We start from the raw sequence: 57,671 nt of genomic DNA on the forward strand, positions 1-57,671 counted from the left end.
TCTGTTATACTCCTGCAGCCGCTTTCGCGCAGCTCGGGGGGGACGGTCGCTCAAAAGGCGCCCGAATTCCAGACCAAACTGGAAAAACTCGCGGCCGTGGTGGACACGCTGCATGCGACGGAACCCGGCTACACGCTCGGCAATACCCCGATCCAGACGTTAAGCGGGCAATTCGATTTTGTTTTGACAAAAAACCATTCCTTCAACGGCGATACCGACGCATTTTGGGACACTGCGCATGTCAAGAAGGAAGCCGGGCACTTTTGGTACACGGTCATCAACAGGACCAATGGCTTGTATCCGGACAGCATGATTTACCTTGCTATTGGCGACGGCGGTGTTCCGTTCCGTTTGAGTGATCAAAATACGGTTGATTTCACCACGAGCGCATCAGGCAGGCTTTATATAATGGTCGGATACAAGCCTGCGGCAGGAAATTATAGGCCTCAGAACCAGGTTTGGGATTTCGAAGAGCACACCAACGGCATGCTTAACGGCAGTCTCTGGTTTCATGGCAATACCACGCGTGTAGATGCTTTTGGAACTCCCATAGCATACCGGCTGCATTGCACAACCGGTTTTGATACCTGCCGCGGCGAAGTGCCCCATGTGTTTTACCAGACGCGCCAGTCGATTTTCGACGAATTCAAGAATGAGGTGCCCTCCGAATGGACACATCTTGCAACGGTCAAGGCACCGTACCGTATTCCCAATCCCGGCGGCGACGATAACTCCGGTGGATTCGGCGCCGGTGGGACATACGTCAATTACTGGGGAAGTTATGGGCCAAATCCGTATAATGCCAATCTTGGCCCGCAGCCGTCCGCCGCTTCCAATAGGCATGTGATAGGGCTGACCGATGCACAACAGGCGGATGACGCATATCATTACAAAGCCACCCCATGCAATATGTATTCATATTTCCTGCATAGGCGTGCCTATGACAGAAAATGTTACGGATTTCCATACGATGACTATGCGAACTGGTCTTCGTATATCGAGCACGGCGATGTGTCGTGGCTTATTCTTGCGGTAGGGTACTAGCGCGAGCAGTTTAAAATGTTAGAAATCAGCCCCGCGAATTTTGCGGGGCTTTTTGTTTGGGATCCCACCGCAAAAAACATTTTCGGAAATTCCATACTATCGAATTGCCAGGAGAGGAGAAATCAGCAACCTTTAAAGGATTATGCCAATCAACCGTCGCTCGCGGGTGCGCCGCGCCAGCAAAGTGTGGAGCTTGAAGATGTCGGTACCTGGCCGCACCCAGGAGAGGGGGTGCCGGGAACCCCGCGGCTCTCGCAAGGGGCAGGAGGTCGAGGCCGGGGCGAGAAGTATCTCCCCCGAAAATTCATTAGAATTTAATTATTGTCCGCATGGCAGTTTCACCACCGCCGCCGGGTTCTGCCCTTCTTCAAACGTCATTTCCTGCGTGCAGGTTTTGTCGCCCTTGATGAACTGCATGGTGTGCTTGCCCGACGTTACCTTGACATACCCCACATTCGTTTTTCCCACGAGCTGGCCGTCCATGTAGACCGAGGCCACCGGCGGCACCGAGGAAATGAACACGGTGGCCGGTTTTCTTTCCACGTCGGGCTCGGCAGGCGGCGGGGGAGCAGGTACCACAGGCGCAGGTGATGCAGGCTGCGGGACAGGAACAGCAGGCTCGGCGGGTTTTGCGGCGACAGGGGCCGATGGCAGAGGCGGCGGAAGGCTCTCTATGGTCGTCTTGATCGCCTCGAAGGCATCGGGGAACAGGTTTTTTTCAAGCAGTTTGCGGTTGGCATTGAAGATGCGGACGGCGGTCTCAGTTTTGCCTTGGTCAATCAGTTCATAGAGAAGCGTCAGCTGCCGCTCGGCGGATTCCTGCGCAGCGGACGGCTTTGGTTCTTGCGGGGCGGCAACCGGCGCGGGCGGTGGGGCAGGAGGGGGCGCGGCGGCAATAGCGCGTTCCGCCTCAAGATCGGCGACCGCCTTTTCTCCCCGCTTGATCAGGCCGTGCTGCTCCGCCAGCAATTTGCCGAAAACATTCATCTGTTCCTGTTTGTCAGATTCCGCCGCGGCGCTGTCGCTTCGGGCCTTTGTCATTTTTGACGCAATCGCGTCAATCGCGTTGTTTTTAAGTTTTATTTCCTCGTTTTTGGCCTCCATGACCTGCTGCGCCTGCGACACAAACACGCTTTTTTCCCTGTCGACCCGCGCGCTGTCGTCGCGCACCTTCTGCTGACGCGCCGTCACGTTGTCAAGCGCGGTCTCGCAGCGCCGCACCGCCTGCGCCGCCTGCAGGATCGCCTCGGCGGCGGCCGCAACCTGCTTCTGGCGGCCGGGCTCCTTTCCGGCGATGAGCGCCGCAAGGCCGGCGCGCTGGCGCGCGATGCTGTCGGCCGCCGCGCCCGCGGCGGAAGATTGGTCGGAAAGGGCGGCATGTTTTGCCGAAAAAGTCTGCGACGTTGTTTCGCAGTATTTCACCGCGGATGCCGAGTCCTGTTCCAATTTTGAAAGGCGCGGCTTTGCGTTGATCAGCTCCTTCCATGCCCGCGCGATGCCGTCATTGAGCGTCTTGTTCTGCGCCGCGAAGTTTTTTACGATCTGCGCAAACTCCTTGCCGGCGAGTATGCCGTCGCGGGTGATTTTTTCCCGCGCGGCCGAGGCTGAATCCATCACCGGCTGCAGCGCCGCAAGCTGGCCGCTTGCCCAGTTGTTTTGTTCCTTCCAGGTTGCGCCCGGCGCTCTTGCCACCGCGGCGCTGAATTCCTCGTCGCGCATGATGTTGTCGAGCTTGCCTTTGTAAACCTCGAGCAGCTGCGCCTGTTCCGCCTCGGGCCCGGTCGCGGCGGCGCGCAGTTCGCTCGGCTTGTTGAGAAAATCTCTCAGCTTTTCTGAAAGCACGGCCACGGAACTGTCGAGCTGGAATTTCTCCCGCATGCGCAGGAGCATGGTTTTGCGTGCCTGCGAAGCGGAAAGCAGCGAGTCGATGGAGGCGATGTCCTTTTCGCGTTTCCTGGAATCTTTCTGGTTCTCGAGCTGCGCCGCGATGCTGTCTTTTTTCGAGGAATTCATCTCCTCGGTCGCTGCCTTGACCGCGGAGTCCCTGCCCGCGATGAAGCGGCGAAGGTCCTGGATGCGCTTCTGGGCCGCGGCGAGCGAATCATCGGCCGCTTTGCGGCCCGATGCGCTGTCGGCGACCAGCTTTTTCGCCGCCTCAGAAAGTCTGTCCGCTTTTTTCCGCAACAGGGCGGTTGATTTTTCCATTGCGGCAAGGCTGTCGTTCTGCCGCGCCGCGTCTTTTGCGATGCGCTTTACCAGGTCGATGCTGTCGTTGCGGGCGAGCTCAAGCCCGCTTTTTGCCGCGGCGAGTGAATCCTTGGCGGACGAAATGAGCGCGTCGAACATGGTGATCGCCGAGCGGGATTCCTTTGCCGCCGTGCTTCGGTCCGCATCGCGTCTGGCCTTTGCGCTGTCGATGCCCGAACGGTCTTCGTTCAACTCGGCAAGGGATTTTTTTTCGCGCTCTGCCTGGCTGTGCAAATCCTGGATGACGCGGTTGAGGGAATCTATGCGCTTGTCGGCCTTTGCCGCGGCCGCTGCGCTGTCCCTGAGGGTTTTTTCCGCCTGGGCGGTGAGCGCCTTTAATTTTGTCCGTTGTTCATCAATAGTGCGGTTGATTTCCGCGATCTTGAGCGAGCTCTCCGAAAGTTTGTTTCCTTGGGCGGCCGCCGGAAGGGCAAAGGCAAGGAGTGTTGAGATAAAAGTTAAGCCGATTACCCGCTTATGCATGAACATTCCTGATGCTTTGGAGATTAAAAAGACATTCAATTTAATACTATCATAACTGCAAATGCAAATAAATAAAATTTGGTAAAAACATGCATTGATGCCATAGTTCGCAAAAACATTTCATTCGATCACCCGGTCCGCGATCGCTGAAAAAAATAGGCAAAAATTGGTTGGTCAATGATATATTATGGGTAGAGCATAAACCCGCCTGATCGTCCATCTTATCCATTCCCGGAGGTGAACCATGCGTACGGTCCGTATCGCAGTCCTGGCCCTTGTCACGGCGATTTTCTGCCTCAACGCCACAACGCCGCAGCTCGCCGACCTTCCTTTGCAGAGCAGTATCACCGTGCACGGCATCACCTGGACGTTCGGCCACAACGTGCGCGTCGGCGCATTTGTCAATGGCGACTTCTACGTGGCGGGCGCCTGCACGGTCACCGCGATAACGCCGGCGCCCACCGTGACGCCCGCGATCAACGGTACAGTGCTCAACATTCCGCCGGGCGATCAGGGTACGGCGTTCGATTTTCACGGCCCCAATTACCGGCCGCAATACCGGGTATACCCGCCCATCGGTCTCAAGCCGGGCGACGCCCTGGTTTCCACCATCAGCATGGACAGCGCCGCGCGCATCACGGTGCTTGCCTGGCTTGCGCCCAACCCCGGCACCGAGAGCTGGTGCAAGACCGCCGCGGTGCTCACGTGCATGGCGGCGCCCGTCGCGACCGACGCGTTCCGGCCGTCGTATTGCGACACCACGCAGAAGCTGTATTACGCCGACAGCATCCGCTGGAACCTGCTGCCCAACCTCCCGCACGTGGGCAGCATGACAAATGCGAGCCTTCACGAATGGTCATCGCATTTCATGAACAGCCCGTGGCTCGACGTGTGCTTTTTCGGGTTCGACGCGCCGCTCGATTACATGACCCATTATTCGGCCGAGACCGGCCGCGCCGTGGGCATCGCCACGCTGTTCCTCATCTGCGACTTTACAAAAGCGCAAAAGGATTCGATCATGAAGGGGCTTTTACAATACGGAATCGATCTGTGGGGCATCGTGCGCGGGTGCGACGCGTCGCGCGGCTGGCAGGCGCACGGCGGCCACGGCTCGGGCCGCAAGTGGCCCATGATTTTCGCCGGCATCATGCTGGGCGACGCGGCGATGGCCAGGCCCACCGTTTCCTATCCAAATTTACGGATCGGAGAAGACATGCAGACCAGCTGGGACTGGTGCTGGGCCACCCGCGATTCCAATTACGTGTACACCGGCCACCAGGGCCTTTGGGACGGCGTGCCCGTGAGCTCGCAGCCGGGATGGGGCCCATACGAGAACACGCCGCCGTCGCAGTGGTACTGCTGCGAGTCCGGCTATACCACGCCGCTCGGCGAATCGTACCGCCGCTGCTGCACCAGTCACGCGTGGATCGCCGAGGCGCTATCCGCCCGGCTCATGGGCGCGATGGCGCTGTGGGACCATCCGGAGTTTTTCGGCTACTGCGACCGGTGGATGACCGCCGCCTACGCCGACAGCGCCGAGATCGATTCGATCAAGGCCGAACGGGGCTGGGACTTCTCGGCCGACTGGGAGCGCGAGGGCGCGAGCTGGGACGCGATCACCAACGACATGTGGAAGGCGTACCGGAATTCGGCGGCAGTGAGAAGTCAGGACATTTCTGCATGTAAAATAACCCAAGGCCTGACGATTGCTTCCGATTTGCGCGGCAGGGCCGTGAAAATCAATTATGCCTTATCCAATGTGGCGAGGGTGACGGTTGCGGTTTATGACCTTATGGGAAATCGGATAAGACTCTTGGTTGACGGAAAAGAGACCTCAGGGACGCATGCAGTGCAATGGGACCGCAGGGACAATCGGGGAAATCTTGTCGGGAGCGGTTGCTATGAAATTGTGGGACAGCTTGACAAAATAACGCTCGGGAAGCGAATTATATTTGTAAAGTGAAGGACGGAGAGCGCTTTTATCAACAATAATGTGTTTGTTGACAGATTAGAACATCATTTCGCCTGATTTTTCCATTCAACCGTATCCATCGGTGGAGACTGGGGTTTCTCCTTGATTCCCGCCGATGTGTCAGGCGGCGCCGGAGTTGCGGCAGGCGCGGGTTTCCCCTCCATGATGTTCTGCGGTTCCGGCGGCGGAGCCGCCGGCGGGGTGCGTTTGGGGAGCGCCTCGTTGTACTTTTCGATGCCCTTGTTCCTGATGATCGACGAGGTGATCGCGCTCGCGATGCTGACTGCGGTGAGGCTGAGGCCGATGGTAAGGTTGAGCCGTTGCGCCTTTTTGTCAATTGCGAACATCGTGTCTCCCATGGTTTCCTGCAGATAGGAGACGAGGGCGAGACAGAGAAAGTCTCCCGCCCACGAGCCCACCTGGAATCCGAGCTCCTTGAAAATCCACGACAGGACCGAGCGGCTGCGCGACGCGGGCTGTTCCATGAGCGCGCCCTCGAGCACCGGCTCGGTGAGATACAGTCCCGCCTGCTTGTAGCCGCCGAAGTCAAGTTTGTCAATATGCATGTCCAGCTCCTGCGAGCGCCTTTTCGCCAGGGAGGCGTTGTAGGCGAGAGCGCCCTTGTACAGCAGGAAGTCGGCGCGGTCGTACAGCCGCGCCTGCACAAACGACGCGACCTCGGCGCCGATGGTGATGGGGATGGCGTATTTGTAAAGATTGTTGGAAAACGGCATCTTGATTCCAGTGGAGTCAACGGCAATGCCCTGCTTCTGGATTGCGTTGTAAATCTGGTAGACTTCGTAGCCGGTCACGCCGGCGTCGATGCACCACAGCAGTGCGCCCACCGAGTGGCCGCTCCACCGGTACCCCAGCGACCGGTCGGTGTAGTCCATGCTCGTGTCGTGCTTGAGCAGGAAACGCTCAAGCTGAAAATTGCTCACCGAACGGCCGCCCTGTGAATAGTTCCCCTCGATGGGAAGGGAATCGGAAAGGGGAGCGGCAGGTGCGGATAGGGCAAGGAAGGTCAGAAAGATAAGGGATGAGAATTTAATGGAGCTCATACAATTTTCTCTGAAATATTACTACCCAAAGTATATAATTTTAGTAGTTCATTCGTCAAACCTTTGAGGACATTGGCGCAAGTCATTTTGGAGGACATCACATATTGGAAAGATATTCGGATAACGGCGTTGCATATATTCTGGCGGCAGGAGGAAGCATATGAACATTGTTGACAACCAGGAACTAATAAACCTGAGAGACGACGCGATCGACGGTATGATAGGGTACCTGTCCTTTGAAGATGCCACGTACACGAGGGACGACGTTGAAGAGTGCAAGAACATCCTGGAAGAGCACCTTGTCATGCTGTCCCGGGCGCGCAACAATGCCACCGCCACGGAATGCGTCAAGGAAACGGTGCAGCGGTTGAACGACCTCAACAGCAAGGTGGGAGGGGAACTCATACAGTCCGACCAGCGCGGGGAGATCAGCGAATACATGTGCAAGGCCGGCGCGATGCTGGGATTTAATAAGGAATATGAGGATGTGACGGAGAAATGGCGGGAATGGTGAATCTGGCATTGTCTGATAACAGCATTCGCTTGATTTGTCATTCCCGCGAAAGCGGGAATCCATCCTTACTGGACTCTCGCTTTCACGGGAGTGACAAGAATCACCGAATTTCCATCTATATTTTAAAAACTTTATTTTTTTACCTCAACCACCCCGATCTTCTCCGCCGCCCCTTGTCCCGCAATCTTTACTTCCGGTAAACTCCTCCCCAACACATCAAACTTCGGATCAGTCCCGATCCTGTAAAATTTCCCGTTCCTCTGCGCCGAATACACCGGGACCCTGTTCAGCGTGCCCGAGCTCCCGTACTCAAACGCGCCCACGTCGATCGCGCTGCCAATTACGGTTCGCGGCTCGCCTGAGCAGTTGTAAACATATTGAGACACCGGCGTAAGGGAGAATCCGGCCACCGATCCCGGGTCGGCGCCCTTGTCGATCCCCGGCGACAAGGCGGTGAGGTGGTAATTGTAATGCGCGCTGTCGACGAAGGCCGGCGCGTTGGTGACGATGTTCGCGGCTGAATCCATCTGCCGGTTGCACACCGTGCCGCCGCCGACAAAAAGATTGTTGCAGACTTTCGGCTTGTTCTGCGTATTGGAAATAGAGATGAATGTGCCTGAATGCTTGTCGTTGACGAAGGTGTTGTCGACAACGTAAAGGGCCGTGTCGTGTCCGGAAAGGCCTTCCGAGCCGTAGTCCAGTATCGCCGAGTTGTTTGATTTCGGCCCCTGCTCGATCACGTTGCCTATGATAAACGATGTTCCGGCGTTTGGGAGATTTATTTCGTAGCTCGTCGAGTCGTCTTCGGAGGCTATCCGGTTGTAAAGGATGTAATTGCGGAACGCCCTGCTCTTTATGGTGTGTCCTTCGTTCGATGCGTGCGTGAAACTGAAGCGCAGCGTAAAGGTGTCGCAGGCCGAGATGTACATGTTGTGGCTGTACCCGTCGCCAAAGCCGTTGTGATAGAATTCGGAGTATTCGATGACCACGTTGCCGCTGCCGCCGAGGATGCCGTCTTCGTTGTCGTGGAAATAGCAATGGCGGATGGTCACATTACTGCCCTCCTGGCGTATGCCGGCGCCGTTCTGGTCAGGGACGGTCGCGTTCGAGAACTCGATGTTCTCAACCGTCGTATTGTTTCCGCTTATGACAAGGACGGCCTTTCCGTTCGGGATCACCGCCGGGGGCTTGAGGTGCGCGAATTCAGAAACGCCGCGGATCACCGTGTTGCTCGCGGCCCAGATGCACGCCTGGTCAAGGTAGGTTCCGGTGTCGATCATGACCGTGTCGCCGTCCTGTAAAGCGCCTGACGCGTCGCACGGCGTTTTGTAGGAGCGGGCGGGGCCGACGAGGAGGGTGCGGGCGTCAACTGATGAGAATACACAAACAAGCGTCAGGAGCGAGACGAGCAAATACCGGTTCATAATGCCTCCCTTGATAAAAAATAGAAATCTGTCTGGTGGGGGAAGTTTCCCCCTCGCTACGGCCCGACCGCGCTCCAGATTGTTTAAAACAAAATCGTATCCGGTAACTTGCGAGGCCGGTCCTCCGCTACCCCCTCCTGGGTGCGGCCGGGTACCGGCATCTGCAAGCTTCATTCTTCCGTTGGGCGCACCCGCGGAGGTCAGTTGAAAGGTAAAATAAATTTGGTTAAAAAACAATTTTACCTTTTATCCCCGAAAGCATCCCGTTTCCCAGAAGTAAAAAAATGCCCCTGCTTTTGGGGGCATAAGTTACGCTTTTATTTCCAGGAATAAAAATATCGTCGATGACTTTTCCATTCGCCGAAATTATTCTTATGTTCCCCGGTCCACTATGATTATGTAATACACATGTCCGTCCGGCAAGTGTAATCGCGAGTTTATTTTTCGTCTGTGACGGCAATGAATGTGTCACCACACTCTGCGCCCCCGACTTTTTATACACCCTCACCCAATCAATGTCAAAATATCCCGGGAACACGGTCGTCGAATCCGGCGAGCCCGGCCAGTCGCCGCCGAGCGCGAGGTTGACAAGCATGAAAAAGGGCTCGGCCGGAATGCCGTCCGTGGAGCGGAACCGCTCGACGCTGTCGACGTACCACACGATCTTCGAAGAGTCCCATTCCACGCCGAAGGTGTGGAAGCCGGCGGAAAAATCCGGGCCGGTCCACGATCCGCCGGTCGACTGGTGCACGCCGTTCACCAGGTAATGGTTGGTCATGTACACCTTGTCCGGCTCGTCGCCGAGAATTTCGAGTATGTCAATCTCGGGGGGCCATTTGTTGTAGGGAAGGAGCCAGAACGCGGGCCAGTAGCCCTTACCTTTGGGGATTTTGCACCGGCATTCGAAGTAGCCGAACTGCTGGTCGAACTTGTCCATGGTGATCATCATGCCCGACGCGTAGTCCTTGGCGATCGACGGCTGGCCGCAATACCCGTAGTTCACCGCACGCTTCTCGCACGTTTCGCGGTCCAGGCCGTTCGCCACCGAGATGTTTTCGGGCATGTACGCCTGCAGCTCATTGTTGCGCACGCCGCAAAAGTGGTCGTGCGGGGACCATTTCGATGTGTCAAGCGCGGTGCCGTTGAATTCGTCGTCGAAGGTGAGCGTCCATGATGCTGTTTTGGGCGGTGCTGCGAAAAGGGAAGGTGAAAAGGCTGCAATGACAAGCGCGTAAAAACAGGAACGGATGCGGAAGCGGTTCAAGGGATCCTCCCGTCGGTTCATGTCAGTTTGTCAAGTGGTTGTCTCCTCGCTTCAATGACTGTTCTCACGGCCACAGCCATAAGAATTTCTGGATGATGACGCCCAGCAGGAAGAAAAACGCGGCTGCGCCGGCCGCGATCGCCGCGTAGCGCAGGTTGAACGGGATCATCGGCCGTTCGATGGCGGCCACGACGTCGTTCATCGACTGGTAACGCCGGTTGCGGTTTTTCGCGAGCATCTTCTTGACCATCGCGGCGGTGCGGCGCGAAACCTGGTTGTTGATATCGCGCGGGGACGTGAACCCGCCGGTGATGTGTTTGGTGAGAATTTCCTGGGCCGTTGCCCCGGTGTATACCGTGGTGCCGGTGAGCGCGTAGTAGAGCGTGGCGCCCAGCGAATAGATGTCGGCCCTGGCGTCGATGTCGCGGTTGCCGTCCACCTGCTCGGGCGCCGTGTAATGCACCGATCCCACCATCACACCCTCTTGCGTGAGCGTGAGGTGCTGCGCGTCGTGGTGCATGGCGATGCCGAAATCGGTGAGCTTGGGCACGCGGTGCACGTCGAACATGATGTTCTCCGGTTTCACGTCGCGGTGCACCACGCTGTTGGCGTGCGCGTGGCCGAGCGCGCGCGCGATCTGGCGGATGATGGAGAGCGCCTCCTTTTCAGGGAGGAATTTCTTTTTGTCAACGTAGTCCTTGAGCGACGGCCCGGGCAGCAGCTCCATCGCGTAGTAGTAGCTGCGGTGCACCCTGCCCGCGTCGAACACCGTCACGATGTTGGGGTGGTCGAGCTTGATGAGCGCGCGTATCTCCTGGAAGAACCGCATCGCCTTGGTCTTGTCGGCCGTGAGTTCCTGGTTCACCACCTTGATGGCGACCGTTCGGCCCATGAACTCGTGGGTCGCTTCGTACACCTTGCCCATGCCGCCTTCGCCGATCAACCTGCCCAGGCGGTAAGGGCCGAAATACTTCCCGTCGCCGGTGCCGAGCTGGCTGATGTGCTCGAGCTCGTCGATCTGCTCCTCGAGCAGGATTCCCTGTTTGACAAGGATCTCCTCCAGCGTGGTCTCGAACCCGATTTTTTTTCCCTTTTTCATCATCTCCTGGCACTGTTCCAACTGGGCCTCGGTGACGAGCTTTTTCTCGAGCGCGAGCTTGATGAGGGGAGAGACGTTGTTCACGGGTTCCCCCGTTTTGCATCGAGCGGCGGCATGTCGATGTTCTCGAGGAAGGCGAAGTAGCTGTCGTAGGTGCTGGCGAGCCTGCTCACCAAAAATCTGAACCCGCCCTTGACGATGAGCGTTTCGAAGCTGAAGCGGAACACGCGGCGAAAGTCCCACACAAGCGCGTCGATCACCACGTTGAGCACGAGCTTGAGGCCCTCGAGCAAGAGCCGCCGCAGGGAATAAAACTTGTGGTATGCGTTAATCATTTCCTTCTGGAGCTGCACCGCGGTCATGGTCTTGGGCTGATACACGATGTACATGCCGTTGTAGTTCTCCCACCGCCGGTGGAACAAGCGCTTTTGCGAAACCATGGCGTTGTAAACCGGCGTTCCGGGAAACGGCGTGAGGATGGTGAACTGCACGGTGTCGATGTGGCGGTCGATGGCGAAATCGACCGTTTGACGCAGGATCTCGACCGTGTCGTTGTCGTCGCCGAAAATGAACATTCCGTGGATGTTGATCCCGCAGTCGTGGAGCACGTTGATGGCGTTTTCGATGTCGGCGCGCGTCTGGGATTTATGCATGGCCTTAAGCGCGAGGTCATTGATGGACTCGAACCCGATGAAAACGATGCGGCAGCCGGCTTTTTCCATTTTCCTGAGAAGCGCGGGGTTGCGCGCGATGTCCTGCCGCACCTGGGCGGTCCACGTGATGTCGATGTCCTGCGCAAGGATGAGGTCGCACAACTCATCGATGCGGCGCTGGTTGGCCGTGAAGTTGTCGTCGTAGAAGAATACGCTGTTGGTCTTGAAAAAGGTGAGCGCGTGCTTTACCTCATCGATGATGCGCTGCGGCGACTGAAAGCGGAAGTGTTTGCCGAAGACCTTGGTGACACAGCAGAAGTTGCAGTCGAACGGGCACCCGCGCGAGGTCATGATGGGGATGATGTCCATGGAATCGACGCCCTGGATCAGACTGTAGTTGATAAGAGGCAACTGCTCGACGTCGTCGATCGCCTCGCCCTGCACGATCTTTTCCGCGTACTTCCCCTCCACGATGTCGATGATGTTTTTTTCCGCCTCGCCCTGCACGATGCAGTCCGCCGTGTCCTGGAAATCTTCAGGCACAAGCGAGGCATGGATGCCGCCGACGATGATGCGGCTTTCGGGATAGATGCGGCGGATCTGGTTTGCCAGGGCCTTGGCGCGTGTGGCGGACGTCGTCAATGATGAAATGCAGAAGACGTCGGCATGGATCGTGAAAGGATCGATCCGCTCAGGCAGCACGCTTTCGTTGTAGATGCGCACGTCGTAGCCGGCATTGTGCAGGATGGTGCCCAGGTAGAGCGTGCCGGTGAGCGGCAGTTTCATGAAATCTTCAAACACATTGGCCACGGCGCCGGACGGCTCGATGAACACCACAGATTTTTTCCGCAGCGCGTTCATCTGTCTCTCTCTGCGACCCACACACTGGCGCCTGCAAGGATGAAAATGGTCCACCACAAATCCGCGCTAATCGAAAACACGAAAAAGAACACGACCGATACCGAGATGAGCAGCAGTCCCGAAAGGAGCCAGGTTTTTTTTCTTTTGCAGAGAAGGTAAGCGGTGGTCACAGCGATTCCCATGAACATGATGAAAACGGGCCAGAACTTTTTAAGCGTTGCCCATGAGGTGAAGTCGCAATAAAGCGCAAGGCCGCTAAAGCAGATCAGATAGATGCCAACCGTAAGGTACAGCGCCTCTTTGCGGTTGCGCGTCCTGAAAATGCCGATAAACCCTACGCCGAGAATGGTGATGACAACCGGCCACAACTTGTAAAAGAAGGAAAGGCGGAGCAGCGAATCGATGCCGAGCAGCGCGCCGATGATCCCGAGAAAGATCGCAAAACGGCTGTAGCTGGTGAGTTTGTTCATGGGCGGTTTCCGGCCGAAAAAAGCAAATTCAACCAAAGAAAAAGCGATAACGTAAATATATTTGATGCCTTATGCCGCCCGCCGGTTACTTCGCCACCACCCTGATGAGTTTTCCGGGCGCAACCGCACTATCCTCGTCCATGTTGTTTTCCCTGCAGAGATTGTTGACCGGTACGCCGAACGCGGCGGCGATGCGCAGCAGCGTGTCGCCTTCCTTGACCTTGTAGTAGATGACATCAGGCTGAGCCGCCGCTTTCGCCTGCTGTGCGGAGGGCGTTTCCGACTGTGCAGCGGGCTTTGCGGCCTGCGAGGGTGTTTCATTGCCTGCCGGGATGAGCAGGGTGTCGCCTGCGCGGACCAGCGAGTCTGCGCCGATGGCGTTTGCCGCCATGAGCGCCGCAACAGTCAGGGAATATTTCTGCGAAATCCTGAAAAGGTTTTCCCCTTTTGCAACAACATGCCGGCGCTGATCCGCTGCGGCCGGCGCCGTCGTCGGCTTTTGCATCACGGTTTTTGATGAGGAACCGCTGTCAACAGAGTCCATGTCCAGTACTTTGATATTTTTCGCCATGGCATTTTTCTGAGAGACCGTGTCCTGCGTTGCCGGGGCAGGGGAAGGCGCAACAACGGCCGCGACCTGCGCCGGAGTTTTCATGGAAATCACCAGCATCTGGCCGATTTTTATCCTCGGATGCGCCATGTTGAGGTGGTTGAGCGACGTTAGTTGAAGGAGCGTGATGTTGTATTGACGCGAAATCGAGAAGGGCGTTTCGCCGATTTTTACCACATGCACCCTGTCGGGAACGGCCTGGCTGGCCGCCGCAGGCGCCTCAGCAGATTGCACGGCCAATTGCACTTGGGCCACTGGTTGGCCTGCTTGCGCGGACGCTGCCGCCGCGACCGGCCCCGCAGCGGACGCCGCAACCGGCGCGGTTTTGCCTGCTGCAGCGGGCGCAGAGGATGACGCGAGTTCCACAGGAATCGGCCTGCTCACCACAAGAACGCGGCCCGGCCTGAGAAGTGTGCGGGCCGTGATGCGGTTCCAGCGGCAGAGCTGGGTGATCCGCACATGATAATGACGCGCGATCTTGCCGAGGTTGTCGCCGGGACGGATGCGGTGCCGCACCACCACGCCCGAAAACTCGTAGTCCGGAAGGTCAAGCGCCTTGATCTCGGATTCGGGCGGCAGGGAATAGGCCACATCCACGCCGAGCGTCGTGTCGGACGCCGGAATGAAAAGGTGGTGGCCGGGAACGAGCTTTGAGGCAAGGGTGAGCCGGTTGATTGCGGCGAGCGCGTCGGCAGTCACGTTGTGCTGTCCGGCAACATTCTGGATGGTGTCGTTGCGCTTGATCTCATAGCGCAGCCACCGCACCCGTTTCTCGGGCGGCAGTTTCGCATAAAAGGTGCTCCAGGATTTTTTCTTTCCCGAGGGCAGGTACAGAATGGCGTTGGCGACGTCCGGGGGCGTGCACCAGCGCATGATGTGCGGGTTCATTTTCTTAAGCGAATCGCAGTCCACGCCGAGTCCCGCCGCAATGTCGGCCATGCTGACGCAGCCGTCCAGGCGCACGGTGTCGAGCGGGAGCGTGCCCGTGGTGGGCATGAAGACGCCGAAGCATTTCGGGTTTTTTGCAATTGTCAACGCCGCAAGATAGCAGGGCACGTAGTTCTTGGTCTGGCGCGGGAGCCGCTTGAGCGCCCAGTAGTCGTTGGTCCCGTGGCGGGCGATGCAGCGCGTGACGCCGTTTTCGCCGCAGTTGTAGGCGGCAAGCGCGAGGTGCCAGTTTCCGAATTCGCTGTAGAGTTTCTTGAGGTAGCCGATGGCCGCCTCGGTGGAACGGATCGGGTCGCGTCGCTCGTCGATCCAGAAGTCCCTCCGCAGGCCGTACAGTTTTCCCGTTGACGCGATGAACTGCCAGATGCCCAGTGCGTTCGCATACGAGTAGGCGAGCGGGTTGAAGCCGCTCTCAATGAGCGGCAGGTAGGCCAGGTCCTGCGGCAGGCCGCTGTCCGCGAACATGGTTTTCATGACCGGCAGGTAATACGAAGCGCGAAAAAACCAGCGGTCGACCGTGATGCTCCGGTTTTTAAGGTAAAAATAAAGGGCGCGCTGCACCCGTTGGTTCCAGACCATGGGGACGTCGTAGGAAAGGTTTTTCTGGCACGCAATGGCGGCCATGGCCACGCTGTCGGACGGAAGCACGTTCATGGAATCCATCGAAAGCATCATCTGGTTCTGGAACACGGCCATGGTGATGTCTTCGGGCATGGGGTAGGAGGCGGGCATTTGCTCTTTGTAAACGGCGGCGATCTGCTCGAGATACCGGGCCGGCGGCAGGCGATGGGCGCCTTCGGTCGCCTGGTCCATGTTTTCAACCGCCCGCACCGCCTCCTTGAGGGTGGAATCTGCGGACGCGTAGTTGCTGTCGGCGATGTAGGATTTCGCCACCTCGATGAGGTCGGCCGGGTCGTCGTAGATGCTGTCGATTTCGTCTGCCGAGAGAGAATCGCCGGATTCGGCGGAGTCCGCATACGCGGCGGTGTCGGTCGCTTCCTGAGCGGCGGCAGCGGCTCTGACCGCGGCCGCCTTAACGGCTTGTTGTCTTTGTGAAGGAGGAACTTTGGCGTGGGTGGAGGCGCAGCCGGAGTCGAGTAGCAGCGATGCGACGGTGAAGAGAAGAAAAAGGAAGAAAGTATTCTTCGATTTGAGAAAAGAAAAATCCGGCAAACGATACTCCTATCCGAAGCAATTACGGATTCCCTGGTAATAAAATTAATTTATTCGGGAAAAGTTTTTTAAAGAAATGTGAGATTTTGATGAGATTTATTCGTTTGCGATTCGCCGGGTATGCTCGCAAACTCGCACTGCATTCCATCACCGTGCTTGAGTTCAACGTGCCAAGCGCGCGCTTCTCGCTGGTAAATCAAATGAAAAGGCTTTCGGGACCGGCATGGTTTCATGATCCATATCGTCAAGCACCAATAATCCGCCTTTTAAATCTCCTGTCTTTTTTCTTGCCTCCATAAACAGCGCCAACCATCTTTATTATTAAGGAAAGGGTTTACTTCTTTTAGTAAAGGGAGGACGTATGACATTTTTCACGCACAAAACCATGGTTATCATGGCAACGGGCGCAATGCTGGTCGCCGCGGTGTGGCCGGACCGGGCCGTAGCCGACACATGGACGCCCATGCCCGCGACCACGTCGCTGGGCACGCGGGGGCTTTCGCAGACCGCGTCGGCGCGTGCGCTCGGCGCGGGACGCCTCAACATCACCCTGCAGGGCTCATGGTACCAGCAGAAGGATTTTTTCCCCGGCGCTCCCAATGCCAACGCGAACATCGTCACGGGCATCGGCGCCCTGGCTTTCGGCGTCAGCAACTACTTTGACGTTTTCGGCGGCGCGAATTTCTTCGACCTGTCAAAATATACCGTCTCTTCCACCAAGTCGGGATTGGGCACCATGGTGGGCGGCATGCAGGCGTCGCTGCCGCTGCCGCAGGGCGTTCCCATCTTTCTGGGAGCGCAGGCCATGGCGCTCGGCGGCGTTTCTAAAAACCAGATCAACACGAATTACGCTGACGGATACAACTACCTTGAGACGCGCGTCCACTGGGACATGCTGGGCAAGGTCATGGAATCGCTCATCCTCGGCAATGAAAGCCGCGGATTCGAGCTGCACCTCAACGAGGGCGCGGACAAGTCAACCGATCCTTCCACCGACCCGCTGTTGCTGCTCTCCGGCGGGGTGGTGGGACATTTAATTCCGTATTTGTCGCTGGCGGTCGAGGCCAATTCGCGCACCTATCTCAAGAAACGTTCTTTTACCACGGATCCTGTATGGATCACGCCGTCTGTCCTCATCCGGACACCCGCCCTTCTCGCTTTTACCATCGGCTGCGACATTTCTGCCGCGCAGAAACGCAAGAACGATCCTGCCCCGCAGTCCCTGGAGCCGTTCCGCCTTTTCGGCAACATGATGTTATCGATCGACTGCCTTGAAGGACAACGCCGCGCCGTCGCGGAAAAAGCGAAGAACGATTCCATGGAGCACGCGCAGTGCCTTGCCGACGTCCAGCGCATCACCATGATGCGTGACAACATAAGAAAAAAACAGCGGGCCGATTCACTTGAGTGCATACGGGTCGGCGACTCGCTCAAGGGCGCCAGCGACGCTTTGGTGCGCAGAATTCAGTCCGATTCCATGGCGCTTGAGGCGGCAAAGGCCGAATACAACCGTCTGCTCGCGATCGAGAAGGACCGGCGGTCCGACATGGAGAAAAAGCTGCTTTCTACCGGCATGCTGATCCTCGACGCAGTCTATTTCGAATCCGGCAGGACCGAGATTTCCATGAATTCAAAGCCGTATCTCAAGATCATCGGCAAAATGCTGGAACGGTATCCCAAGCTGCAGCTCGAGGTTGGAGGCCATACCGACAACATGGGCAACGCGGCCAAGAACCAGCAGCTCAGCCAGCTGCGCGCCGAGGCGGTGCGCAATTACCTGCTGATGGTTGCGCCGTCGATGTCCGAACGGCTTTCGGCAATGGGCTACGGACCGTCCCAGCCCAAGGCCGACAACCGGAGCGCGGCGGGAAGGAAGATCAACCGGCGCGTGGAGATCAAGGTGTTGAATCCGGAGGTGCTGAAGGAATATAATTAACAGGGTTGAGTGATTAAGGTGAAAATGAAACCGCGGTCGTCTAAATGATGATCGCGGTTTTTTTATTAAAGGGTTTTCAAGAAAAAAAGAATCAAGAAAAAATATAAAATCAAGATATGGAAGGGCCTCGCCGGCCCTTAGGCCCGGCAAGGAAAAGGCAAATGACATAATGGAGGTGCGAAGCACCACTACCTTGCCCTTTGGGAATAAAATGACAACATGCTTATTGTTGTCCGCCCTCCAAACCTCCCACGCCGGGGAAGTTTCTTAGGTTTAAAGCCCTTTAGCCTCAAAAAACCGGGTTTTATTTTCTCTGCATCAACAATAATTTCTTATCAACCCACCATCGTCCTCCCGCATTCCTGCTTTTCATTTGAGAACCTGACGACAGAAGCATAAAATCCTGTCCACAAATTTATTCCGATTCTTTTTAAAAATAATAATAACCAAATTCCAGCAAATGCACAACCAATCTTCTATCAGCAAGTTACATTTATACATCTTTTCAAGAAAAATTTAATAGTTGACAATTTTATTAAAAGTCGTTATATTTAACCGCCGGTCGGAAAATAATACTCTACGTTAAAAAAGGATTGTTTTATGGATCCCAAAGAAGCCCGTGAACTGGCAATCAAAGACGCCAAATGCGCGCTTATTCTGGATGCCGCCCATAAAATCTTCTCCGAAAAAGGATACCTTAACGCCCGACTTGAAGACATTGCCGCTGCGGCCGGTTTTTCCAAGCCCTCGCTGTACAGCTATTACCCGGACAAGGAGGCAATTTATATATCACTCGCGATTCGCGAGATCGAGGCCATGGCCGTAAAAGTCGAGGCAGCGGCCTCGACCGATGCTCCCTTTAATGTTATCCTCGAATCCATCATGCGCATCGTTTTTGAGAATTTTGCGCAAACACATTCATATTTCAGCACCATGTCCAATTTCCAGGCCCTGCGCGCGGTCCGGGATGAAATGTCAAAACACCAGGAGCTCAGGGAACATTTTCATAAAATCATCGGACGCGAGCTTGACTTACTGGAAAAAGTAATCAAACGGGCGAGCGAAAAGGGTGAAATTGCCGGCGCTTCGGAAACAGGCGGGCTTTCATGGTTCATTCTTTCCCTTGTCCAGGGCGTGCACATGCGGTCGTGGATGACCAGAAAGCCCCTCAGCGTGGATTCGGAGGTAAAACGGCTGGTCAATTTCATCATGCATGGAATTTCAAGCAATAAAACGAAGACAGGCGGGGAGTGATTATGATCAGAAAAATGGCATGCACGTGTTTACTGACGGCCGTGGCGATGTTTTTTGCGGCAGGCGGGGCATTTGCAAACGACGTGGTGAAGCTGTCGCCGGAAAAATGCGTTGAGCTGGCCAAGACGCAAAGCATGTTCGTCAAGGCATCGCAGTACAACGTGAGGGCGCAGGAGAATGCCGTCAAGTCCGCCGCCACCGCGTTTCTGCCAACCTTAAGCGGCAGTGTGAGCGCCATGCACATTTATGACAAGCCGCAAATGGAACTGGGCGGCGGCGCCACCAGCGGTCTTGACTTTTCTTCAATTCCGAAAATTCCCGGCGTGACCGATTCCATCAACAGGGGTGATTTACAACTGATCAATCTGCTCATGCAGTCTTTCGCGAATCTGAAAATTGAGACCCCGAACAACATCTACACCGGGTCGCTTAACGTTGAACAGCCGATTTTCATGGGCGGAAGGATCCTCAACGGGTACCTCGCCGCCAAATACGGCTATGAGGCGCAGAAATATTCACACGGCCGCTTGATCACGGAAATCGGTTTGAGCGCCGACAGGCTTTTCTGGGGATATGTGGGCGCGATCAAGGGGCTCGAGGCGGTGCAGGAGACAAGGCAGTGGTTTGAGACGCTCTTCAAGGACCAGCAGAAAATGTTCGACAACGGCCTCATCATCGAGCTCGACATGCTCAACACGAAGATCCAGGTTGACAACTTCAAATTGACTGAAGAGAAAATGGACAACACCATACGGACGCTGGCCGACCAGTTGCTCCTGTTTGTCGGCCTTCCGCAGGGATCCGAGATCGATCCCGATACCACCATGCTGACCGCAGCAGACGCGGGTCCGGTTCCCGCCGTCGAGCCCGGTTCCGTTGACCAATGGGTCGCGGGACGCGAGGACCTTCTCGCAATGAACTGCCAGCTGAAGGCGTTGAAGTCACTCAAAAACCTTCAGCTGGGGGCTTATTTTCCCATGCTCACGGCCTTCGGCAGTTACGGCGCAAACAACCAGTATTCCACCGTTGAAGGGGACTTTCAAAAAAGCTCCTCGATCGGCGCGCAGCTTTCGTGGACCTTGGTTGACTGGGGCAAGGCTTGGCGCGACGCGCAGAAGGTGCAGTGCCAGCTCCAGGCGGCGCAGTTGCAGGCCGACAACATGCGGGACCAGATACGGCTTAAATATTTCGAGCTCGGCCGCAAGGTGGATGAAAGCAAAAAGGCCTGTACCATTGCGAAGGAGGACCTCGAAACGGCGCAGAAGGCGCTGAAGGTGGCCAAGCTCAAATACGACGCGCAATCCATCACGAACACGGAGCTGCTCAACGCGAGGAACCAGCTCACCGGGAAGATCGTCGCGTATGCCCAGGCCCGCATCAACCTTATTCTTGCGGAAGAAGAATTTAAGATTGCACCGCTCGGCAGCGGCTCGGCCCAGCAAACGGAATAGCGGTGCCGCTCACAACGAAACAACGGTTTGTACCATACTAAAACGAATAGGGGACCCGATGAAAAAGAGAATTGTTGCCATCGCCTGCCTGTGCGGCGCTATTTCCCTTTCCTGCCTTGCCGGCTGCGGAACCATGGAGGACCTCGGCAAGAAGAAAGGGGCGACCCAGGCCGCTGCGGGGAAAATAAAATTGGACGTTACCGTCGGCACCGCGGTCAGGCAGACCCTGAACCAGGAACGCAAGCTCCTCGGCACGCTCGCGGCCTACCGCGAAACCGATCTTGCTCCTTTGTCAATGGGCGCGGCGACGCGCGTGCGGTATCTGCCGGTCAAGATCGGCGACTACGTGAAACAGGGGCAGATCGTGGCCAAGATGGACGACGCGCAGTTCGTTTCAACCGACGCGCAGTTCCAGTCTGTCAAGTCTAACTACGAACGGACCAAGGCGCTGTACGAATCGAACGCGGTCTCCAAGTCGCAGTTCGAGCAGGCCGAGGCCGCGTACGCGAGCATGAAGCGCCAGCTGGAAAACCAGGAGGAGAACACCGTGCTCAAGGCGCCGTTCTCCGGCATCGTCACCGCCAAGGCGGTGGAGGAGGGCGAGCTGTTTTCCACACCCATGACCCCGGGCACGTCCAAGGGCCTTCTGCGCATCAGCCAGCTCGATCCCCTCAAGATCGACCTGGACGTTGACGACCAGACCATTCAGTACGTCAAAAAAGGCATGCAGGTGCTGTTGACATTCGATAAAACGACGGACAGCATTCCGGTGTACGGAAAGGTCGAGTGGGTGAACCCCGTTGCCAATTCGATGAGCCGCACCTTCGGGGTGCGCATCATCGTGCCGAACCCCGAACGCAAAATCTTGCCCGGCTATTTCGCCGAGGCGCACATCCTCATGGGGAAAAAGGAAAACTGCCTCACGGTGCCGCGCGAGGCCGTTGTTGAAGACAGGGTGTTCGTGATGAAAGACAACATCGCTGTCGCGAAAAAAGTCGAGACCGGCATGATCAACGACGACCTCGCCGAAATAACGTCGGGAATCAGCGACGGCGACGTTGTGGTGGTGACCGGCAACAAGGCGCTGCCCGACAGCGCGGCGGTGAATGTGGTGAGGAAGTAAAAATTCACCACGGAGACACAGAGAACACAGAGAAAATTATGATTGAAAAACCGATACTTTGATGCGTGTCATTCCCGCGAAGGCGGGAATCCAGTGAACGAACATGGAAAAATGTCTTCTAAACAATAGTATAGATATTTCTTAGCGAGCAAACGAAACGGAACTCTTTACGCAGGTGTTACGAATGATCTTATCAAAAGAGTTTATCAACATCGAAACGGCATAATGGATGGGTTCACGAAGAAATATTCTGTCCATGACCTTGTTTACTTTGACCCACTCAATTAGGAAGAAACTATGGCTGAAGAACAAACCCAGAAAAGAATCAACCCTTTAGTCGAATTCTCCGTCAGCAAGCGCGTAACCATCACCATGCTCATCCTCATCGTCATGGTGTTCGGGTTCCTTGCGTTCACGCGGCTGCCGCTCGACATGTTCCCCGACATCTCGTACCCGGTCATCACCGTGGCGACCTCGTACACCGGCGTGGCGCCGGAAGAGGTGGAGCGGCTCGTGACCGTGCCGCTCGAGGGCGTTATCGCGGGCGTCAACGGCGTGAAGAAGGTGTCCTCCACCTCGTCGGAGGGGTATTCTTCCATCTCCGTCGAGTTCGAGTGGGGCACCAATCTTGACGCGGCAAGCCAGGACATCAAGGACTTCATCAGCAGGATCAAGGACTTTCTCCCGGACGGCGTGAGCGAGCCCATGGTGCTCAAGTTCAACATGTCCCAGATCCCGATCATGTTCTCCGGCGTGGCAGGCATCGATAACCCGTACAAGCTCAAGAAATACCTCGAGGATAACGTGCAGCAGCGCATCCAGCGGCTCGACGGCGTGGCCCAGGTTCTTGTATACGGCGGCAACGACCGCGAGATACAGATAGCCCTCGACCCCACGCGCCTCAAGGGCAAGGGCATCGGCGTTGACGGCGTGGTGAACGCCCTTCGCATGCAGAACATGAACACGCCGGCGGGCTACATGGTTAACGGCGGCACCGATTACCTCGTGCGCGCCATGGGCGAGTTCGCCAACGTGGACGACATCAAGAACGCCATCATCGGTGCCGCGGCCGACGGCACGCCCGTGCGGCTCTATGAAGTCGCGGAAGTCAATGACACGTACAAGGAAAAGCGGAGTCTTTCGCGCATGAACGGCATGCCCACCGTGTTCCTCATCATTTCCAAGCAGAGCGGCGCCAACACGCTCAAGGTTTCGCAGCGGGTGAACAAGGAGATCGAGGCGATCAAGAAGGCGCATCCCATGCTGGTGTTCCATACCATTTTGGACCAGGGCGATCCGGTGAAGCGCGTGACGGGCAGGACCATCCGCGAGGGGATCATCGGCGCCCTGCTCGCGGTGCTGCTGCTGTTCATCTTTCTCGGCAACATCAGGCCCACGCTCATCATCGCGGTGGCAATACCGCTTTCCATCATCACCACGTTCATCGCGCTGTACGCGGGCGGCTTCACGCTCAACCTCATGACGCTCGGCGGGTTCGCGCTCGGCATCGGGCGGCTCGTCGATGACGCCGTGGTGGTCATTGAAAATATCTACCGCCACCTCATGAGGGGCGAGCCGCCGGTGACCGCCGCGCGCAGGGGCGCAAGCGAGGTCAGCATGGCAATCGCGGCCTCGACGTTCACCACGATCATCGTGTTTCTGCCGCTGCTGTTTTCCACCGGCCTCGCCGGCCAGCTCACGCGCGGCCTGTGCCTCACCATCATGTTCGCGCTGCTCGCGAGCCTGTTCGTGGCGTTCACCATCGTTCCCATGCTTTCATCCGTGTTTTTCCGAAAGCCGAAAACAGACCGCGCGGCCTGGTTCGAAAATGTCAAGACGGGCTACGGCTCCTGGCTCTCGTGGGTGCTCGACCATCCGTGGATCACCGCCGGCATCGTGGCCGCGGTCCTCGTGGTAAGCCTCGGCGCCGGGGCCAAGTTCCTGGGCAAGGAATTCATGCCCGACTCCGACAACGGCATGATGGTGCTCAACGTGGAAATGCCGCAGGGCACTCCGCTCGAAGAGACCGCCTCGCTCACGGCGCAGCTCCAGAAGCTTCTGCAGTCTTATCCCGAGGTCGGGTTCGTGGGCGAGATGGTGGGCGCCGACGACGAGAACTCGAGCCACGGCGAGGGCGTGACCGGCCCGAACGGCGCGCAGGTGTTTGTGCGGCTGCTCAATCCCGACCAGCGTGACAAGACGCAGCAGCAGATACAGGACGATTTCCGCAAGCGCCTTCCCGAGCTCAAGAACGCGAAAATCACGCTCATGGCCATGTCCGGGTTCACCATGGGAAGCACCAAGCCGCTCACGATCCACGTGTACGGCAACAACCTGGCAACCCTGCGCGACATCTCGCAGAACGTATTGAACGTGGTGAAAGCAATCCCGGGTGTCAAGGACGTGGAATCGTCGTTCTCAAAGGCAAGGCCGGAATACCATTTCGTCATCGACCGGCAGAAGGCGCTCATGTACGGCCTGATGCCCCTGCAGGTCCAGACGGCGCTCCAGGCGGCAAACCTCGGCAGCGTGGCCACACAGCTGCGCACCGGCGACGAGGAGATCGACGTGCGGGTCATTCTCGACAAGAGATTCAGGGACAAGCTCGACTATCTCCAGCAACTGCCGCTCAAGACGCCGGCGGGCGTCACCATTCCGCTTTCCCAGGTGGCCACGGTGCTTCCGGCCGAGGGGCCCGTGGTGATCAAGCGAGACAACAAGTTCCGCGTGGGCATCGTTGACGGCAACATCACGGACAGGCCGCTCGGCGCCATTGTCGCGGATGTCAAGACCCAGCTCGCGCCCATCGAGAAGTCGCTCCCCGCGGGATATTCCATTTCGTACAAGGGCGATTACGAGAACATGCAGGAAAGCTTCCAGCAGCTGGCCCTGGCGCTCGTGCTTGCGATCCTTCTCATTTACATGGTGATGGCCTCGCAGTTCGAGAGCCTGGTGCACCCGTTCACCATCATGTTCACCATCCCGCTCGCCGGCATCGGCGTGGTATGGATCCTGCTCCTGCTCGGCAAGACGCTTTCGATGGTTTCGTTCCTCGGCGTCATCATCCTCACCGGCATCGTGGTGAGCAACGGCATCGTCATGGTGGACTACATCAACCAGTGCCGTCACGCCGGCATGGCCATACGCGACGCCATTCTCGAGGGATGCAAGACCCGCCTGCGGCCCGTGATCATCACCGCTGGCGCCACCATCATCGCCATGATCCCCATGGGATTTTTCGGCGGCACCGAGGGCGCGGCCACGAGTCCCATGGCACTTTCGGTGATCGGCGGCCTCATCAGCGCGACGTTCCTCACGCTTTTCGTTGTGCCGCTGGTTTACAACGTGCTCGACCAGATCGGCGCATGGGTAAAGAGGGGTGTTAAAAGGGTGATCGGGTAAGAGTTGATGCGTTGAAAAGTTGACGAGTAAATGGGTGGGGGAACTCTTCGGTGTGGCAAGGATTTTGCAATATACCTTCCTTGGTTGGTCAGGGAGTCCCAAAGGGAGGTACTATGGACAGCACAAAAACAAACGGATTTAAATCTGAATATGTTCCCGGCGTGTGCAACATCGGACCTGCGGAAAGACGTTTGCGGAGAAAGTCTGGCTGGATAGGGATCGGCGTTGGCATCGGTTTGTGGGCAGCGCTTGCGTTCGTCAAAGCGCCGCAGGCATGGCGGCTGCTCGTTTTTTTTCCCGCAAGCCTCGCTGCGTCGGGATATCTCCAGTCCGCTTTTCATTTCTGCGCCAATTTCGGCATGCGGGGTGTTTTCAATTTTGGACCCGAAGTGGGGAAAACAGATACTGTTCTTCAGGCCGAATTCCGAAAGAAGGACCGGCGCAAGGCGTCGCTCATTCTGCTTTTGTCCGGTGTCATCGGTGCGATTGCGGCCGCTGCGGCCTTTTTGGTCAAAACTTAAACGGAAATGATTCGTTGATCCGTCTATGATCGCCGTACAAACAGAAAATCTCGCCAAACGTTTCAAAAAATTCCTTGCGGTGGACGGCATTTCCTTTACGGTGAATGAAGGGGAAGTGTTCGGGTTTCTCGGACCCAACGGCGCGGGCAAGACCACCACCATCAACATGCTTTCGACGCTGATCGCCCCGTCATCGGGCGGCGCCCGGATCATGGGTTACGATATTGTCAAGAAGCGCAACGAGGTCCGGCGGTCCATCGGTGTGGTGTTCCAGGACCCGGCCCTCGACAGCAGGCTCACCGGCCGGGAGAACCTGGAGTTCCACGCGCACATGTACGGCATGCCGGCGCGGGAGCGCAACGGCAGGATCGCTGAAGTACTCGCCCTCGTGGAGCTCGAAGACAAGGCGGCCGCCCGCGTGGAAACATATTCCGGCGGCATGAAGCGCAGGCTCGAAATCGCACGCGGCCTCATGCACCGGCCCAAGGTCCTGTTCCTCGACGAGCCTACCATAGGGCTCGATGCACAGACCCGGCGCCACATATGGACCTACGTCAAGAAACTCAATGCCGAAACCGGCATCACCATGATCCTCACCACCCATTACATGGAGGAGGCCGATGCTCTCTCTCACCGGATCCTTATCCTCGACCGCGGCAGGATCGTGGCGCTCGACACGCCGTCGGCGCTCAAGGACGTTTTGGGCGGGGACGTGATCGAGCTCGGCATTGCGGGCGACACATCATCATTTGTCAATGCCATGCGCTCGGCCGGCTGGGTAAAGAGCGTTGCGGCGAACGATGGATGCGTGCGGCTCAGCCTCGAAAAGGCCGAACTGCACGTGGCGCCCGTGGTCCAGGCCGCGGCGGATCACGGCGTGGCGCTATCGTGTGTGAACATCAGAAAGCCGAGCCTGGACGATGTGTTCATCCATTTTACGGGCAAGACGATCCGCGAAGGCGGCAATGACGCAACAGAGGGAAAACCGTCCAGGCGCGGACACCGAAGGCGCAGGTAGGGCATGCGGATTCTTCTCGTCATTTATATTCTGTGGCTCAGGGACATGAAACGCTTCATGCGGTCGCCGTCGCGCATCGTGGGCAGCGTCACGCTTCCGCTGCTCACGCTCGTGGCGCTCGGCGCGGGCTTCGGCCGAATGCCGATTCCCGGCATGAATTCGCCGAACTACCTTTCGTTCCTTGTGCCGGGCATGGTGGGGATGACCATCCTGTTCGGCGGCGTGTTTTCCGGCATGTCGGTCTTGTGGGACCGCCAGTACGGGTTTCTCAAGGAAATCATGGTGGCGCCGGTGCCGCGGGTCGCCATTGTTGTCGGCCGCATCACCAGCGGCAGCACGACCGGCGTGATCCAGGCCTCGGTCATCGCGCTCATGGCGACGTTTCTCGGTTTTGCGCTTCCGTCCCTGCCCGGTTTTCTCCTTGCGCTGGTGTTCATGATCTTCATCTCGGTTATTTTTACGGGCATCGGCCTGGTGTTCGCCTCGCGCATGAAGGACGAGCAGGGGTTCGGGCTGATCATGAATTTTCTCATCCTGCCGTTTCTGTTTCTTTCCGGCGCCTTTGCGCCCATCGGAAATCTGCCCGCGTGGGTGCGGACATTCTCCTATATCGATCCGCTCACCTACGGTGTGGAGGGCCTGCGCGCAGCCTTGCTCGGCTCTTCCGCGATCCCCCTCGTGCTGAGCTTCTCGGTGTGCGCGGCGTGCGCTTTGATGCTGGTGCTTGTCGGCGCGTGGTTCTTCGAGACGAGCGAAGCGGTGTGAGAAGTTATAGCGGAAAGCGTTGACGGGTTAAGAGCTGAGACAAGAAAATACGGTTCAAAGTGAAGATTTTACGGAGGTGAATGTTGTTCCGTTAGCCTGCAACTTGGAACGCGGAACTTTTTTTAACGCTTCTTTTTCTTTTCTTTTTTAATCCCCTTTTTGTTTTCCGGATAGCCGACAGGAATCACCTTGCGCGTTGTATCCTTTAGCGTGCTGTCGGCCGTGGAATCCCGGGGCGGGGGAAGGCCGGAAAGCTGGGTGTATCCCGAATCATCGAGCATGTGCCTGCGGTAAAGGTTGTTTGCCATCACCACGACCCGCTTCTGGATGAACGCGCTCTTGTCGTTGAGCGGGGAGACCCTGCTCGGCATCGCAAGGACCGCGGCGAGACGGGAAGCCTCGTTCAAGGTGAGGCGCGAGCACGGCTTTTTAAAATATGCCTGCGAGGCCGCCTCGCACCCGAAAATATTGTCGCCCCACTCGGCATAGTTCAGGTATAGTTCCAGTATTCTGTTTTTGTCAAGGTATTTCTCCAGAAGAAGGGTGTAGCCCATCTCCTTCGCCTTGCGCACGAAATTTTTTTCGTGGTCGCAGAAAAGGTTTTTCGCGAGCTGCTGGGTGATGGTGCTCGCGCCGCGGGCAATGCGGTTCTTGTCCTTGTTGTATTCGAACGCCTCCAGAATCGCCTCGATGTCGAACCCCGGGTGCGTGTAAAAACCGTCGTCCTCGGCCGCGACCACCGCGTTCTGCAACGACCGCGAAATGGAATCGAGCGGCACGAAACGCTGCAGCAGCGTGTCGGGTTTCTTCTGGGCCCGGAGCGCGGCGCGGTACCGCTTCATGTATTCGGTCTGCGACGGGTTGTGGTCAACGAGAAATTTCACGTCGCGGAACGGCTTCGAGACCAGGAAATACCCGTAAACGATGAGGACGGTGCCGGCAAGGGAAAACACCACGGCGTAGGTGAGAAGAAGTGCTTTGATGATGCGCCAAAAAAAATATAAAATCTTTGATAAATATTTTACCATGATGGTATAATGTTTCTTAAGACGGGAAAGAACCCGCATATCCGGCGCGTGATGGAAAAAGCACCTAAAAATAGTACTTTGCTGTGGTGCCGGAGAGAAATTAGTTGTTCCGAATCGATTGCTTTTGAAAGGGGACAAGGATAATGCAGACCAATACTCACGGCATGATAAGCCTTTTTCTCATTTTCATGGCCATTGCCGTTGCATTGGGTGCCGTGGTGCTGAAGTCGCCCCTTTTCGCGCTCATCTATCTCGGCATCTGCGCAATATGTTTTCTGAACATTGTTTTTTCGTATTGCGCAAAATGCCCGTGCAGGGAAAAAGACTGCAGCCACGGGTTTTTGGGATCGCTCACGAAAATCATGCCCAAACGGAAGGAAGGCCCGTACACTTTTATTGACATTCTTTCCACGCTCATCTCCATCGGCGCGATTCTGATGATACCACACCTGTGGCTCGTGTACAACATTCCGTCGCTCATACTGTTCTGGCTGCTCATCATCGTTGCCGCGCTCGAAATCATTTTTCTCGTGTGCCCGGACTGCGCCAACAAGAATTGCTATTTGTGCCCGGGAAAAAGCAAATCGGTAAAAAAGTTTTCCGCATAACGGTTTCCGAATTCTCTCCACGCGGTGTGTTATGAAAGAATTCCAGCGTTACTGGTATATCGCATGCTGCGCCGTATTCTGCATTTTTAATTCCGCCATGGCGCAGAACGAGTGCCAGAACTGGCAGGCCAATCACAGCGACTGGATCTTCTGCGACGATTTCGAGGACACCGGCTCCCTGGTGAAACCGGGAAGGTATTTTGAATACGACAGCAATGCCGGTGACTTTGTCCCGAAACCGGGCCTCGGCGTCAACGGCTCGCGCGGCATGCAGGTGCGGTGGCAGGCGGGCGAGGTGGGCGCGGGGAGCATCAAGCTTTCGTTCGGCAGGAACCCGAACGCCTACATGAATAAACAGAACATACGGCCTACCCAGGATTTCAGGGAAATTTATTACCGCATGTACCTCAAGATGCAGACCGGCTGGCAGGGGAGCCCGGCCAAGCTTTCGCGCGCCACGTGCTTTACTTCCGCGAACGACTGGCGCCAGGCCATGATCGCCCATCTGTGGAGCGACGACAGCGCGCACCTGCTCATCGACCCCGCGAGCTGCGTGAACGCCGCGGGCGTCGTGCAATGCACCACCTACAACGATTTCAACCACCTTACCTGGCTGGGCAACAAGAGCGGCATTACGCCGCTGTTCGCCACCAGCAACAGCGGCAAATGGTTCTGCATCGAGGCGCACGTGAAGCTCAACGACCCCGGGGTCGCAAACGGCGTCCAGGAGTTCTGGATCGACGGCAACCTCGAGGCGCGGCGGGAAGGCCTCAATTTCGTCGGCACCTATTCCGATTACGCAATCAACGCGGTGTTCTTCGAGAACTACTGGAACGCGGGATCGCCGGTGCAGCAGGAGCGGTATTTCGACAACATCGTGGTGTCGACGAAGCCGATCGGGTGTTTGCAGGCCGGCGTGATGGTTCCGGAAGGGAAATACGGGACAGCGAATGACAGGAAAATTACTATAACGGTATTCCGGAGGAATGGGAAAGACATCCTTGAGATTAGGAACGCCATTGCCGGACGTTACCACATAGTTACATTGACAGGAAGGAGAATTGCCGAAGGTGAGGTGGCCAGGAATGGTCGCACCACTGTTGATTTATCGGAAATACCGTTTGGGATATATTTTGCAGGTATAAATGCAGTGGACGGGGGATTGGTTGAAAAACGGCTTGTCGGAGGAAAATAATCAACAATAGTAAAAGGCCATTGTGAGGAGAGAATGCAGAACCTCGATTATAAATCAGGAAGTCATCCTTTTCCGCATCAGCCAATCTTCATCCATTCTGTTTTTTTACTGATAGTTTCTTCATTTACATTTACCATACGCGCCCAAACCACCGCCGTCCCCGTCACCGACTTCCTCAACTCCATCGGCGTCTGTACCCACATCGGCCAGGGCGTTGACAACGCGGCCCAGAGCGCGACCGCCATGACCTATGCCGGCATCCGCAACCTTCGCGACGACGGCAGGAGCAGCCACATTCAGGACTGGATAACGGTGTACGACCAGTCGGGCGTCCGCACCTGCTTGTTGACAGATCAGAATATCACCAGCACCGTGACCATGGCAAAGCAGCTCCGCGCCGCCGGCGCGCTCCTTGCGGTGGAGGGCCCCAACGAGCCGAACAACTGGCCGGTCACGTATCAGGGCCAGACATCGTCGGACACCACGTCGCTGCCGATTGCCAAGTTCCAGAGGGACCTGTATGCGGCTGTCAAGGCCGAGCCGGCGCTCAGCGGCATTCCGGTGTTTCATTCGAGCGAGGCGGGCGGGAGCGAGCCTGACAACTGCGGCCTGCAATTCCTTACCATCCCGGCCGGCGCGGGCACGCTCATGCCCGACGGAACGGTGTTCGCCGATTTTGCCAACACCCATAACTATGTTTGCGGAACGCAGAACGCGGACCTCGGTGACAATCAGGCATGGAACGCGGCAGACCCGACGCTCAACGGGCCATGGGACGGGCTGTATGTTGAATATGGACACACGTGGTGGGGAGCGGGTTTCAACGGTTACACCAACCAGCAATTACTCACCCTGCCGAGAGTGACCACCGAAACCGGCTGGACAACAGGCGGCACCGGAAAAAACATCACCGAGGACCAGCAGGGAAGGCTTTTTCTCAATCTCTATCTTTCGCAGTTCAAACGGAACTGGAAATATACCTTCATTTACATGTTGAGAGATGATCCGAATCAAGGTTACTGGGGCCTTTTCCATACCGACTATACCCCGAAACCGTCGGGCACGTATCTGCACAATTTTACCGCCATTCTCGCCGACACGGGGACGATTGCAACGCCGGGGCGGCTTGATTATTCCATCCCGTCCCAGCCCGCGACCGTGCATGACCTCCTGATGCAGAAGCATGACGGCACGTTGGAACTTGCGGTGTGGAGCGAAAAGGCGAGCGGGACCGAGGCGGTCACGGTGAACCTGAACGCTGTTTTCGCAACGGTAAAGGTATACGATCCCGTGGCCGGCGCTGCGCCGGCTCAAAATCTGTCCAATGCGAACAGCGTGCAGCTTTCCCTGAGCGACCATCCGGTCATCATTGAGATTCCGAATCAAGCGGCCGCCGCGCCATTGACCCGCGGGGAAAAGCATGTTGACAATGCGGACTTCACCGTAGATGCTTCCGCAACAAATGCAGTGATCAGATATTATACCGGTTCGAGTCAAGGGGTAACCTTTTTTCTCTATGACATGCGGGGACGGCTTGTAAAAACGCTGGCGGACGGAAATCAGGACGCGGGATATCATGCGGTTTTTCTTTCCGAACACGGTAAAAACGGTGTTTACTTTTGCCGGATGGAAACCGAAGGGATTTCTGCAGCGCGAAAAATTCAAATTGTCAGATAAGAAATGATGAATTAATTATTGCTATTGTTTAAAAATATCTGCTCGTTGCTCGTGTTGACCTCAACCCCCGGCCCCTTCTCCGGATCGGAGAAGGGGAGAAGGAAGTCCTCATTTGGAATATCCCTCTCCGATTCGGGGCGTGGCTGCCGAAGGCCGGGGTGAGGTCAGTTGACAAATAAATCAATAAACCGTATATTCTCATCTGAAGAATCACGGCGATTTCCCATGCAATTACTGAGAGGATAGCATGAAAAAATCAACGCAGAATTTTATCATCCAATCGTTGATCATTTTCCTTTTAACCGCATCAACAATCCTTGCCGCCTTTGGATATGACTGGCATCCCCTGCGCATCGGCGCCGGAGGATGGCTCGTGGGCATGGACATAGCGCCCGACGGCACCAAGGTGGTGCGCGCCGACACCTATGGGGCGTATCTGTGGACCGCTACGCAGTGGCAGCAGCTTGTCACGGCGACCAGCATGCCCGCGGCCGATGTTGCCGTTGACAACGCGGCAGGCGTTTACGAAATTCGCATCGCGCCGAACAATACAAATCGCTTTTACATGATGTACAACGGAAACGTGTATCGTTCCGACAACAGGGGAACGGCCTGGGCCAAAACGGCTTTCGCGCCTGTCACCGGCTGCGACGCGAACGACAACTACCGCATCAACGGACAGAAAATGGCAGTCGATCCGGCAAATCCCGATGTGGTCTATGTCGGGACCACGCTCAACGGCGTCTGGGTGACTGCAAACGGCGGGTCAAGCTGGGCGCAGGTGAGCACGGTCCCAACCGGCGGCGCGGGCGGCATCACCGGCATTGCGTTTGACGCCGGTTCTGGAACCACGGGCGGAAAAACCAACATGATTTACCTCTGCAGCTGGGGCAACGGCGTATACCGTTCAACAGACGCGGGCGGCTCGTTTACAAAAGCAACAGGCGGCCCCACGACGGTGAACAACGCGATTGTCGCAGGCGACGGCATCTACTATGCTGCGGACGGCACCGCCGCCTGGAAATACGCGTCCGGCGCGTGGACCAATATCAACGCGTCCGGCGGATGGCACAGCATCGCGGTGGATCCTGCAGACCCGGCGCGCATCGTCGTTGGAAGCGACGGCGGGAACCTCGACCAGTCGCTAGACAGGGGCGCAACTTGGGGCGGCACCATCTGGGGCTCGACCGCGCATCCGCAAACCCGGGTGGCATCCGACATCCCGTGGCTGGCATGGACGGCGGAAAGCTACATGTCGAACGGCAACATGATCTTCGATCCTTCGGCAACCAACAAGCTCTTCTTCTCGGAAGGGATCGGCGTCTGGTACACCAACCTTTCGAGAACCCAGACCTGGGACAGCGGCGTGGTGTGGAACTCGCAGAGCGCGGGCATAGAGCAGCTGGTGGCCAACGAGATCGTTTCGCCGCCGGCCGGCCGCCCGTTGGTTGCCTCGTGGGACAGGCCGGTGTTTTATGTGGCCGACCCCGATTCGTATCCGTCAAAGCACGGGCCGGACAACCAGAACGCCATCATCGCCGGATGGGCGCTCGACTGGGCGTCGAACGTGCCCTCGTTCATCGCCGGCCTGTTCAACTGGGGAACCACGGAAAAATCCAGCTACTCGACCGACCACGGACAGACCTGGCACGCCTTTCCTTCGCATCCGGCAAATTTCGGGAACGGCGGCTCCATCGCGGCGGCTTCGCCGGACAACATCGTATGGGTACCGGAAAACAACATGGTTCCGTATTACACAAAAGACGGCGGAACAACCTGGTCGCTGGTAAACGCGCCCGGCGCGGCCGCCACCGGAGAGACCGGCTGGGGATTCGCCTATTATCTCAACCGGCACATCGTTGCGGCGGACCGAAAGATCATCGGCACCTTTTACCTGTACAACTACCTCAAGGGCCTTTACAAATCGGTTGACAGCGGAAGCACGTGGACGCTCGTCCATGCCGGCGAAATAACCCCGTGGTCAAGCTACAACGCAGAGCTCAAGACGGTGCCGCTGCACGCAGGACACCTGTTCTTCACCGGCGGCCCCCAGGGCGGAGCGGGATCTTCACATCCGGAAAACGAGCCGTTCATGCGCTCCACGGACGGCGGCGCGACCTGGACGGCCGTCCCCAATGTTCTTGAAGTGCGATGCTTCGGGTTCGGCGTGGAGGCAGGCTTGAGCGCCTACACGACCATTTACATTTGCGGATGGGTGAATAATGTTTACGGTATCTGGCGCTCGGACAGTCTGTTTAGCGCCTGGACGCAGATCGGCGACTGGCCGCTGGGCAGCATCGACAACATAAAGACCATCAGCGGGGACATGAATGAGTATGGAACGGTGTACGTGGGGTTCTCCGGGTCGGGATATGCGTACGGGAAAATCGCGGCAAGTGCAGCAGGGCCGAGCAAGAAAAAAATGCCAGTGAGACTTGATGGGATGAATTTGAAAATCAACAGACTGCCGCAACGGGATATTGTGGAAATTTCCTTTTCGATTGTTACTGATGGACAAGTCGATATTTCAATTTATAACGCTGATGGAAGATTGATCAGACAATTGGTCAATAAAGATTTTCAGGCGGGATCATACTATACAAAATGGAACGGCAGAGGTGAACGTGGAGTTGTATCGGGGGGAATTTATTTTGTGAAGATGAAATCCAGTACGGCGGAACTATCGCAGAAAATTGTTTTGATGGAATGACTGGCTGATGAGAATTTGTGCGTCATTCCCGCGGAAGCGGGAATCCAATCTGGGAATGGATCCCCGATCAGGTCGGGGATGACAAGTCAACTGAAACTGCCTTGTAGTAGCCTTCAAAATGTCAGTTTTAAATTATTGAAAAATGAAGAGGGATAAAATGGATTTCGTTACTTTTTTTCCTGCACTGCTTGCGCCCCCGCCGCCTTCTTCGCCACCTTGATCCTCGCCTCGGCCTTCATCACCCTGTATTTTGCAGCCTTGATTTCCGCGAAGCTCTGCGCCTTTTTCATTTCCATTTCCGCGCTTTCCATCTCCCTGAGCGCCCGTCCCATGTCGATTTCGTTGCAGCGCTCCGCGGTTTCGGTGATCACCGAAACGTCGTTCTTTCTCACCTCGAGGAACCCGCCCGAAATCGCCATGCATTCGGTTTTCTTGTCGCGGGTGATGCGGATTTCTCCCGGATCGAGCCGCGACAGCAGGGGAGCGTGGTCGAACAGGATTCCCAGTTCGCCCTCTGAGCCGGGGAACACCGCAAAGTCCACCTTTTCGGAAAAGACCTTCCGTTCCGGGGTGACGATGTCGAGTTGAAAGGTTTTGTCAGACATTTTTTTTCTATCGTTTGCGCCTCACCCTTTTCTCCCCCGGCCCCTCTTCCCCTCTCCCACGAGTGGAGAGGGGAAGAGGGGTGCCCATGAACGACGTGAATGGGCGGGGTGATGGGGAGAGGCGAGACCTTTACAAACTCTTCGCCTTCTCTATCACGTCCTCGATCGCGCCCACCATGCTGAACGCCGCTTCCGGCAGATCGTCGTGCTTGCCGTCGATGATCTCCTTGAAGCTCTGCACGGTCTTTTCGAGCGGCACGTATTTGCCGGGCGTGCCGGAAAATTCCTGCGCCACGAAGAACGGCTGCGACAGGAACTTCTCAAGTTTCCGCGCGCGGAACACGGTGATCTTGTCCTCCTCCGAAAGCTCCTCCATGCCGAGGATCGCGATGATGTCCTGGAGCTCGCGGTATTTCTGCAGGATGCGCTGCACCTCGCGCGCAACGGCGTAATGTTCCTCGCCCACGATTTTCGGGTCAAGGATGCGCGACGTGGAATCGAGCGGGTCGACCGCGGGATAAATGCCGCGCTCCACGATGGCGCGTGAAAGCACGGTCGTCGCATCAAGGTGCGCGAACGTCGCGGCCGGCGCCGGATCGGTGAGGTCGTCCGCCGGGACGTAAATGGCCTGCACCGACGTGATGGAGCCCTCCTTGGTGGAGGTGATTCTCTCCTGTAAAGACGCCATTTCGGTGGCGAGGTTGGGCTGGTAGCCCACGGCCGACGGCATGCGGCCGAGCAGCGCCGACACCTCGGAGCCTGCCTGGACAAAGCGGAATATGTTGTCGATGAAGAGAAGCACGTCCTGCTTTCCCACGTCGCGGAAATACTCCGCCACCGTGAGGCCGGTGAGGCCGATGCGCAGGCGGGTGCCAGGCGGCTCGTTCATCTGGCCGAACACGAGCGCTGTTTTGTCAATCACGCCCGACTGCTTCATATCAAGCCACAGGTCGTTTCCCTCGCGCGTGCGCTCGCCAACGCCCGCAAACACGGAATAACCTCCATGCTCGGTTGCGATGTTCCGAATGAGCTCCATGATGAGCACGGTCTTTCCCACGCCCGCGCCTCCGAAAAGCCCGATTTTTCCGCCTTTGGGGTAGGGAGTGAGAAGGTCGATGACCTTGACGCCGGTTTCCAGTATTTCCCACGATGTTTTCTGGTCCTCTAGGGACGGCGGCTTGCGGTGAATGGCCCAGCGTTCTTCGCATTTAACAGGCCCGAGTTCATCGATGGGATCGCCGAGCACGTTCACAAGCCTTCCGAGCATGCCGTTGCCGACCGGGATTTTAATCACATCGCCGGTGTCGAATACCATGGCGCCGCGGGTCAGGCCGTCGGTGGAGGCAAGTGCCACGCACCTAATTTTGTTGTCACCCAGAAGCTGCTGGACCTCGGCGGTTATTTCAAGCGCCTTGACATTGCCCTGCGCTTCCTGCCTGATTTTAACCGCGTTAAGAATGGCGGGAAGCTTTCCCGCGGGGAATTCCGCGTCGACCACGACCCCCAGCACCTGAATGACCTTACCGACCGGAAGGCCGGCATCATCGGTTTTCTTTTCCTGATTCATACCTGCGTCCTTTTGACTGCCTGGCGTCGCATTATCATCCTCAACGCAGGGCTTCTGCGCCGGATACGATTTCCAGGAGCTCTCTGGTTATAATTGATTGACGTACTTTATTGTAATACAGCGTTAATGCGTTGATGAGTTTCCCCGCGTTTTTTGTTGCCGCGAACATGGTGGTCATGCTCGCCGCCTGCTGCGCGGCATTGGACTCCAGAAAGATTTTCCATAGCTGGCCGTTGACATACTGCGGCATGAGCACGTCGAACGTCTCTTCCGGGGAAGGCTCGAAAATGTAGCTTGCCGTTCCGCCGGTCTCCTTCTGCGGCTTGAGCGGAAGCAGCGTCTCAACCGTGATCTCCTGCGAAGCGGGCGCCTTGAACTTGTTGTACACCGCGACGATCTCGTCGATCTTCCCTTCTGTAAAGTCGGCAAGGAGCTTTGCACCGACCGCCGCCGCGTCGATGTATTTGGGACTGAACATCATCTCAACGTACCGGTCGGCGATGTCCACCTGTCTGCGCTTGAGGGCCTCAATCGGCTTTTTTCCAACAATAGTCACGGAGATGTTTTTTGAACTCTTATCTAAAACCGTGCTCATGGTTTGTTTCACCACGTTGGCGTTGAATGCGCCGCACAGCCCCTTGTCCGACCCCACCACCACGATGCGGATGTTGTGCCCCTCCTCGATGCGCACGTACGGCGAGGTGCCCGCCGGTATGCCCGAGGTGAGATGGACCGCGATGTCCCTGAGCTTGTCGAAATAGGGGCGGGCCGCCACAACGCGGTCGCGCGCCCGGCGCAGCTTGACCGATGCAACCATCTGCATGGCCCTCGTGATCTTCTGCGTGTTCTTCACGCTTACGATCCTGCGCTTTATGTCTCTCGGGGTGGGCATTGATTAATCTCAATTTTCTAATTTGATATTTTATTGACGTTTTTTGATATGAATAAACCTCGTTACATCCTCTGTTTCTTAAACGTCTCGACCGCCGCAATCAGCGCCTTTCTATTATCCTCGGTAATTTCCTTTTTCTGCCGAATGCTGTCGAGAATGCCCACATGAACGCGCTCCACGAATTTTGCCAGCTCTTTTTCGAAGCTGCGCATCTGCGCCACCGGGATGTCGTCGAGCAGGCCGTAGGATCCGGCGGCGATGATGAGGATCTGGTTCTCAAACGGCATGGGCTCGTGCTCGTCTTGCTTGAGGATCTCCACCATGCGCTCGCCGCGCGTGATCTGCGCCTTTGCCGATTTGTCAAGGTCTGAGCCGAACTGCGCGAACGCGGCGAGCTCGCGGTATTGCGCGAGGTCGAGGCGCAGCTTTCCCGCCACCTGGCGCATTGCCTTGAACTGGGCCTTGCCGCCCACGCGCGACACCGAAATTCCCACGTTGATGGCCGGCCGCACGCCGGAGTAGAACAGACTGCCTTCCAAATAAATCTGTCCGTCTGTGATGGAGATGACGTTGGTCGGGATGTACGCCGACACGTCGCCCGCCTGCGTCTCGATGATGGGCAGGGAAGTGAGCGACCCGCCGCCGAGCTTGTCGGAAAGCTTCGCCGACCGTTCCAGGAGGCGCGAGTGGAGGTTGAAGATATCGCCGGGATACGCCTCGCGACCCGGCGGCCTGCGCAGCAGCAGGGACAATTGACGGTATGCGTATGCGTGTTTGGAAAGGTCGTCGTAAATGACAAGCGCATGGCCGCCCTTGTCGCGGATCTCCTCGCCGAGCGCGGTGCCCGCATACGGCGCGATGTACTGCAGGGGGGCGGGATCGGACGCCGACGCGGACACGATCACCGAATACGACATGGCGCCCGCGTCTTCGAGCACCTTGTGCACGCGCGCGATCGACGACTGCTTCTGGCCGATGGCCACGTAGATGCAGATGACGCCCGTGCCCTTCTGGTTGAGGATCGTGTCGATGGCAACCGCGGTCTTGCCCGTGCCGCGGTCGCCGATGATGAGCTCGCGCTGGCCGCGGCCGATGGGGATCATCGCGTCGATGGCCTTCCAGCCGGTGAGCAGCGGCTCCTTCACGGGCTGGCGGTCAACCACGCCTTTTGCGCGCTCTTCGAGCAGGCGGAACTTTGTCGCCTTTACCGGCCCCTTGCCGTCGAGCGGCTGGCCGATGGGGTTGATGATGCGGCCGATGGTCTCGCTGCCCACCGGCACTTCCATGATCCTGCCCGTGCAGCGAACGGTCTCGCCCTCCTTGATGGACGTGTCGTCGCCGAAGATCACCACGCCCACGTTGTCGGGCTCGAGGTTGAGCGCCATGCCGTACACGCCGCTGTCGAACTCCACGAGCTCGGCGTACATGCATTTGTCAAGTCCGTAGATGCGCGCGATGCCGTCGCCGACTTGGATCACGGTGCCGGTCGAGACCATTTCGAGCCTCGTCTGGTACGATTCGATCTGTTTTTGGATGATCCGGGTGATTTCTTCGGGTCTGATGTTCATGGTGCTCTCTCTCTGTTTATGGCCTAACCTGACAATTCAAGAATACCCCACCGCAAAGGCGCAGAGAAAACAATACACATGATAGTTTTTTGAGGGTGATTGAGGGTACTTTTTGCATATTTATTTTGTTCTCTCTGTCTTTTCTTCTCTGCGCTCTCCGTGTCTCTGCGGTGAGTTTTTGAGTTATCCGGACTAGAACGACGTTATGGTCTCTTTGAGCCGTTTCAATTGAAACGCGACGCTGCCGTCGATCACCCGGTCGCCCAGAATGATACGCATCCCTCCCATGAGGGAGGGGTTGACCTCCGAGGTGATGACGATGTTCTTCTCCAGGCTTTTGGTGAGGCTTGCCTTGATTTTCTTGAGGGTCTCGCCCGAAGGCCGGGAGACGCTTTCGGTCCTCACGTTCACCCGGTTCTCGTCCCGGTCGAGCATGTCGGAAAAACACCGGGCGATGGCGGTGCAGTGGAAAATCCTTTTCTTGTCGATGATGAACCCCATGAACTTCATGGTGACGTTTTCGCACGAAGGCGCGAACAGCGCGGCCATGACCTTCTTTTTCTCCTCCGCCGTGATCTCGGGATGGTACAGCACGCGCTTGAGGTCCGGGTTCGCATCGATGCTGTGAGAAATGTCGTTCAAGTTCTCGCACACCTTGGCGGTATTTCCCAGTGTGATTGAGATTTTGTGCAAACCACGAGCGTATCTGAGAGCGAGCGAAGTGTTAAACATACTTTTTTTGGTTGATTTGAAAGTTTTTGTGTCACTCCCGCATACGCGGGAGTCCAGTCAACAAAACATGGATTCCCGCTTTCGCGGGAATGACACCACATTAATTCTTCTTTATTTCCGTCTTTCCCAAATCATCAATAAACGATTCCACCAGCTTGCGGTCGGTGGCCTCGTCGATCTCCCGCTTGAGCAGCTGCTTTGTCGCGAGGATGGAAAGCGTCGCCACCTCGCGCCGCACCTCCGAAAGCGCCTTCTGTTTTTCCTGGTCAATCTCGCGCCGCGCCTTTTCGAGGAGCTGCTCCGATTCCCTGAGCGCCTCGCCCTTGATGGCCTCCTTGATATGGCTTCCCTCCACCGTGGCCTTCTCGATTTCGGCCTTTGCGCTTTTTTTGATCTGGTCAAGCTGGTCGCGGCACTCGTTTTTAAGCCCTTCCACCTCGGTTTTCTGTTTTTCGATGTCAGCAAAAGTGTTCCTGATGTCATCGGAACGCTTTTTCATGAAGGGACGGATGTAGCGGTTGAAAAGGAAACCGAGAACGGCGATCAGAATGATGAAATTGACGATTTGGTACACCAGAAGTTTGAGACTGAAATCCATACAGTCCTTTCTTTGCACGTTTCATCGCAGCGCCGGCGCGCCGATGCCGCGGAGATGCACCCGCAACAACGGCGGATGACGCAATTATTTGCCGATTTTGGCGAACAGCAAAAAGGCAATCAGCAGAGCAAACAAAGTCTGCGTTTCGCACAATGCATAGGCGACCATGAACCATACCAGGTTCTTTCCCTGCGATTCAGGTTGGCGCGCATTGGACTCGATGTACTTGCTTGCTGCGACTCCGATGCCGATTCCCGATCCTATCGCGCCGAGTCCGATCGCAAGGCCCGCGCCGAGCGCCGAAGCCGCCGAAATGAGCGTTTTGGGGTCAAGTGCGTCCATCAATCCCTCCTGTTAAAGATAAGCCAGCGTTTCTATGGCCTTTGCAGTATATAAAGTTGCCGAGACTTCAATGGCCCTCATCCGAAGCCACGGCACCGGACAGATATACCATGGTCAGCAATGAAAAGACAAAACCCTGGATCGGTATCGTTACGACACTGTCCACCAGCATCCATGTCGTGGGGGCTACGAGGGCGCAAAACGCAAAGAGAATTTTTATGATTGTCTCCCCGGCAAAGATGTTCGAAAACAAGCGGAGCGACAGTGAAAGGGGCCTCGCGAATTCCGATATGATCTCAATCGGAATCATGATGGGCGCCATTGCGGGAACAGGCCCCAGGAAATGCTTGAAGTGCTTCAATCCATGCTTCGAAATACCCACATAATTGTAGAAGAGAAAGACGGTTATTGCCACGGCGGCCGGCGTACTGAGATAACCCGTGGGAGACAGCATGCCGGGAATCAGCCCTATGTAGCTTGCGACAAGGACAAACAGCATGATGCTGACGACAAGGGGGAAATACGCCGGTCCTTTCGGACCGACGATATCCGCAAGATATCCCTCGATAAATGCGGTAAGCGATTCGATGGCATTCTGCACGCCGCCGGGAACTCTCCTTAATCGTGCCACAGTGACGATGATGAGCGCAACAATAACCGTCATTGCAAGCCATGTATACCACACTACGAGCGACTCATGCGGCGTGAGAAACGGCAGGCACGGGGCGCCCAGCCATTGAAGCAGTAAAAATTCGTTCTGTTCCATCAGGGCTTTAACCCTTTAACAATGAAGAAAATTTTTCCAACGATAGACACCAGTATTGCAGAGCATAAAAGCCATGGAAGTGGAACAATTTTAACGTGCCACAGAAACAATACAACTGTCACGAAGAGAACAAGCCTAGCACCCTCGGCGATCCCGGCAATGGCGCGCTTGACCGATGTGGCATTGACGACGAAAAGTCTTGCCGTGTAAAAGAAACCCGTTGCGTCGGCCAATCCGATGGCGCAGCCTATTGCCACACTAAGAACCGTATTTCCGAAGTGTCCTGAAAACATTCAGAAATCCCGCGCCTATGCCCAAGAAAATAAAAATAATGGTGAATGCCGGCGCCGTGTGAAAATGCCTGTCGATCGCGGCCCCGACAAAGTATCCGATCGCCACCGATGCGACCAGCGCGAAACCCACGCTGGTGAGCCGCGCCAGATCCGCGATTTCGCGCCTCTTGTTTTCTTTGTCTTCCATAAAAAAAGGGCCGCGGGCTCAGGTAATGGTACCATGGTTACCGGCATGCGTCAACAGTAAGTTTTTCTCTCTCTGCACGGAAAAAAGGTCAAATAAGATTGAATAATATAATTGAAAAATCAATTCGAAAAAACATTAATGGCTGCGGGGGTTTGGGCTATTGAAAAATTTTGTTGATTTTTTCAGGAGCGGCATTTTTGCTATAAGCATTGAGGTGGAGGACGAACGGGATGCGTGACTTTTCTGTAAATAAATAAATTCTGCATGCCGCTGTCTTGTTGAAGGCAGAGCAGTGGCCGGACTTGCTTTTTGATACTGGGGATGATTTAGATTATAAGCAAAGGTCAAGTTCAATGTCGGGGCGGCAGTGGTACGCGCGTTTTTAAGCTTTTAGCCGCGTGGAAACATGCAAGTCAATAAACTGAAATACATTATAAAATTGCCTTTTGTGTGGTCTTGGCACTGGTACTACGGATTATTATTTCTGGAGTTGAACATTTAACTTTACATTGGTTGCAAGGGTGATTTCTGACGGTTGTAAATTTATGCCGTTTGGATGCTATCCTATTTTTAAAACACTATTGAAAACCCTCCGTGTGGCACTGCCGCCACTTCGATAAACGCTGGGCAGGCCCGTCCGTGTTTTCCGGAACCCACGTTAGTTCAACTGTCTGACATGTCAAGTACTATTCTTTGTTATAGTACAGCTTAAATGCTTATCCGCCAACACAATGTCCAAAACCCCCAAATCATTGACATGGCGGCCACCCAAACAACCTCTCGACACGCCGCGTCCAAAATAGTACTATTTGAAGAAGTCCAATACCTATTTTATAATGCAAGCGGTTTGCAAACAGGACAAAAGGATTTATTGGCACATTGTAAATCAGCAGTGATTTCTATGACTTCGCTTTACGGACTGGAGTGGAGAAAAACGCTATGCACCTAGCAATCTACATCGGCATCGGCGTGCTCGTTGCCGGCCTTATCCTTCTTATTATTTTCGAAATACATTCGCACCGGAGGCCTCCGCTGCCGCAGGCGCAGTCGCAGGACCTTTTCAACGAATCGGCGGACCGGGTCGGCCTTACCACGGAGGAGCGCGAAAAACTTCTTTCGCTCCTGTCGTACCAGAAGGCGTTGGATCCGAACACCATTTTCCAGTCCCTGCCGCTTTTCGAGCGGTGCATTGACGCGGAAGTCGGCCGTCTGCAGAAGAGCGACAAGGCAGTGGCGGCAGACGGTCCGGAAGAAAAGCTCCTGTCGGAAATCAGGAGGAAGCTCGGCTTTTCTTACATCCCGCTGGAGCACCCGCTCGTCTCTACGCGCAACATCGCGATCGGCCAGGTGGGGTCGCTGTTCGGCAAAGAGGGGAACAAGGCGATTTTCAACAAGGTGTCGGTGGTCGGCAACAACAATTTTTTTCTCACGGTCCAGTACGACGTTGAGGGCGAGGACCGTTCCCGCGCCGTATCGGACACCGAGGTCAGATTCGTGTTCGCGCGCCAGAGCGACGGCCTGTACGGCGTGCAGGTGAAAGTCGCAAACAGCAAGGAGCCCGGCGTGCTCGATCTCCTCCATACGCTGGACATCCGCCGCAACCAGCTGCGGCAGTACGTGCGCGTGCCCACCGACCTTTCGTTGCGCTTCAGGCTGCTTACCACCAAGAACCCGGACAAGAGCGAAATCCTGCGCGGCCATCTCATCACCACGAGAATGTGCGACATCTCCGGCGGCGGGCTCAGCTTCAAGCACAACCAGGCCCTGCGTCTGGGAGACCTGATCGGCATCTCCTTTGACCTGCCGGGCCAGATGCTGAGCGGCATAACGGGAAAGATCGTGCACCTTTCCCTACAGGAGGACAAGGAGGGGCACCAGTTCAAGCATCACGTACAGTTTGTCACGATCGAGCAGGGCCAGCGCGATGACATCATCCGGTATGTGACCGAAAAAGAACGTCAGTCGTAACATCAGAGGACAATACCATGCCGTTGAAAATCAGGATGAAAAAGGTGAAGTCAATTCCGGTCGTCGAGGTTGAGGGCCGGGCGACGGACCTTGACGTGAAAAGATTTTCAAAAAAGCTGCAGGATCTTTATAAAAAGGGGGATCCGCGGATCGTGGTCGACCTGAGCAAAACGAAGTTCGTGGACAGTCACGGACTCGGCATCATCGTGTATTACAACACGCTCTTGCAGAAGCAGGGAAGGCAGCTCGTGGTCCTCAATGGCAATCCCGACGACCACAACTACGTGCGGCGGCTGTTCGAGCTCACGAACCTCGATAAGGTCATGCGCACCATCGGTTCAATCAGCGAGTTATAACGCAGAAACTTTACAGATTGACCGCAGAGACGCGGAGTGCGCAGGGCATGGAAAAGGGATCTCTAAAAATTGGTTTTGCAACGGTGTCATTCCCGCGAAAACGGGAATCCATTTTAGTATCTTTACCGAAGAGGATGGACTCCCGCTTTCGCGGGAGTGACAGTTCATGTTTTAGCTTCCCAACGGTGAGTTTTCTTTTTAATAAATCAATCAAGCAAATACAAATTATTTTTTCTTCCCCACCGCCGCACGTATCCTGTCCACCGCTTTTTCAACGTTCTTGCGGCTGTTGAACGCGCTGAGCCGCACGAACCCCTCCCCGCATTTTCCGAAGCCCGCCCCGGGCGTGCACACCACTCCTGCCTTGTCAAGCAGCATGTCGAAAAACTGCCACGAGTCCGTGCCCGTGTCGAACCAGATGTACGGCGCGTTTTTCCCGCCCGAGCAGGGGTAGCCGAGGTCCGAGAGCGCGGAAACGATGATGCGGGCGTTTTCGAGGTAGAAATCATTGAGTTCGCGCACCTGCTTTTGTCCCTCCTTCGAGTAGATTGCCTCGGCGGCGCGCTGCACCATGTAGCATACGCCGTTGAATTTCGTGGTGTGGCGCCGGTTCCACAGGGCGTGCAGCGATTGCGGGCTTGCCGAGGAATCGTAGGCCACGCATTCCTTGGGAACAACGGTGTATGCGCAGCGCGTTCCGGTGAATCCTGCCGTTTTTGAATAGCTGCGGAACTCCACGGCCACCTTCCGCGCGCCGGGGATCTCGTAAATGCTGTGCGGGACAGTCTTGTCACGGATGAAAGCCTCGTAGGCGGCGTCGTACAAGATGATTGCCTTGTTCACGATGGCCCATTCCACCCATTGCGTAAGCTGCTGTTTTGTTATAATGGCGCCCGTCGGGTTATTGGGAAAACAGAGGTAGATGAGGTCAACATGCTCCGGCGGCAGCTCGGGCACGAAACAATTGCCCGCCACCGATTCAAGATAATAAATACCCTTGTAGCGTCCGTTTTCAAACTGGCCGGTGCGGCCGGCCATGACATTGGTGTCGACATACACGGGATACACCGGGTCGGGGATCGCGATTTTTATGTTGTTGGAAAACAACTCCTGAAAGTTGCCGGTGTCGCATTTGGCGCCGTCGGAGATGAAAATTTCTTCGGGCGAAACGTCGGCGCCGCGCGCCGTGAAGTCCCATTTCGCAATTTTTTCCCTTAAAAATCCATACCCCTGCTCGTCGCCGTACCCGTGGAACGTCGCGTCGCGCGCCATTTCGTCGGTGGCCTTGTGGAACGCCTCGATGCACACCTTGGGCAGCGCGCGCGTCACGTCGCCGATGCCGAGCCGGAGAATCTCGCGCTTAGGGTGTTTTTTTCTGAAGGCGTCAATGCGTTTGGCGACATCGGAAAAAAGGTACGAGGATTTGAGCTTGAGGTAGTTTTCGTTGATCGTGATCATGGAATCCCCCGGTTGCCTGGTAGGCGCTAGCTGCTGGACGTCATATGATAATTCATGTAGCGGAAAATGTCAATTGTTCGAAAGATCAAAATTCCCCGGCAAAGCGTTTTCTGTTTTATTGTCTCGAAAGAATGCGGCCGGATTGATATAATTAATCACTGCTCAAATTATTTTAACCACTTTATCATGAAAGAATTGCAATGGGAATCTTATCTGAACAGGAAATAAACGACATCGTCCGCAGCGATTTGCGCGATCCCTTCAAGACGCTCGGCATGCACTGGGAAAAAAAAGGGATCAGCGTGCGCGCGTTTCTCCCCGAGGCGGCGGCGGTCGCGGTATGCGGCCGGGGCAGGACCAGGTTTTCTCAGGAAATGGCAAAAGTCAACGAGGCGGGCGTTTTTGAACTGGCGATTCCCGCCAAAAAGAAATTTTTCAAGTATGAATTTTCCTGCACGCTCCACGACGGATCGCAAAAACGCATCATCGACCCGTACGGATTTCTTCCCGTGATGACCGAGGACTCACGCTACCTGTTCAACGAGGGCACGCACCAGCGCGTCTATGACGATCTCGGCTCGCATGAAAAGACCGTGGGCGGCGAAAAGGGCTGTGTGTTCGCGGTGTGGGCGCCCAACGCCAAGCGCGTGTCGCTCGTGGGAAATTTCAACGGCTGGGACGGCAGGCGGCACCCCATGCGGCTTTTGGGCTCGTCGGGCGTGTGGGAGTTGTTCGTTCCCGGCATCGGCACGGGGGCGATTTACAAATACGAAATAAAGAAATACTGGGGCGACCACCTCATCCTCAAGACCGACCCCTACGGCTACCGGCAGGAACCGCCGCCGAACCACGCCTCCATCGTGGCCGATCTTGACGCTTTTACGTGGGAAGACACCGAATGGATCGAGCGCCGGGCCAAGGGAAACCTGCTCAAGCAGCCCATGTCCATCTACGAGGTGCATCTCGGCTCGTGGCGGAAGGCGGGGCCGCGGCGCGGCGGCGACTGGCTGAGTTACCGCGATCTCGCCGTGCAGCTTGCGCAGTATGTCAAGGAGATGGGCTTCACGCACGTGGAGCTGCTGCCCGTGCAGGACCACCCGTACGAGCCGTCGTGGGGGTACCAGGTGTGCGGATTTTACGCTCCCAACCACCGGTTCGGCCCGCCGCAGGACTTCCAGTTCTTCGTGAACCATCTGCACAAGAATGGCATCGGCGTGATCATCGACTGGGTGCCGGGCCATTTCCCCAAGGATTCGTACGGGCTTGCCCATTTCGACGGCTCGCACCTTTATGAATACGAGGACCCGCGCGAGGGCGAGCACAAGGACTGGGGCACCCTCATTTTCAACTGGGGCAGGCACGAGGTGCGGAATTTCCTGTTTGCAAACGCGCTGTTCTGGATCGAGAAGTTCCACGTTGACGGCCTGCGGGTCGACGCGGTGGCGTCCATGCTCTACCGCAACTACAGCCGCAAAAACGGGGAGTGGATCCCCAACCGGCACGGCGGCGTGGAAAACGAGGAGGCCGTGAACTTCCTCCAGACCATGAACCGTCTCGTGCACGAGAAATTCCCCGGCGCGGTCACCATCGCCGAAGAAAGCACGGCCTGGCCGCTTGTGTCGCGGCCCACGTACCTGGGCGGCCTCGGGTTCACCTTTAAGTGGAACATGGGCTGGATGAACGACATCCTGCTGTACTTTTCAAAGGAACCCGTCCACCGCAAATACCACCAGGGCCAGATCACGTTTGCGCTGTGGTACGCGTTCACCGAAAACTTCATTCTCGTGGTCTCGCACGACGAGGTGGTGCACGGCAAGCGCAGCCTCATCGAGAAAATGCCCGGCGACGTGTGGCGCAAGTTCGCGAACGTGCGCGCGTTTTTCGGGTTCATGTTCGGACACCCCGGCAAGAAGCTCATGTTCCAGGGCTGCGAATTCGGCATGCACTGGGAGTGGGACGCCGAACAGTCGATCAACTGGCATATTTTATCGGAAGAGGACGACTGCTTCCACCACAACGGGCTCATGCGGCTCATCCGCGACCTCAACCGCCTTTACAAAAACGAACCGGCCTTGTGGGAGCAGGACTACGAGCAGGCGGGGTTTACCTGGATAGACTTTCACGACTCCGACAACTCCATCATCGCGTTCATCAGACGCGGCAGGGAATGGCACAACATCTTGGTGTTCGTGTGCAATTTCACGCCCGTGGTGCGGCGGCATTACCGGATCGGCGTCCCGTTCGGTGGGCGTTACGATGAAATTTTTAACACCGACGCGAAGGAATACGGCGGCGCGGGCTACGGCAACGACGGCGGCAGAAACGCCGACATGGTGCCCATCCACAACCAGCCCCTGTCGCTCGACCTTTCGCTGCCGCCGCTGAGTGTTTTGATTTTTAAATGGAAGAGATGACTTCGATTAGTGGGCCGTTCACGAACCTAGCCCCGGATAATTAATTTGGCCGGGGCGGTCTCCCTTGTACCCGTGACCTGCAGGCGCCAAAATTATTATGTATGTTGGTTCTGTATTATTTTAGTAAAAAAGGAGGACACCATGAAAAGAATCTATCGTGATACCGATAATAAAATGGTCGCCGGCATCTGCGCGGGAATAGGGGAGATGATCAACGTCGATCCGACGATCGTTCGGCTTGCCTTTGTGTTCGTCACCTTAGTCACCGTTTTTTTTCCGTGCATCATCGCCTATCTGGTGGGGTGGGTGATTATTCCGGAGAAAAAAGACCTTAAGGTTGATCCGGATAAAAAACAGGCACCTTGACAATAGAGATTTACGGTCAAAAGCCGGGCTCCATGCCCGGTTTTTTTTATCGTTATGAGCAAGATCATAAAAATATTCGCCGCCTACGCGATCATCAGCGGCATTGCCATGGTCGTGCTGTGGGGAATTTTATTCCTGACCGGTTTTTCAGCCGATAAAATGAGCCATACGCCGGTTGCGTTCTGGGGATTGATCGCCGCGGAAAGTATTACCGCGACGGCGCTGGTCTGCGGCGGAATCGGGATTCTCAAGAGTAAATTCTGGGGAAATAGTCTCACGTTCACCGCCATGGGAATGCTCCTGTACGCGGTCGTCTTTGCATCCGGAGCGTTTGCCCAGCAGAAGAATATTCTTCTATCCTCCTTTTTTGTCCTCATTTTTTGCGCGACGGCGGTTATACTGCTGATGAATTTATTCCGTAAGTAAAAATATTCCTCCGATCCATCATCCAATCGAGAGCACGTTACAAATAGCCATTGCAGAAACGCGCTGCAAATGGTAAAATTAATAGCTTTATAATCCTTGCACACTTATCCTGGGAACGGGCACGATGGACACGGAAAACATGGCCAAGGATCAGTTGTTATCGGAACTGAAAGAGTCGCGCCGCCAGAGGGAAAAGCTGCAGGCGAGCCTCGACCGCATCATCGACATCACGGCGGGAATCATCTACGTGCTCGATCCCGAAGGCAAGTTTGTGTTTGTCAACAATGCCGTTGACGAGATCCTCCATTATGACCCCGAGGAGCTCATCGGCAAGCATTTCTCCGAGATCATGCCGCCCAACGAGTACGAGCGCGTGAGCAGGCTGTTCGTGCTGCCGAGGCTCGCGGGCAAGAAAACCGGCGACGAGGCGGCGCCGAAACTTTTCGACGAGCGGCGCACCGGCAGCCGCAAGACAAAAAACCTCGAGGTGCAGCTCCTCACCAAATCGCAGAAGGACGTCCGCATCATGGCCGGCGACGTGACCGGCATCATCGCCGTGGAGGGCGCGTACGACCGAGGGCTCATGGAGAAGAACAAGAACAAGGCGGTCGCGTTCGTGGGCAGTCAGGGCCTGATCTTCGACATTACCAAGTACAAGCAGACCGAGAAGGAGCGCCTCGACATCCAGCGTCGGCTGCTCGAACTGCAGAAAATGGACGCGCTCGGCAGACTTGCCGAGGGCATTGCGCACGATTTCAACAACAAGCTCGGAACGATCCTGGGGTGCGCCGAGATGATGAAGCAGAACATCGGGCCCGCGGCGCGCGAGCTCGACGCCTACATCAACCCGGTGATTTCGGCGAGCAAGCACGCGGCCGATCTCACGGGCAAGCTCCTGCTCTTCGCGCGCAGCAGCACGCGCGCCGAGGAGGACGTCGCCATCCACGGCCTCGTGCTCAACGTGGTGCGCCTGCTCGAGCACACGGTTGACAAGCGGATATCCATCCAGCAGTCGCTGCTGCCGCAGTCGCCGGTGGTGCGCGGGGACCTCAAGCAGATCCAGAGCGCCATCCTCAACATCGCCATCAACGCGTGCGACGCCATGCCGGAAGGCGGCAAGCTCGTTTTTGAGACCACCGTCCATGCGGCCGACGGCGCCTTCAAGCGCGCGCATCCCCATGGCTGGGAGGCCGAGAACTACGTCTGCCTTTCGGTGAAAGACACCGGCGTGGGAATGGACAAGAACGTGCAGTCGCACCTATTCGAGCCCTTTTTCACGACAAAGACTGACGGATCGGCCCTCGGCATGGGCCTCACGAGCATCTCAAACTGCGTCAAAAGTCATCATGGTTTTATCGATGTCGACAGCGCGCCGGGCAAGGGCACGCGCTTCGACGTATACCTGCCGCTTGAGCGGCTCGACCAGCCCGCCGCGGCAAGCGCCGAGCCTGTCCAGAAAACCGTGAAGGGAAGCGGCCGCATTCTCGTGGTGGACGACGAGCTTTCGTTCCTCAGCGTGTCAAAAGACATTTTGGAAGACCTCGGTTACACCGTGGCTACCTGCAGGGGCGGCAAAGAAGCGGTGGAATATTACCGTACCCACAACAAAGGGATCGACTGCGCCATTATCGACGTGATGATGGCGGACCTTTCCGGATGCGACTGCTTCAGGGAGATGAAAAAGATCAACCCTTCGGTCAGGGCGATCATCTCCAGTGGCTACGGACGGAACAAGGACGTGGACGCGGTGCTCGGGGAAGGCGTCGCCGAATTCATCCAGAAGCCGTTTGAGGCGGCGAAGCTGTCGCAGGTGGTGGCGAAGGTGCTGGCAATGAAATGAAATTATTTTGGGGTTTGCAAAAAAATAAAATTCAAATTTAAGATATGATAGGGGCTCCGCCCCTAAAACCCCGCAAGGAAAGGGCAAATGACATAATAAAAGGTGCGAAGCACCACCACTACTTCACCCTTTCGGAATAAAATGACAAAATGCTTATTGTAGTCCGCCCTCCAAACCTCCCCCGCCGGGGAGGCTACCGCCTGATCTTGTCACTGCCTAGAATCATGGTTTTTAGTTTCCATTCAAAGAAGGGCTGTCTAGAAATCAATAGGATTATCTGGAGATTCAATACATCAAAAGTTGTTCCATTTTAATTTCCCTTTTATATCCCTTGATTTCTCCTCCTCCTCGCTCTTATTTTATTCAAGTTCTTTTTTACCCCCCAAACGTATTTAATATCACATAGGAAAGCCTTCAAGGCCAGCTTTCATGTTTTGGAAAAACGCCTTCATTTACACGCTTCGCGAAGACCCTGCCGAGGCCGAGACCATCAGCCACAAGCTCATGCTGCGCGCGGGCATGATACAAAAGGTCGCGGCGGGAATCTATAATTACCTTCCGCTGGGACTGCGGGTCATTTCAAAAATCGAGGCCATCATCCGCGGGGAAATGAATTCCTGCGGCGCCACGGAACTGCTTATGCCCATGGTGGTCCCGGCCGAGCTGTGGCAGGAGAGCGGCCGGTGGGACAAATACGGGCCTGAGCTGTTGAGATTGACAGACAGGAAAAACAACCCGTTCCTTCTCGGCCCCACGCACGAGGAGGTGGTGGTTGACGTGGTGCGCAGAAGCGTGCGCTCGTACCGCGATCTGCCGCTGTGCCTGTACCAGATACAGACCAAGTTCCGCGACGAGGTGAGGCCGCGCTTCGGGCTCATGCGCGGCCGCGAGTTCATCATGAAGGACGCGTATTCGTTCCATGCTCATGAAAAGTCCCTTGACGAAATGTATAAAACGATGTACAGGGCCTACACCGCAATTTTCAAACGGTGCGGTCTGGAGTTCAGGCCGGTGATGGCCGACTCGGGGAACATCGGCGGCAGCGTGACGCACGAGTTCCACGTGCTGGCCGACTCCGGCGAAGACACCATCGCGTTCTGCGATTCGTGCGATTATGCCGCGAACATCGAAAAGGCGGCAGCCAAACAGCCGGCTCACGCTTCGGTGCCTGCCGATTCCTTGCAGCCGTCCGAGGTCGCCACGCCGGGAAAAACAAGCATTGAAGAAGTTTCCGCGTTTCTCAAAGTATCTCCCCGTGAAACCGTCAAGATGCTCATTTACGAGGTGGACGCTGCGCATTACGTCGGAGTGTGCATACGCGGCGATCTCACGGTCAACGAAGTCAAGCTCCGCGGCGTTCTCAACGCAAATCAGGCGGTTATTCCGCCGGATGAGGCCGTTAAGACAAAGCTCGGCCTCACGGTTGGATATCTTGGCCCGCGCAATCTTCCTACCGGCGTGCTCAAGGAGGTCATTGCTGATCACTCCGTGAAGGCCATGGGAAAAGGCGTGTGCGGCGCCAACAGGGATGGGTTTCATATCATCAACGTGTATCCGTCCCGCGATTTGACGTTCAACCGTTACGAAGACATCAGCACCGTGGTTGAGGGCGATGTGTGCCCGGACTGCGGCAAAGGCAAGCTTGCGATGCGTAAGGGTATAGAGGTGGGCCAGGTGTTCAAGCTTGGCGACAAATATGCAAAACCGATGAACCTGACCTTCCTTACTGAGCAGAACACCGAAAGCGTCATGACCATGGGGTGCTACGGCATCGGCGTGGGCCGCACGGCTGCGGCCGCCATAGAGCAGAACCACGACGAGAACGGCATCATCTGGCCTGCGGCAATAGCGCCCTATGCCGTGATGCTGCTTTGCCTCGACACGGGAAGTGAAGAAACCATGGCGGTGTCAAAGGGCATTCATGATGAGCTGGAAAAGAACGGCGTCGACGTGCTGTTCGACGACAGGCCCGAACGGCCGGGCGTAAAATTCAAGGACGCTGACCTTATCGGATGCCCGTTCAGGGTCACGGTGGGACAGCGCGGGCTCAAGGAGGGGATCGTCGAAGTCAAGCGAAGGGCGGAGAAAGCGTTTGTGAAGGTTCCTAAAGAGTCCTGCATCAAAACAATTCTTGAAGTGGTCAAAAAGGAAATCCGCGGGTAAAAGGCTCGACTCGTTACACGAACGGGCCCTGCTCATTTTAAATGATATCAAAGGATTATGTTTTAAGGTTTAAGGTAATTAATGCCCATCATATAAAATATGATTGACTTGTTATTCAGTCCAGTACTATAATTATGATTACCCGAGGAACCATGAAAATATGAAAAAGCCGGCATTCTCGCTTCTTTTTGTAAATTCCTGTTCGTCAAGCAAGGTGCGGCGCGTGCCCTTGAACAGGGCCGTAATCGGGATTTTCTTCACCGTGCTCCTCTTAGGAACGCTTGGCCTGGGGCGCTGCATTTACTTTGCGACCTCCTACGGCTTCGCAAGACTGGACATGCATTTCAATCTCAACGAAAACGCACAGCTTAAGAAGAAAATCAATTTTTATTCAAAATACGCCCATGAAGAAGGAAGCCGCCTCAACCGGATCATAGGATTTGAAGATAAAGTCCGCCTGCATTTCGGCATGGAACAGATCAGCGACGACGTGCGCAAGGTGGGCGTAGGAGGAAGGCCTTCCGCGAACGACCTGATCATTGCGTCGCTCGAAGATCCGTCCGTTATGAAAACCGATTCGATAAAGGAGAATATTCTTACCCTGCTCCGCCAGGCGCATCTCGAGGATACGACCTTCGGCAAAATGGCGGTGGAGTTTGACAGAAAATTCGACCTATGGTCTCAACGTCCTGCGATATCTCCGGTGGGGGGGCGCCTCACCTCCGGGTTCGGATACCGCATTCATCCGTTTACCGGCTACAACGTATTCCACGAAGGCATAGACATCTCCAACCTCATCGGCACCCCGATTCACGCGACGGCGGACGGGATCGTTTCTTATGTAGGGTACAAGACCTATTTCGGCAATGTTGTTGAAATCAGTCATCCGGCGAGCGGGTTCAAGACCGTGTTCGGACATCTGAATAAAGGAGCGGTGGTTTTGGGGCAGGTCATAAAACGCGGCGAGCTCATTGGCTACATGGGCAACAGCGGCAGAAGCACGGGCCCCCACCTTCACTACGAAGTTCGTCAGCTCAGCACCGTGCAGAACCCTCTTCAATTCATCCTGCCCACCGATACCATGGTGGACTGACCACGGCTGCTCAAACCGTTTTGCATGACCGCGTTTCCCATGGTTTCCCTTCGTGAAATAACCATCACCTCGCAGGCGCGCTGCCAGTGGATCGACATCACCGCCGACGTGGAAAGCGCGTTGGGCAAATGCGGCGTGAAAAGCGGCATCTGCTGCGTTGCAAGCCTTCATACCACCGCCGGGATCACCATCAACGAGAACGCGGACCCGGACGTGGGCAGGGATTTTTTCCACGCGCTGGAGAAAATCGTCCCGGCCCGCGGCGGCTACCTGCACGGCGAGGGGAATTCGGACAGCCACGTCAAGGCGTCGCTGGTAGGGCTTTCGGTGCACGTGCCGGTGAAAGACGGGCGCCTGGTGCTGGGCACGTGGCAGTCGGTTTACTTCTGCGAGTTCGACGGGCCGAGAAGGCGGAAGGTCGCAGTTACTATGATGGGGGAGTAAGAAAAAATTGCCACAGAGACACAGAGGACGCAGAGAAAAAGAAAGTTAAGGATGTAGAGTGAAGAGTGAATAGAAAGAAATCACGCAACTCTTAACTCTTCACTATTAACTCTTCACTTTTTTAATCTGCTAAAGTCCCTTTAAGATATCTTTTACAAAAAATCCCGCCCCGATTGCCGCGGCCAAAGCAACCGCCAACAAAATCCCGATAATAACAATCGGCAGAAGGATGATCATCACCGCCTTGAACGTGCTCATGCGGTGGACTTTGGAAAATGCAGCTGCCAGGATTATCACGGAGAAAACCGCTGAAAGGAAACTGCCGGCAACAGGAATCAGATTGAACGCCGATGCGCTTTCACTGTAGCACACCGCCATGAAGGTCGATGTGATGTCCCGGTGCTTGGTGCGGCCGAGAACGACGAGTGCGTGGAAGTAGGCCGTGACAACGAATTCCTTTATTGCAATCATCAACGGCATGAACATGAGCGTGATTGCCGAAGATGCCTTTTCGTTTTGGAGCCAGCCAAGCCAGGGCAGGGATGAGAGCATGGCGGAATCAATGAAAAAGCGGGTCCAGATGAAACTGAGCACGCCGCCGGTAGAGCCGAGAATCAGGGCATAAACAAACGCCATGCCTGTCTTGCGGGAATCGGCCATTCTGGCAAAGAACGGCGATGGATTGGCGAGGCAGTCACGGAGCGTTCGCAAGAGGGCGGGAAAAACCCCAAGTGTTTCCACGGATTCCCAGGGGACAGTTCCTGGCTCCGGTTGACCGCTTTTGATATGCTGGGCGCTGCTCAGCAATGCGTGACCGCAGACGGGGCAGAATTTCGCATCCGCGAAGGTGACTTGCGCGCCGCATTTGGGGCAGGTAATCATGGATGATTTTTTTCTGAAAATTATTCCATTATATCGAAGTGACTACGTGTTGACTGATGCTAAAGCCATTCCCGCGCGGCGCGCAAGCTCCATGAAAGCGGGAATCCACTTAAACAGAAGGATGGCCTCCCGATTTCGCAGGAGAGACAAGATCTGTTGAGGCATCTTCATGGATTTGTATCTGACTGCCGACCGGTGACTGCTGACGGATCATTTCATTCTTGCCTGACGTGCTTCATATAACGTACCGATATAATGTAAAATATATATTTTCAATGTAATTAATCTGTCCGTGAGCAACAACTCTTTTCCGGAGGCTTTCGCGTGATCGTAGTTACCGGCGGCGCAGGATTCATCGGCAGCGTGCTGGTGTGGCGGCTGAACCTTTCGGGCCGCGACGACATCCTTATCGTCGACCACTTGGGCAAGGCCGAGAAGTGGAAAAACCTCGCGTCCCTTTCGTTCGCCGACTATCTGGACAAAGGGGAATTCATCACGCGGCTCGAGGCCGGGGACTTCAAGAACAGCATCGACGTGCTGTTCCATCTGGGCGCGTGCTCGTCCACCACCGAGACCGACGCGTCGTACCTTATGGAAAACAACTTCAGGTATTCGGCGCGCATCGGCACGTGGTGGGAATCGCACAAGACCGCGCGCTTCATCTACGCGTCGAGCGCGGCCACCTACGGCGCCGGCGAAAAAGGCTATACCGACGACGAGGCAAAGCTTTCGGGCCTTCGGCCGCTCAACATGTACGGCTACTCCAAGCACGCATTCGACCTGTACGCGCGGCGCAAGGGCTGGCTCAAGGAGATCGCCGGGCTCAAGTATTTCAACGTGTTCGGGCCCAATGAGAACCACAAGGCAGACATGCGCAGCGTGATCAACAAGGCGTTCCCGCGCATGCGCGACGAGGGAAGGATTTCGCTGTTCGAATCACACCGGCCCGACTATAAAAACGGCGAGCAGCGCCGCGATTTCATCTACGTGAAGGACGCGGTGGAGATGACGCTGTTCTTCATGGAGCAACGCACGGTGTCGGGCATTTACAACATCGGGACCGGCGAGGCGCGCTCGTGGAACGACGTGGCGAACGCCATGTTCGCGGCGCTCAACAAGAAACCCGCAATCCAATACATTCCCATGCCGCCGGAAATACGGCCGAAATACCAGTACTTCACGCAGGCAGAAATGGCAAAGCTCAAGGCCGCCGGTTGTACCCATCAATGCAGGCCTCTAGAAGAAACGGTAGCAGAATACATACACGAGTATCTTCAAAAGGGCGGGTTGATTTCCTGATTGGCTATACCCTCTTTGTCAACATATTAGTTGGGTGCACCGCTACTTTTATCGGGGGCGTCGCCCCCGAACCCCCACCTACTTTTCTTCTGCAGCGAAGAAAAGTAGCCAAAGACGCCGCGCCTGCAGTGCCGTCTTGTCCCTCGGCAGTCGGGCGGCCCGTGAACTCACCCGTGCGAAAGAAAAAAGATTAGCGGGTTCGGACAGCACGAGCGGCTGATCCTCCTGCCCCAGGGGCGGCACTGATGGCGTTAGAAAAAAGACAATTGTGGTAATTGACTTATGCCGGCGTTAGGTGGACCGGAGGGTGCGCTAGAGCGCATTGCCGGCCGACCCCGCGAAGCGGGGAACGCCCGGATTTATTATTTGCTGACAAATACGTGGTCAAGAAATATCAGCCTAAATCATCTTTAGTGGGAAGCGAAGTAACCGTCCCGCCCTTCATTCCCTTAAATAAAGCAACGTTATTGGCAAATTGCGCGGCCGTAAACGGATCGAACCCCCGTGCGATGCTGTGCAGAAACCCGCCGTTGAACGCGCTGCCGATGAGGGTGACGTCGTTCACGGATTCCTTTCCCGGCGTGATGGGGAATTCCTCGATTTTTCCCTGGTACCCAACGAGACACCCCTTGTCGCCGTTCTTCACGGCCACGATCGACACGCCGCGGTCCCATAAAAATCCTATTACGTCAAGCGGACGCTCGTAGCCGAACAGGGCCTTGGATTCGTCGGGTGCCGACGGCAGCATCACGTCGACGAGCGGCAGCACGCTCCACAGGCACTCCTTGGCGTCGTCGAGCGACCAGAGGCGCAGACGGAGGTTTGGGTCGTAGGCAACCATGATGTCGTTGATGTGCGCGAGGTGGAATGCCTTGAACACCGTGTGCCGCGCGGCCTTCGA

General features: G+C 56.1%; 48 protein-coding genes (1 of these 48 running past the window's edge). 25 read left to right on the forward strand and 23 right to left on the reverse strand.

What is annotated here, in order from left to right; all coding sequences use genetic code 11:
- Positions 1-1,044, forward strand: a 1,044-nt coding sequence (locus VLX68_12530; protein HUI93065.1) for a beta-1,3-glucanase family protein, incomplete at its 5' end; no start/stop codon positions are given.
- 318 nt (positions 1,045-1,362) lie between these two features.
- On the opposite strand, the gene VLX68_12535 is transcribed toward VLX68_12530, so the two are convergent.
- On the reverse strand, positions 1,363-3,774 hold the full coding sequence (locus tag VLX68_12535) for a PEGA domain-containing protein (protein HUI93066.1): 2,412 nt from the start codon (positions 3,772-3,774) through the stop codon (positions 1,363-1,365).
- Positions 3,775-4,018: 244 nt separating this feature from the next.
- Here VLX68_12535 and VLX68_12540 point away from each other — a divergent pair, with 244 nt between their 5' ends.
- Positions 4,019-5,737: a FlgD immunoglobulin-like domain containing protein gene (locus VLX68_12540; protein HUI93067.1), complete on the forward strand. Its 1,719-nt coding sequence runs from the start codon at positions 4,019-4,021 to the stop codon at positions 5,735-5,737.
- Positions 5,738-5,790: 53 nt separating this feature from the next.
- Here VLX68_12540 and VLX68_12545 read toward each other — a convergent pair whose 3' ends face one another.
- On the reverse strand, positions 5,791-6,807 hold the full coding sequence (locus tag VLX68_12545; GenBank protein ID HUI93068.1) for a hypothetical protein: 1,017 nt from the start codon (positions 6,805-6,807) through the stop codon (positions 5,791-5,793).
- A gap of 160 nt (positions 6,808-6,967) precedes the next feature.
- On the opposite strand from VLX68_12545, the gene VLX68_12550 reads away from it, so the two are divergent.
- Entirely contained in the window at positions 6,968-7,321 is a 354-nt protein-coding gene (locus VLX68_12550) for a hypothetical protein (GenBank protein HUI93069.1), read from the forward strand.
- 131 nt (positions 7,322-7,452) lie between these two features.
- Here the strand turns inward: VLX68_12550 and VLX68_12555 are convergent, their stop codons facing one another.
- The 7 genes from VLX68_12555 to VLX68_12585 form a co-directional block, all read right to left on the reverse strand.
- Entirely contained in the window at positions 7,453-8,745 is a 1,293-nt protein-coding gene (locus VLX68_12555; protein ID HUI93070.1) for a right-handed parallel beta-helix repeat-containing protein, read from the reverse strand.
- Between the two features lie 226 nt (positions 8,746-8,971).
- Complete coding sequence (locus VLX68_12560) at positions 8,972-10,009, reverse strand: glycoside hydrolase family 16 protein (protein ID HUI93071.1); 1,038 nt, start codon at positions 10,007-10,009, stop codon at positions 8,972-8,974.
- A 64-nt stretch (positions 10,010-10,073) separates the two neighbouring features.
- Positions 10,074-11,192, reverse strand: coding sequence for a serine/threonine-protein kinase (locus VLX68_12565; protein ID HUI93072.1), 1,119 nt, complete (start codon positions 11,190-11,192; stop codon positions 10,074-10,076).
- On the reverse strand, positions 11,189-12,622 hold the full coding sequence (locus VLX68_12570; GenBank protein HUI93073.1) for a radical SAM protein: 1,434 nt from the start codon (positions 12,620-12,622) through the stop codon (positions 11,189-11,191). Before VLX68_12570 ends, VLX68_12565 begins: the two co-directional genes overlap by 4 nt.
- The gene (locus VLX68_12575; protein HUI93074.1) at positions 12,619-13,092 is read right to left on the reverse strand and encodes a hypothetical protein; all 474 of its coding nucleotides are present in this window, start codon (positions 13,090-13,092) and stop codon (positions 12,619-12,621) included. The genes VLX68_12570 and VLX68_12575 overlap by 4 nt, the downstream gene beginning before the upstream one ends.
- A gap of 85 nt (positions 13,093-13,177) precedes the next feature.
- Positions 13,178-15,823: a LysM peptidoglycan-binding domain-containing protein gene (locus VLX68_12580; GenBank protein ID HUI93075.1), complete on the reverse strand. Its 2,646-nt coding sequence runs from the start codon at positions 15,821-15,823 to the stop codon at positions 13,178-13,180.
- A 162-nt stretch (positions 15,824-15,985) separates the two neighbouring features.
- The gene (locus VLX68_12585; protein ID HUI93076.1) at positions 15,986-16,120 is read right to left on the reverse strand and encodes a hypothetical protein; all 135 of its coding nucleotides are present in this window, start codon (positions 16,118-16,120) and stop codon (positions 15,986-15,988) included.
- Between the two features lie 64 nt (positions 16,121-16,184).
- On the opposite strand from VLX68_12585, the gene VLX68_12590 reads away from it, so the two are divergent.
- The 8 genes from VLX68_12590 (at position 16,185) to VLX68_12625 (ending at position 27,293) form a co-directional block, all read left to right on the forward strand.
- The gene (locus VLX68_12590) at positions 16,185-17,759 is read left to right on the forward strand and encodes an OmpA family protein (protein HUI93077.1); all 1,575 of its coding nucleotides are present in this window, start codon (positions 16,185-16,187) and stop codon (positions 17,757-17,759) included.
- 600 nt (positions 17,760-18,359) lie between these two features.
- Positions 18,360-19,013, forward strand: coding sequence for a TetR/AcrR family transcriptional regulator (locus VLX68_12595; GenBank protein HUI93078.1), 654 nt, complete (start codon positions 18,360-18,362; stop codon positions 19,011-19,013).
- A 2-nt stretch (positions 19,014-19,015) separates the two neighbouring features.
- A complete protein-coding gene (locus VLX68_12600; protein ID HUI93079.1) occupies positions 19,016-20,464 on the forward strand; it encodes a TolC family protein in 1,449 nt (482 codons plus the stop codon).
- Between the two features lie 58 nt (positions 20,465-20,522).
- A complete protein-coding gene (locus VLX68_12605; GenBank protein ID HUI93080.1) occupies positions 20,523-21,587 on the forward strand; it encodes an efflux RND transporter periplasmic adaptor subunit in 1,065 nt (354 codons plus the stop codon).
- A gap of 297 nt (positions 21,588-21,884) precedes the next feature.
- Entirely contained in the window at positions 21,885-24,989 is a 3,105-nt protein-coding gene (locus tag VLX68_12610; GenBank protein HUI93081.1) for an efflux RND transporter permease subunit, read from the forward strand.
- Positions 24,990-25,102: 113 nt separating this feature from the next.
- Positions 25,103-25,510: a hypothetical protein gene (locus tag VLX68_12615; GenBank protein ID HUI93082.1), complete on the forward strand. Its 408-nt coding sequence runs from the start codon at positions 25,103-25,105 to the stop codon at positions 25,508-25,510.
- Positions 25,511-25,535: 25 nt separating this feature from the next.
- Positions 25,536-26,528 carry an ATP-binding cassette domain-containing protein gene (locus tag VLX68_12620; protein ID HUI93083.1) on the forward strand — a complete coding sequence of 331 codons (993 nt, stop codon included), beginning with the start codon at positions 25,536-25,538 and terminating at the stop codon, positions 26,526-26,528.
- A gap of 3 nt (positions 26,529-26,531) precedes the next feature.
- Entirely contained in the window at positions 26,532-27,293 is a 762-nt protein-coding gene (locus tag VLX68_12625) for an ABC transporter permease (protein ID HUI93084.1), read from the forward strand.
- 122 nt (positions 27,294-27,415) lie between these two features.
- Here VLX68_12625 and mtgA read toward each other — a convergent pair whose 3' ends face one another.
- On the reverse strand, positions 27,416-28,321 hold the full coding sequence (mtgA, locus tag VLX68_12630) for a monofunctional biosynthetic peptidoglycan transglycosylase (GenBank protein ID HUI93085.1): 906 nt from the start codon (positions 28,319-28,321) through the stop codon (positions 27,416-27,418).
- Positions 28,322-28,464: 143 nt separating this feature from the next.
- On the opposite strand from mtgA, the gene VLX68_12635 reads away from it, so the two are divergent.
- The 4 genes from VLX68_12635 (at position 28,465) to VLX68_12650 (ending at position 34,511) form a co-directional block, all read left to right on the forward strand.
- Positions 28,465-28,929 carry a hypothetical protein gene (locus VLX68_12635; GenBank protein HUI93086.1) on the forward strand — a complete coding sequence of 155 codons (465 nt, stop codon included), beginning with the start codon at positions 28,465-28,467 and terminating at the stop codon, positions 28,927-28,929.
- A gap of 31 nt (positions 28,930-28,960) precedes the next feature.
- Entirely contained in the window at positions 28,961-30,124 is a 1,164-nt protein-coding gene (locus VLX68_12640) for a hypothetical protein (GenBank protein HUI93087.1), read from the forward strand.
- Between the two features lie 33 nt (positions 30,125-30,157).
- On the forward strand, positions 30,158-31,801 hold the full coding sequence (locus VLX68_12645) for a T9SS type A sorting domain-containing protein (GenBank protein ID HUI93088.1): 1,644 nt from the start codon (positions 30,158-30,160) through the stop codon (positions 31,799-31,801).
- A gap of 247 nt (positions 31,802-32,048) precedes the next feature.
- The gene (locus VLX68_12650; GenBank protein HUI93089.1) at positions 32,049-34,511 is read left to right on the forward strand and encodes a T9SS type A sorting domain-containing protein; all 2,463 of its coding nucleotides are present in this window, start codon (positions 32,049-32,051) and stop codon (positions 34,509-34,511) included.
- 167 nt (positions 34,512-34,678) lie between these two features.
- Here VLX68_12650 and VLX68_12655 read toward each other — a convergent pair whose 3' ends face one another.
- From VLX68_12655 to VLX68_12700, 10 genes are all read right to left on the reverse strand, one after another.
- A complete protein-coding gene (locus VLX68_12655) occupies positions 34,679-35,116 on the reverse strand; it encodes a F0F1 ATP synthase subunit epsilon (GenBank protein HUI93090.1) in 438 nt (145 codons plus the stop codon).
- Positions 35,117-35,246: 130 nt separating this feature from the next.
- Positions 35,247-36,683 (reverse strand): F0F1 ATP synthase subunit beta, encoded by a 1,437-nt coding sequence (atpD, locus tag VLX68_12660; protein ID HUI93091.1) that lies wholly within the window; start codon positions 36,681-36,683, stop codon positions 35,247-35,249.
- Positions 36,684-36,723: 40 nt separating this feature from the next.
- Positions 36,724-37,575, reverse strand: a complete 852-nt coding sequence (gene atpG / locus VLX68_12665) for an ATP synthase F1 subunit gamma (GenBank protein ID HUI93092.1) — start codon at positions 37,573-37,575, stop codon at positions 36,724-36,726.
- A gap of 62 nt (positions 37,576-37,637) precedes the next feature.
- Entirely contained in the window at positions 37,638-39,143 is a 1,506-nt protein-coding gene (gene atpA, locus VLX68_12670) for a F0F1 ATP synthase subunit alpha (protein HUI93093.1), read from the reverse strand.
- A gap of 192 nt (positions 39,144-39,335) precedes the next feature.
- Positions 39,336-39,875, reverse strand: coding sequence for an ATP synthase F1 subunit delta (gene atpH, locus VLX68_12675; protein HUI93094.1), 540 nt, complete (start codon positions 39,873-39,875; stop codon positions 39,336-39,338).
- A gap of 100 nt (positions 39,876-39,975) precedes the next feature.
- Positions 39,976-40,473 (reverse strand): F0F1 ATP synthase subunit B, encoded by a 498-nt coding sequence (atpF, locus tag VLX68_12680; GenBank protein HUI93095.1) that lies wholly within the window; start codon positions 40,471-40,473, stop codon positions 39,976-39,978.
- Positions 40,474-40,557: 84 nt separating this feature from the next.
- Complete coding sequence (gene atpE / locus VLX68_12685; GenBank protein ID HUI93096.1) at positions 40,558-40,815, reverse strand: ATP synthase F0 subunit C; 258 nt, start codon at positions 40,813-40,815, stop codon at positions 40,558-40,560.
- A gap of 67 nt (positions 40,816-40,882) precedes the next feature.
- Positions 40,883-41,581 (reverse strand): F0F1 ATP synthase subunit A, encoded by a 699-nt coding sequence (gene atpB, locus VLX68_12690; GenBank protein HUI93097.1) that lies wholly within the window; start codon positions 41,579-41,581, stop codon positions 40,883-40,885.
- A complete protein-coding gene (locus VLX68_12695; protein HUI93098.1) occupies positions 41,581-41,874 on the reverse strand; it encodes a hypothetical protein in 294 nt (97 codons plus the stop codon). The genes atpB and VLX68_12695 overlap by 1 nt, the downstream gene beginning before the upstream one ends.
- Positions 41,840-42,061: an AtpZ/AtpI family protein gene (locus VLX68_12700; GenBank protein HUI93099.1), complete on the reverse strand. Its 222-nt coding sequence runs from the start codon at positions 42,059-42,061 to the stop codon at positions 41,840-41,842. The genes VLX68_12695 and VLX68_12700 overlap by 35 nt, the downstream gene beginning before the upstream one ends.
- Positions 42,062-43,000: 939 nt before the next feature.
- Between VLX68_12700 and VLX68_12705 the strand changes: the two genes are divergently transcribed.
- Together VLX68_12705 and VLX68_12710 are read left to right on the forward strand one after the other, a co-directional pair.
- Positions 43,001-44,029, forward strand: a complete 1,029-nt coding sequence (locus VLX68_12705) for a PilZ domain-containing protein (protein ID HUI93100.1) — start codon at positions 43,001-43,003, stop codon at positions 44,027-44,029.
- Positions 44,030-44,046: 17 nt separating this feature from the next.
- On the forward strand, positions 44,047-44,385 hold the full coding sequence (locus VLX68_12710; protein HUI93101.1) for an STAS domain-containing protein: 339 nt from the start codon (positions 44,047-44,049) through the stop codon (positions 44,383-44,385).
- Between the two features lie 225 nt (positions 44,386-44,610).
- Here VLX68_12710 and VLX68_12715 read toward each other — a convergent pair whose 3' ends face one another.
- Complete coding sequence (locus VLX68_12715) at positions 44,611-45,843, reverse strand: LL-diaminopimelate aminotransferase (protein ID HUI93102.1); 1,233 nt, start codon at positions 45,841-45,843, stop codon at positions 44,611-44,613.
- A gap of 200 nt (positions 45,844-46,043) precedes the next feature.
- On the opposite strand from VLX68_12715, the gene glgB reads away from it, so the two are divergent.
- The 7 genes from glgB (at position 46,044) to VLX68_12750 (ending at position 54,589) form a co-directional block, all read left to right on the forward strand.
- Positions 46,044-48,257 carry a 1,4-alpha-glucan branching protein GlgB gene (glgB, locus tag VLX68_12720; GenBank protein ID HUI93103.1) on the forward strand — a complete coding sequence of 738 codons (2,214 nt, stop codon included), beginning with the start codon at positions 46,044-46,046 and terminating at the stop codon, positions 48,255-48,257.
- A 141-nt stretch (positions 48,258-48,398) separates the two neighbouring features.
- Positions 48,399-48,623, forward strand: a complete 225-nt coding sequence (locus VLX68_12725) for a PspC domain-containing protein (GenBank protein HUI93104.1) — start codon at positions 48,399-48,401, stop codon at positions 48,621-48,623.
- Between the two features lie 54 nt (positions 48,624-48,677).
- Positions 48,678-49,049, forward strand: coding sequence for a hypothetical protein (locus tag VLX68_12730; protein HUI93105.1), 372 nt, complete (start codon positions 48,678-48,680; stop codon positions 49,047-49,049).
- Positions 49,050-49,173: 124 nt separating this feature from the next.
- Complete coding sequence (locus VLX68_12735) at positions 49,174-50,889, forward strand: response regulator (GenBank protein ID HUI93106.1); 1,716 nt, start codon at positions 49,174-49,176, stop codon at positions 50,887-50,889.
- Positions 50,890-51,318: 429 nt separating this feature from the next.
- Positions 51,319-53,052: a proline--tRNA ligase gene (locus VLX68_12740; GenBank protein ID HUI93107.1), complete on the forward strand. Its 1,734-nt coding sequence runs from the start codon at positions 51,319-51,321 to the stop codon at positions 53,050-53,052.
- A 160-nt stretch (positions 53,053-53,212) separates the two neighbouring features.
- Entirely contained in the window at positions 53,213-54,145 is a 933-nt protein-coding gene (locus VLX68_12745; GenBank protein HUI93108.1) for a M23 family metallopeptidase, read from the forward strand.
- A 24-nt stretch (positions 54,146-54,169) separates the two neighbouring features.
- Positions 54,170-54,589: a secondary thiamine-phosphate synthase enzyme YjbQ gene (locus VLX68_12750; protein HUI93109.1), complete on the forward strand. Its 420-nt coding sequence runs from the start codon at positions 54,170-54,172 to the stop codon at positions 54,587-54,589.
- A 129-nt stretch (positions 54,590-54,718) separates the two neighbouring features.
- Here the strand turns inward: VLX68_12750 and VLX68_12755 are convergent, their stop codons facing one another.
- Entirely contained in the window at positions 54,719-55,471 is a 753-nt protein-coding gene (locus VLX68_12755) for a zinc ribbon domain-containing protein (GenBank protein HUI93110.1), read from the reverse strand.
- 324 nt (positions 55,472-55,795) lie between these two features.
- Between VLX68_12755 and rfaD the strand changes: the two genes are divergently transcribed.
- Positions 55,796-56,770, forward strand: a complete 975-nt coding sequence (gene rfaD, locus VLX68_12760; GenBank protein ID HUI93111.1) for an ADP-glyceromanno-heptose 6-epimerase — start codon at positions 55,796-55,798, stop codon at positions 56,768-56,770.
- Between the two features lie 394 nt (positions 56,771-57,164).
- On the opposite strand, the gene VLX68_12765 is transcribed toward rfaD, so the two are convergent.
- On the reverse strand, positions 57,165-57,671 hold the 3' portion of the coding sequence (locus VLX68_12765) for a sugar kinase (protein HUI93112.1). Its footprint extends 429 nt past the window's final position; the window shows 507 of its 936 coding nt (coding positions 430-936); the start codon falls outside the window, past its right edge; it ends in the stop codon at positions 57,165-57,167.

The sequence above is a fragment of the Chitinivibrionales bacterium genome (genome assembly GCA_035516255.1).
In the GTDB taxonomy this organism is placed as follows: Bacteria; Fibrobacterota; Chitinivibrionia; order Chitinivibrionales; family FEN-1185; genus FEN-1185.

What these genes read in the sequence shown, in the direction of transcription:
- VLX68_12545 (HUI93068.1), bottom strand. Translation starts at nt 6,807, where the DNA reads ATGAGCTCCATTAAATTCTCATCCCTTATCTTTCTGACCTTCCTTGCC.
- atpH (HUI93094.1), bottom strand. Translation starts at nt 39,875, where the DNA reads ATGTTTAACACTTCGCTCGCTCTCAGATACGCTCGTGGTTTGCACAAA.
- VLX68_12600 (HUI93079.1), top strand. Translation starts at nt 19,016, where the DNA reads ATGATCAGAAAAATGGCATGCACGTGTTTACTGACGGCCGTGGCGATG.
- VLX68_12700 (HUI93099.1), bottom strand. Translation starts at nt 42,061, where the DNA reads ATGGAAGACAAAGAAAACAAGAGGCGCGAAATCGCGGATCTGGCGCGG.
- VLX68_12710 (HUI93101.1), top strand. Translation starts at nt 44,047, where the DNA reads ATGCCGTTGAAAATCAGGATGAAAAAGGTGAAGTCAATTCCGGTCGTC.
- VLX68_12755 (HUI93110.1), bottom strand. Translation starts at nt 55,471, where the DNA reads ATGATTACCTGCCCCAAATGCGGCGCGCAAGTCACCTTCGCGGATGCG.
- VLX68_12730 (HUI93105.1), top strand. Translation starts at nt 48,678, where the DNA reads ATGAGCAAGATCATAAAAATATTCGCCGCCTACGCGATCATCAGCGGC.
- VLX68_12740 (HUI93107.1), top strand. Translation starts at nt 51,319, where the DNA reads ATGTTTTGGAAAAACGCCTTCATTTACACGCTTCGCGAAGACCCTGCC.
- VLX68_12585 (HUI93076.1), bottom strand. Translation starts at nt 16,120, where the DNA reads ATGGAGGCAAGAAAAAAGACAGGAGATTTAAAAGGCGGATTATTGGTG.
- VLX68_12610 (HUI93081.1), top strand. Translation starts at nt 21,885, where the DNA reads ATGGCTGAAGAACAAACCCAGAAAAGAATCAACCCTTTAGTCGAATTC.
- VLX68_12655 (HUI93090.1), bottom strand. Translation starts at nt 35,116, where the DNA reads ATGTCTGACAAAACCTTTCAACTCGACATCGTCACCCCGGAACGGAAG.
- atpD (HUI93091.1), bottom strand. Translation starts at nt 36,683, where the DNA reads ATGAATCAGGAAAAGAAAACCGATGATGCCGGCCTTCCGGTCGGTAAG.
- atpB (HUI93097.1), bottom strand. Translation starts at nt 41,581, where the DNA reads ATGGAACAGAACGAATTTTTACTGCTTCAATGGCTGGGCGCCCCGTGC.
- VLX68_12620 (HUI93083.1), top strand. Translation starts at nt 25,536, where the DNA reads ATGATCGCCGTACAAACAGAAAATCTCGCCAAACGTTTCAAAAAATTC.
- mtgA (HUI93085.1), bottom strand. Translation starts at nt 28,321, where the DNA reads ATGGTAAAATATTTATCAAAGATTTTATATTTTTTTTGGCGCATCATC.
- VLX68_12705 (HUI93100.1), top strand. Translation starts at nt 43,001, where the DNA reads ATGCACCTAGCAATCTACATCGGCATCGGCGTGCTCGTTGCCGGCCTT.
- VLX68_12535 (HUI93066.1), bottom strand. Translation starts at nt 3,774, where the DNA reads ATGCATAAGCGGGTAATCGGCTTAACTTTTATCTCAACACTCCTTGCC.
- VLX68_12735 (HUI93106.1), top strand. Translation starts at nt 49,174, where the DNA reads ATGGACACGGAAAACATGGCCAAGGATCAGTTGTTATCGGAACTGAAA.
- VLX68_12645 (HUI93088.1), top strand. Translation starts at nt 30,158, where the DNA reads ATGCAGAACCTCGATTATAAATCAGGAAGTCATCCTTTTCCGCATCAG.
- VLX68_12650 (HUI93089.1), top strand. Translation starts at nt 32,049, where the DNA reads ATGAAAAAATCAACGCAGAATTTTATCATCCAATCGTTGATCATTTTC.
- VLX68_12715 (HUI93102.1), bottom strand. Translation starts at nt 45,843, where the DNA reads ATGATCACGATCAACGAAAACTACCTCAAGCTCAAATCCTCGTACCTT.
- VLX68_12590 (HUI93077.1), top strand. Translation starts at nt 16,185, where the DNA reads ATGACATTTTTCACGCACAAAACCATGGTTATCATGGCAACGGGCGCA.
- VLX68_12595 (HUI93078.1), top strand. Translation starts at nt 18,360, where the DNA reads ATGGATCCCAAAGAAGCCCGTGAACTGGCAATCAAAGACGCCAAATGC.
- VLX68_12570 (HUI93073.1), bottom strand. Translation starts at nt 12,622, where the DNA reads ATGAACGCGCTGCGGAAAAAATCTGTGGTGTTCATCGAGCCGTCCGGC.
- glgB (HUI93103.1), top strand. Translation starts at nt 46,044, where the DNA reads ATGGGAATCTTATCTGAACAGGAAATAAACGACATCGTCCGCAGCGAT.
- VLX68_12615 (HUI93082.1), top strand. Translation starts at nt 25,103, where the DNA reads ATGGACAGCACAAAAACAAACGGATTTAAATCTGAATATGTTCCCGGC.
- VLX68_12540 (HUI93067.1), top strand. Translation starts at nt 4,019, where the DNA reads ATGCGTACGGTCCGTATCGCAGTCCTGGCCCTTGTCACGGCGATTTTC.
- VLX68_12745 (HUI93108.1), top strand. Translation starts at nt 53,213, where the DNA reads ATGAAAAAGCCGGCATTCTCGCTTCTTTTTGTAAATTCCTGTTCGTCA.
- atpA (HUI93093.1), bottom strand. Translation starts at nt 39,143, where the DNA reads ATGAACATCAGACCCGAAGAAATCACCCGGATCATCCAAAAACAGATC.
- VLX68_12625 (HUI93084.1), top strand. Translation starts at nt 26,532, where the DNA reads ATGCGGATTCTTCTCGTCATTTATATTCTGTGGCTCAGGGACATGAAA.
- VLX68_12640 (HUI93087.1), top strand. Translation starts at nt 28,961, where the DNA reads ATGAAAGAATTCCAGCGTTACTGGTATATCGCATGCTGCGCCGTATTC.
- atpE (HUI93096.1), bottom strand. Translation starts at nt 40,815, where the DNA reads ATGGACGCACTTGACCCCAAAACGCTCATTTCGGCGGCTTCGGCGCTC.
- atpG (HUI93092.1), bottom strand. Translation starts at nt 37,575, where the DNA reads ATGCCCACCCCGAGAGACATAAAGCGCAGGATCGTAAGCGTGAAGAAC.
- VLX68_12695 (HUI93098.1), bottom strand. Translation starts at nt 41,874, where the DNA reads ATGTTTTCAGGACACTTCGGAAATACGGTTCTTAGTGTGGCAATAGGC.
- VLX68_12575 (HUI93074.1), bottom strand. Translation starts at nt 13,092, where the DNA reads ATGAACAAACTCACCAGCTACAGCCGTTTTGCGATCTTTCTCGGGATC.
- VLX68_12750 (HUI93109.1), top strand. Translation starts at nt 54,170, where the DNA reads ATGACCGCGTTTCCCATGGTTTCCCTTCGTGAAATAACCATCACCTCG.
- atpF (HUI93095.1), bottom strand. Translation starts at nt 40,473, where the DNA reads ATGGATTTCAGTCTCAAACTTCTGGTGTACCAAATCGTCAATTTCATC.
- VLX68_12605 (HUI93080.1), top strand. Translation starts at nt 20,523, where the DNA reads ATGAAAAAGAGAATTGTTGCCATCGCCTGCCTGTGCGGCGCTATTTCC.
- VLX68_12555 (HUI93070.1), bottom strand. Translation starts at nt 8,745, where the DNA reads ATGAACCGGTATTTGCTCGTCTCGCTCCTGACGCTTGTTTGTGTATTC.
- VLX68_12635 (HUI93086.1), top strand. Translation starts at nt 28,465, where the DNA reads ATGCAGACCAATACTCACGGCATGATAAGCCTTTTTCTCATTTTCATG.
- VLX68_12550 (HUI93069.1), top strand. Translation starts at nt 6,968, where the DNA reads ATGAACATTGTTGACAACCAGGAACTAATAAACCTGAGAGACGACGCG.
- VLX68_12725 (HUI93104.1), top strand. Translation starts at nt 48,399, where the DNA reads ATGAAAAGAATCTATCGTGATACCGATAATAAAATGGTCGCCGGCATC.